47 protein-coding genes and 1 pseudogene (2 of these 48 cut by a window edge) are annotated in these 57,671 nt (G+C 71.7%); 16 read left to right on the forward strand and 32 right to left on the reverse strand.

What is annotated here, in order from left to right:
- The 3 genes from SCK26_RS10170 to thyX all read right to left on the reverse strand — a co-directional run.
- Positions 1-468, reverse strand: the 5' portion of a protein-coding gene (locus SCK26_RS10170) for a ribonuclease J (RefSeq protein WP_318200956.1). The gene continues 1,218 nt to the left of window position 1, outside the view; only the first 468 of its 1,686 coding nucleotides appear in the window; its start codon is at positions 466-468; the stop codon falls past the left edge of the window.
- 159 nt (positions 469-627) lie between these two features.
- Positions 628-1,527, reverse strand: a complete 900-nt coding sequence (gene dapA, locus SCK26_RS10175; protein ID WP_318200957.1) for a 4-hydroxy-tetrahydrodipicolinate synthase — start codon at positions 1,525-1,527, stop codon at positions 628-630.
- Positions 1,528-1,737: 210 nt separating this feature from the next.
- Entirely contained in the window at positions 1,738-2,475 is a 738-nt protein-coding gene (gene thyX / locus SCK26_RS10180) for an FAD-dependent thymidylate synthase (protein ID WP_318200958.1), read from the reverse strand.
- A gap of 193 nt (positions 2,476-2,668) precedes the next feature.
- On the opposite strand from thyX, the gene SCK26_RS10185 reads away from it, so the two are divergent.
- The gene (locus SCK26_RS10185; protein WP_318200959.1) at positions 2,669-2,929 is read left to right on the forward strand and encodes a hypothetical protein; all 261 of its coding nucleotides are present in this window, start codon (positions 2,669-2,671) and stop codon (positions 2,927-2,929) included.
- A gap of 103 nt (positions 2,930-3,032) precedes the next feature.
- Positions 3,033-3,587, forward strand: a complete 555-nt coding sequence (locus tag SCK26_RS10190) for a PH domain-containing protein (protein WP_318200960.1) — start codon at positions 3,033-3,035, stop codon at positions 3,585-3,587.
- 134 nt (positions 3,588-3,721) lie between these two features.
- Here SCK26_RS10190 and SCK26_RS10195 read toward each other — a convergent pair whose 3' ends face one another.
- The 5 genes from SCK26_RS10195 to rpsO all read right to left on the reverse strand — a co-directional run bounded on the left by SCK26_RS10195 (position 3,722) and on the right by rpsO (position 9,181).
- A complete protein-coding gene (locus SCK26_RS10195; RefSeq protein WP_318200961.1) occupies positions 3,722-4,174 on the reverse strand; it encodes a tetratricopeptide repeat protein in 453 nt (150 codons plus the stop codon).
- A gap of 13 nt (positions 4,175-4,187) precedes the next feature.
- Positions 4,188-4,940 carry a 4-hydroxy-tetrahydrodipicolinate reductase gene (dapB, locus tag SCK26_RS10200; RefSeq protein ID WP_318200962.1) on the reverse strand — a complete coding sequence of 251 codons (753 nt, stop codon included), beginning with the start codon at positions 4,938-4,940 and terminating at the stop codon, positions 4,188-4,190.
- 26 nt (positions 4,941-4,966) lie between these two features.
- On the reverse strand, positions 4,967-6,346 hold the full coding sequence (locus tag SCK26_RS10205) for a pitrilysin family protein (protein ID WP_318200963.1): 1,380 nt from the start codon (positions 6,344-6,346) through the stop codon (positions 4,967-4,969).
- Positions 6,343-8,562 (reverse strand): polyribonucleotide nucleotidyltransferase, encoded by a 2,220-nt coding sequence (locus SCK26_RS10210; protein ID WP_318200964.1) that lies wholly within the window; start codon positions 8,560-8,562, stop codon positions 6,343-6,345. The genes SCK26_RS10205 and SCK26_RS10210 overlap by 4 nt, the downstream gene beginning before the upstream one ends.
- A gap of 331 nt (positions 8,563-8,893) precedes the next feature.
- On the reverse strand, positions 8,894-9,181 hold the full coding sequence (rpsO, locus tag SCK26_RS10215) for a 30S ribosomal protein S15 (protein ID WP_003997419.1): 288 nt from the start codon (positions 9,179-9,181) through the stop codon (positions 8,894-8,896).
- Between the two features lie 267 nt (positions 9,182-9,448).
- Between rpsO and SCK26_RS10220 the strand changes: the two genes are divergently transcribed.
- Positions 9,449-9,742: a DUF397 domain-containing protein gene (locus SCK26_RS10220; RefSeq protein WP_318200965.1), complete on the forward strand. Its 294-nt coding sequence runs from the start codon at positions 9,449-9,451 to the stop codon at positions 9,740-9,742.
- A gap of 70 nt (positions 9,743-9,812) precedes the next feature.
- Here the strand turns inward: SCK26_RS10220 and eccD are convergent, their stop codons facing one another.
- Entirely contained in the window at positions 9,813-11,315 is a 1,503-nt protein-coding gene (eccD, locus tag SCK26_RS10225; RefSeq protein WP_318205975.1) for a type VII secretion integral membrane protein EccD, read from the reverse strand.
- A gap of 329 nt (positions 11,316-11,644) precedes the next feature.
- Here eccD and eccCa point away from each other — a divergent pair, with 329 nt between their 5' ends.
- The 4 genes from eccCa to SCK26_RS10245 all read left to right on the forward strand — a co-directional run bounded on the left by eccCa (position 11,645) and on the right by SCK26_RS10245 (position 19,120).
- Complete coding sequence (gene eccCa / locus SCK26_RS10230) at positions 11,645-15,610, forward strand: type VII secretion protein EccCa (protein ID WP_318200966.1); 3,966 nt, start codon at positions 11,645-11,647, stop codon at positions 15,608-15,610.
- Between the two features lie 73 nt (positions 15,611-15,683).
- Entirely contained in the window at positions 15,684-16,133 is a 450-nt protein-coding gene (locus tag SCK26_RS10235; protein WP_318200967.1) for a hypothetical protein, read from the forward strand.
- 5 nt (positions 16,134-16,138) lie between these two features.
- A complete protein-coding gene (locus tag SCK26_RS10240; RefSeq protein WP_318200968.1) occupies positions 16,139-18,421 on the forward strand; it encodes a DUF6571 family protein in 2,283 nt (760 codons plus the stop codon).
- Between the two features lie 69 nt (positions 18,422-18,490).
- Positions 18,491-19,120: a hypothetical protein gene (locus SCK26_RS10245; protein WP_318200969.1), complete on the forward strand. Its 630-nt coding sequence runs from the start codon at positions 18,491-18,493 to the stop codon at positions 19,118-19,120.
- A 126-nt stretch (positions 19,121-19,246) separates the two neighbouring features.
- Here SCK26_RS10245 and SCK26_RS10250 read toward each other — a convergent pair whose 3' ends face one another.
- The 5 genes from SCK26_RS10250 to SCK26_RS10270 form a co-directional block, all read right to left on the reverse strand.
- A complete protein-coding gene (locus SCK26_RS10250) occupies positions 19,247-19,549 on the reverse strand; it encodes a WXG100 family type VII secretion target (RefSeq protein ID WP_030619120.1) in 303 nt (100 codons plus the stop codon).
- Between the two features lie 38 nt (positions 19,550-19,587).
- Positions 19,588-19,929, reverse strand: a complete 342-nt coding sequence (locus tag SCK26_RS10255; protein WP_318205976.1) for a WXG100 family type VII secretion target — start codon at positions 19,927-19,929, stop codon at positions 19,588-19,590.
- 119 nt (positions 19,930-20,048) lie between these two features.
- The gene (locus SCK26_RS10260) at positions 20,049-21,314 is read right to left on the reverse strand and encodes a S8 family serine peptidase (RefSeq protein ID WP_318200970.1); all 1,266 of its coding nucleotides are present in this window, start codon (positions 21,312-21,314) and stop codon (positions 20,049-20,051) included.
- A gap of 24 nt (positions 21,315-21,338) precedes the next feature.
- Entirely contained in the window at positions 21,339-23,171 is a 1,833-nt protein-coding gene (locus SCK26_RS10265; protein ID WP_318200971.1) for a hypothetical protein, read from the reverse strand.
- Entirely contained in the window at positions 23,168-23,611 is a 444-nt protein-coding gene (locus tag SCK26_RS10270) for a hypothetical protein (protein WP_318200972.1), read from the reverse strand. The genes SCK26_RS10265 and SCK26_RS10270 overlap by 4 nt, the downstream gene beginning before the upstream one ends.
- A 420-nt stretch (positions 23,612-24,031) precedes the next feature.
- On the opposite strand from SCK26_RS10270, the gene SCK26_RS10275 reads away from it, so the two are divergent.
- The 3 genes from SCK26_RS10275 to SCK26_RS10285 all read left to right on the forward strand — a co-directional run bounded on the left by SCK26_RS10275 (position 24,032) and on the right by SCK26_RS10285 (position 27,480).
- Entirely contained in the window at positions 24,032-24,553 is a 522-nt protein-coding gene (locus tag SCK26_RS10275; protein WP_318200973.1) for a hypothetical protein, read from the forward strand.
- 66 nt (positions 24,554-24,619) lie between these two features.
- Positions 24,620-26,920 (forward strand): hypothetical protein, encoded by a 2,301-nt coding sequence (locus tag SCK26_RS10280; RefSeq protein WP_318200974.1) that lies wholly within the window; start codon positions 24,620-24,622, stop codon positions 26,918-26,920.
- Complete coding sequence (locus SCK26_RS10285; protein ID WP_318200975.1) at positions 26,920-27,480, forward strand: hypothetical protein; 561 nt, start codon at positions 26,920-26,922, stop codon at positions 27,478-27,480. The genes SCK26_RS10280 and SCK26_RS10285 overlap by 1 nt, the downstream gene beginning before the upstream one ends.
- A 129-nt stretch (positions 27,481-27,609) precedes the next feature.
- Here SCK26_RS10285 and SCK26_RS10290 read toward each other — a convergent pair whose 3' ends face one another.
- From SCK26_RS10290 to eccB, 3 genes are read right to left on the reverse strand one after another with little or no spacing between them, the layout of a single operon-like run.
- Positions 27,610-28,218: a hypothetical protein gene (locus tag SCK26_RS10290; protein ID WP_318200976.1), complete on the reverse strand. Its 609-nt coding sequence runs from the start codon at positions 28,216-28,218 to the stop codon at positions 27,610-27,612.
- Positions 28,206-29,459, reverse strand: coding sequence for a type VII secretion-associated serine protease mycosin (gene mycP, locus SCK26_RS10295; RefSeq protein ID WP_318200977.1), 1,254 nt, complete (start codon positions 29,457-29,459; stop codon positions 28,206-28,208). The genes SCK26_RS10290 and mycP overlap by 13 nt, the downstream gene beginning before the upstream one ends.
- Before the next feature lie 11 nt (positions 29,460-29,470).
- A complete protein-coding gene (gene eccB / locus SCK26_RS10300; protein WP_318200978.1) occupies positions 29,471-31,000 on the reverse strand; it encodes a type VII secretion protein EccB in 1,530 nt (509 codons plus the stop codon).
- Between the two features lie 197 nt (positions 31,001-31,197).
- On the opposite strand from eccB, the gene eccE reads away from it, so the two are divergent.
- The 3 genes from eccE (at position 31,198) to SCK26_RS10315 (ending at position 36,798) form a co-directional block, all read left to right on the forward strand.
- Positions 31,198-32,535 (forward strand): type VII secretion protein EccE, encoded by a 1,338-nt coding sequence (eccE, locus tag SCK26_RS10305; RefSeq protein WP_318200979.1) that lies wholly within the window; start codon positions 31,198-31,200, stop codon positions 32,533-32,535.
- Positions 32,532-33,329 (forward strand): hypothetical protein, encoded by a 798-nt coding sequence (locus tag SCK26_RS10310; protein ID WP_412080730.1) that lies wholly within the window; start codon positions 32,532-32,534, stop codon positions 33,327-33,329. The genes eccE and SCK26_RS10310 overlap by 4 nt, the downstream gene beginning before the upstream one ends.
- Before the next feature lie 322 nt (positions 33,330-33,651).
- The gene (locus SCK26_RS10315) at positions 33,652-36,798 is read left to right on the forward strand and encodes an SCO5717 family growth-regulating ATPase (protein WP_412080844.1); all 3,147 of its coding nucleotides are present in this window, start codon (positions 33,652-33,654) and stop codon (positions 36,796-36,798) included.
- Between the two features lie 84 nt (positions 36,799-36,882).
- On the opposite strand, the gene SCK26_RS10320 is transcribed toward SCK26_RS10315, so the two are convergent.
- From SCK26_RS10320 to rimP, 9 genes and pseudogenes are all read right to left on the reverse strand, one after another.
- Positions 36,883-37,830 carry a bifunctional riboflavin kinase/FAD synthetase gene (locus SCK26_RS10320; protein WP_318200982.1) on the reverse strand — a complete coding sequence of 316 codons (948 nt, stop codon included), beginning with the start codon at positions 37,828-37,830 and terminating at the stop codon, positions 36,883-36,885.
- Positions 37,831-38,031: 201 nt separating this feature from the next.
- A pseudogene (locus tag SCK26_RS10325) lies at positions 38,032-41,547 on the reverse strand (serine protease).
- A gap of 264 nt (positions 41,548-41,811) precedes the next feature.
- Positions 41,812-42,717: a tRNA pseudouridine(55) synthase TruB gene (gene truB, locus SCK26_RS10330; protein WP_318200983.1), complete on the reverse strand. Its 906-nt coding sequence runs from the start codon at positions 42,715-42,717 to the stop codon at positions 41,812-41,814.
- Positions 42,714-43,172, reverse strand: coding sequence for a 30S ribosome-binding factor RbfA (rbfA, locus tag SCK26_RS10335; RefSeq protein WP_318200984.1), 459 nt, complete (start codon positions 43,170-43,172; stop codon positions 42,714-42,716). The genes truB and rbfA overlap by 4 nt, the downstream gene beginning before the upstream one ends.
- A 52-nt stretch (positions 43,173-43,224) precedes the next feature.
- Positions 43,225-43,521: a DUF503 domain-containing protein gene (locus SCK26_RS10340; RefSeq protein ID WP_318200985.1), complete on the reverse strand. Its 297-nt coding sequence runs from the start codon at positions 43,519-43,521 to the stop codon at positions 43,225-43,227.
- 196 nt (positions 43,522-43,717) lie between these two features.
- A complete protein-coding gene (infB, locus tag SCK26_RS10345) occupies positions 43,718-46,810 on the reverse strand; it encodes a translation initiation factor IF-2 (protein WP_318200986.1) in 3,093 nt (1,030 codons plus the stop codon).
- A gap of 145 nt (positions 46,811-46,955) precedes the next feature.
- On the reverse strand, positions 46,956-47,252 hold the full coding sequence (locus tag SCK26_RS10350; RefSeq protein ID WP_318200987.1) for a YlxR family protein: 297 nt from the start codon (positions 47,250-47,252) through the stop codon (positions 46,956-46,958).
- 160 nt (positions 47,253-47,412) lie between these two features.
- Positions 47,413-48,399, reverse strand: coding sequence for a transcription termination factor NusA (gene nusA / locus SCK26_RS10355; protein ID WP_318200988.1), 987 nt, complete (start codon positions 48,397-48,399; stop codon positions 47,413-47,415).
- Positions 48,400-48,401: 2 nt separating this feature from the next.
- Positions 48,402-48,914, reverse strand: a complete 513-nt coding sequence (gene rimP / locus SCK26_RS10360) for a ribosome maturation factor RimP (RefSeq protein WP_318200989.1) — start codon at positions 48,912-48,914, stop codon at positions 48,402-48,404.
- Between the two features lie 241 nt (positions 48,915-49,155).
- Here rimP and SCK26_RS10365 point away from each other — a divergent pair, with 241 nt between their 5' ends.
- The 3 genes from SCK26_RS10365 (at position 49,156) to SCK26_RS10375 (ending at position 51,474) form a co-directional block, all read left to right on the forward strand.
- Entirely contained in the window at positions 49,156-49,665 is a 510-nt protein-coding gene (locus SCK26_RS10365; RefSeq protein WP_318200990.1) for a hypothetical protein, read from the forward strand.
- Positions 49,662-50,174, forward strand: a complete 513-nt coding sequence (locus SCK26_RS10370) for a ferritin-like domain-containing protein (RefSeq protein ID WP_318200991.1) — start codon at positions 49,662-49,664, stop codon at positions 50,172-50,174. The genes SCK26_RS10365 and SCK26_RS10370 overlap by 4 nt, the downstream gene beginning before the upstream one ends.
- A 400-nt stretch (positions 50,175-50,574) precedes the next feature.
- Positions 50,575-51,474 carry an aminoglycoside phosphotransferase family protein gene (locus SCK26_RS10375; RefSeq protein ID WP_318200992.1) on the forward strand — a complete coding sequence of 300 codons (900 nt, stop codon included), beginning with the start codon at positions 50,575-50,577 and terminating at the stop codon, positions 51,472-51,474.
- A gap of 47 nt (positions 51,475-51,521) precedes the next feature.
- Here the strand turns inward: SCK26_RS10375 and SCK26_RS10380 are convergent, their stop codons facing one another.
- The 6 genes from SCK26_RS10380 to dxr form a co-directional block, all read right to left on the reverse strand.
- Positions 51,522-53,225: a proline--tRNA ligase gene (locus tag SCK26_RS10380; protein WP_318200993.1), complete on the reverse strand. Its 1,704-nt coding sequence runs from the start codon at positions 53,223-53,225 to the stop codon at positions 51,522-51,524.
- Between the two features lie 73 nt (positions 53,226-53,298).
- Positions 53,299-53,829, reverse strand: coding sequence for a GNAT family N-acetyltransferase (locus SCK26_RS10385; protein ID WP_318200994.1), 531 nt, complete (start codon positions 53,827-53,829; stop codon positions 53,299-53,301).
- 20 nt (positions 53,830-53,849) lie between these two features.
- On the reverse strand, positions 53,850-54,698 hold the full coding sequence (locus tag SCK26_RS10390; RefSeq protein WP_318200995.1) for a GNAT family N-acetyltransferase: 849 nt from the start codon (positions 54,696-54,698) through the stop codon (positions 53,850-53,852).
- Between the two features lie 332 nt (positions 54,699-55,030).
- Entirely contained in the window at positions 55,031-56,188 is a 1,158-nt protein-coding gene (gene ispG / locus SCK26_RS10395) for a flavodoxin-dependent (E)-4-hydroxy-3-methylbut-2-enyl-diphosphate synthase (protein ID WP_318200996.1), read from the reverse strand.
- Between the two features lie 168 nt (positions 56,189-56,356).
- A complete protein-coding gene (locus tag SCK26_RS10400) occupies positions 56,357-57,661 on the reverse strand; it encodes a M50 family metallopeptidase (RefSeq protein ID WP_318200997.1) in 1,305 nt (434 codons plus the stop codon).
- Positions 57,658-57,671 carry the 3' end of a 1-deoxy-D-xylulose-5-phosphate reductoisomerase gene (dxr, locus tag SCK26_RS10405; RefSeq protein ID WP_318200998.1) on the reverse strand. It continues 1,255 nt past the right edge of the window, so only the last 14 of its 1,269 coding nucleotides appear in the window; its start codon lies off the right edge, out of view — the gene reads right to left on this strand; it ends in the stop codon at positions 57,658-57,660. Before dxr ends, SCK26_RS10400 begins: the two co-directional genes overlap by 4 nt.

The raw sequence follows: 57,671 nt of genomic DNA on the forward strand, positions 1-57,671 counted from the left end.
GGCGTCCGGGATGGAGTGGTTGACGGCGATGAACTCGCAGTCGAAGGGGCCGATGCGCTCGCGGTCGCCTTCCGCCACCTCCAGGGTGTACGGCCGGATCCGGTGCTCCTGGAGCTTCGCCTCGATCAGGGCGAGCGTGAGCTTGGAGCCGATCAGCGGGATGTCCGGCTTCTCGCGGAGCAGGAAGGGGACGGCGCCGATGTGGTCCTCGTGGCCGTGGGTGAGGACGATGCCCTCGATGTCGTCGAGACGGTCCCGGATGGACGAGAAGTCCGGCAGGATCAGGTCGATTCCGGGCTGCTCCTCCTCGGGGAAGAGCACTCCGCAGTCGACGATCAGCAGGCGGCCGCCGTATTCGAAGACCGTCATGTTCCGGCCGATCTCGCCGAGACCGCCGAGCGGGGTGACCCGCAGGCCGCCCTGGGGCAGCGGTGGGGGCGGGCCGAGTTCAGGGTGCGGATGACTCAAAAGACTCTCCTCAAACACGCGCGCCACGTACCGGTCGGGCACGTGGCGCGCATGACGTTCGTGCAGAAGCAGTTGTGTGTGGGGTGCAGGCACCGGTGGGCCTGCGTCTGCGGTTGTCGATTCAGTTGTGAAGCCCGTGCTGTGGTGCCAAGTCTTTGCTCAGAGCTGTACCCCGCCGGCCGCAAGATCGATCTTGAGCTGGGCGATCTCCTCGGCGGAGCACTCGACCATGGGCGCGCGCAGCGGTCCGGCGGGCAGGCCCTGGAGCGCGAGGGCGGCCTTGGTGGTCATGACGCCCTGGGTGCGGAACATTCCGGTGTAGACCGGGAGCAGCTTCTGGTGGATCTCGGTGGCCTTGACGACGTCGCCCGAGGTGTACGCGTCCACCAGGGCGCGCAGGTCGGGGGTGACGAGGTGGCCGACGACCGAGACGAAGCCGACCGCGCCGACCGAGAGCAGCGGGAGGTTCAGCATGTCGTCGCCGGAGTACCAGGCGAGGCCGGAGCGGGCGATGGCCCAGCTCGCGCGGCCCAGGTCGCCCTTGGCGTCCTTGTTGGCGACGATCCGCGGGTGCTCCGCGAGCCGGACCAGGGTCTCCGTGTTGATCGGGACGCCGCTGCGGCCGGGGATGTCGTAGAGCATGACCGGCAGGCCGGTGGCATCGGCGACCGTCGTGAAGTGCCGGTACAGGCCCTCCTGCGGGGGCTTGTTGTAGTACGGCGTGACGACCAGCAGGCCGTGTGCGCCGGCGCGCTCGGCCTCGCGGGCCAGCTCGACGCTGTGGTGCGTGTCGTTGGTTCCGACGCCGGCGACGACGTGGGCGCGGTCGCCGACGGCCTCCAGGACGGCTCGTACCAGGTCCGATTTCTCCGCGTCGCTGGTGGTCGGGGACTCGCCGGTGGTGCCGTTGACGATCAGGCCGTCGTTGCCTGCGTCCACCAGGTGGGCGGCGAGCCGCTGCGCGCCGTCGAGGTCGAGTGCGCCGTCCGCCGTGAAGGGCGTGACCATGGCGGTGAGGACCCGCCCGAAGGGGGTCTGCGGAGTCGAGGTCGGAGCCATGGGTAACACGCTACTCGGTGCTCGATACGGGGTCTGCCCGCGGGGTGTCGGGAAAGTCAGGACAAAGAGGGAGCCCGGCACTGCCTGCTCGGGGGTTCAAGCAGTGCCGGGTCCGTTGATCAGGCTAGATGAACTTCTCTAAATGCCGCAATACGGACACTTCGCGAGGCTGGTCCGTACGCCCGTTCCCGGCGCGGGAACAAGGCTTCGTTACGGAGCCACACGCCCGTTCGCGTTGAAGGCGGCGTACGTCAACGGCATGAGCTTCGCCCACTCCGCCTCCATCTTCTCGCCCACCATTTCGATCTCCCGCTGCGGGAAGGAGGGCACCTTGGCCAGCTCGTGCTGGGTGCGCAGGCCGAGGAAGTGCATCAGGGAGCGCGCGTTGCAGGTGGCGTACATCGAGGAGTAGAGGCCGACGGGGAGCACGGAGCGGGCGACCTCGCGGGCGATGCCCTGGGCGAGCATCTCCTGGTAGGTCGCGTAGGCCTGGCGGTACGACTCCTCCATGGCGTGTCCGACCAGCGCGTGCTGCTCCTCGGTGCCCTCCACGAAGACGTACTTGCCCGGCCGGCCCTGCTGGACCAGCTTGCGGCCGGTGTCCGGGACGTAGAAGACCGGCTGCAGCTCGCGGTAGCGGCCGGACTCCTCGTTGTAGGACCAGCCGACGCGGTGCCGCATGAACTCGCGGAAGACGAAGATCGGGGCGCTGATGAAGAAGGTCATCGAGTTGTGCTCGAACGGGCTGCCGTGCCGGTCGCGCATCAGGTAGTTGATCAGGCCCTTGGAGCGCTCGGGGTCCTTGTTCAGTTCGTCCAGGGACTGCTCCCCGATGGTCGACACACGGGCAGCGAAGAGCACGTCGGAGTCCGCCGCGCTGTGCTTGACCAGTTCGACGGTGACATCACTGCGCAGGTCGATCTTCAGTTCATCCGGGGTGCGGGTCACGGTTGGACAGGTCCTTCCCACTGCTGCTGCTTGAGGTTCGCGCCCACTGTACGGGGGGACTCGGCCGCGAATGAAAGTGACCTTGCCTGCGATTTTTTCCGGACATGGGGGCACCTTTTGTGTCACCCGAACGTCTTTACCGGTGAAGCGTGCCCATTCGATCTTCCTACCCCCGAAAGGAGTGGCAGCCGCGATGTCCCGCCCCCAGCTACCGCCGGGAGGTGCCCCCGGCGGGTCCGTGCCCTTCGCCTTCCTGGCCGAGGCGGACAGGTTCCGCAGCAATGTGACTCCCCCGCCCCGTCAGCGCGCGTCCTTCGGCGAGATGGCCGGACGCTGGCTGCTGGGCCTCACCCTCGTCGCCGGACTCGTGGGGGCCCTGATAGCCGGTACGCCGGCGCTCTCCACGCCGTCCGACGCACCGGCCCAGCAGTCCCAGGCGTCCCAGGGACACTGAGCGCGGGCGCCTACTCTTCCGGACGCGCACGGCTGGTGGGCGCACACCCCGCCGGATAGCCTCACCGGGCACAGCCCATGCGAGGACCGAGCGAGGACCAGCCGTGCCCCTGCCCTTCCTGACGGCCGACCGCACCTTCGAGACGGCAGCCGAGAGCGCGCTGCCGCACGACTCCCCGGACCGCTGGCGACGCCCCTACCGGCCGGGGCCGTGGCGGGTGGGCATGGCCGCGCTGTGGCTGCTGCTCGCCTCGTTCGTGCTGTTCGGCGCGGTGCTCACCGCGCTGACCGGCTCGGTGCCCGACGCCGGGGCGGTCCTCGTGGCGGGGCTGCTGATCATCGCGTCCGCGCTGCGGCTGCTGCGCATGGGGGTGTGGGTGAGCCGGCGCGGGCTGCGCCGGACCGGCTTCCTGCGGACGCGGACGCTGCCGTGGGAGCGGGTGGTGTCGGTGCGGACGGTGCAGCGGCCGGTGCGCTGGCTGGGGCTGCCGCGCACGGTGCAGGGACAGGCGCTGGCCCTCGTACGCGCGGACCTGCCGCCCGACGACACCCCGCCGCTGCTGACCACGCACACCCTGGACTTCCTGGGCCGGCCGATGGCCTTCGACCGGGCGGCGGACACGGTGGAGGCGTGGGCGGCGGAGTGCGGGCGCGGCTGAGCGCTCCGAAGGGGCGCCGAGCCGTGGCGGTGCGCGGCTCCGCCGCGTGGGCGCGACCGGCCGGAACGGACCCGCACGCGCGCACCCTGACTCAGTGAGCGGGCGCGCGTACGGCCGTGTGCCGCGGGCCTGTGTCAGGCGCGCACGGGATGTCCGTCGTGCAGGGAGATGGCCTTCTGCATCGCCTTGCGGGCCCGGGGGGTGTCGCGGGCGTCGTGGTAGGCGACGGCGAGGCGGAACCAGCAGCGCCAGTCCCCCGGGGACGCCTCCGTCTCGGCCTTGCGCTTGGCGAAGACCTCGTCGGCCGAGTCACGGTCGATCCGGCCGTCGGGCAGGCGCCTCAGCTCGTCGACCGGCAGGCCGCCCTCGGCTTCGAGTTCGGCGGCCAGCTGGTTGGCCTTGCGGACGAACTGGGTGTTCTTCCACAGGAACCACAGGCCGATGACCGGCAGGATCAGCACCGCCACGCCGAAGGTGACGGTGAGGAGCGTGCCGGACTGGATGAGCATCACGCCGCGGCTGCCGACCAGGACGAAGTAGAAGACCAGGACGGCGGCCGTGACGAGGTAAGTGATCTTCGCGCGCATGACGTCTTCGGACTCAGCTCAGGTCCAGGAAGTGTTCCAGGCCGAAGGTGAGGCCCGGAGTGGTCACCACCCGGCGGGCGCCGAGCAGGATGCCCGGCATGAAGCTGCTGTGGTGCAGCGAGTCGTGCCGGACGGTCAGGGTCTCGCCCTCGCCGCCGAGCAGGACCTCCTGGTGGGCGAGCAGACCGCGCAGCCGTACGGCGTGCACGGGGATGCCGTCGACGCTGGCGCCGCGGGCGCCGTCGAGGGCCGTGGCGGTGGCGTCCGGCGCCGGGGCCGTGCCGGCCGCCCGGCGGGCCTCGGCGATGAGCTGGGCGGTGCGCGTGGCGGTGCCGGAGGGCGCGTCCACCTTGTTCGGGTGGTGCAGTTCGACCACCTCGACCGACTCGAAGTACGGCGCGGCGAGCTGCGCGAACCTCATCGTCAGCACGGCGCCGATGGAGAAGTTCGGCGCGATGAGCACGCCGGTCTCCGGGGACCGGTCGAGCCAGCCCCTCAGCTGCGCGAGGCGCTCGTCGGTCCAGCCGGTCGTGCCGACGACCGCGTGGATGCCGTGGCGCACGCAGAAGTCGAGGTTGCCCATGACCGAGGCCGGAGTGGTCAGCTCGACGGCGACCTGGGCGCCGGTCTCGGCCAGGGTCTCCAGCTTGTCGCCCCGGCCGAGGGCGGCGACCAGTTCCATGTCCTCGGCGGCCTCGACCGCCTTGACCGCCTCGGCTCCGATCCGGCCCTTGGCACCGAGGACCGCCACGCGCAGCTTGCTCATGTTCCTGCTTCCTAACCGGTGGTGTTTCAGGCGACCGCGTCGTGCAGCCGGGCGGCCTGCTTGTCCTTGAGCGGGCCGATGACCGACAGCGACGGACGCTGTCCCAGGATGTCGCGGGCGACCGAACGGACCTCGTCCGGGGTGACCGCGGCTATCTTCGCCAGCATGTCGTCGACGGACATCTGCTCGCCCCAGCACAGCTCGCTCTTGCCGATGCGGTTCATCAGCGCGCCGGTGTCCTCCAGGCCGAGGACGGTGGAGCCCCTGAGCTGGCCGATGGCGCGGGCGATCTCGTCGTCGGAGAGGCCGTTCTGCGCGACGTGGTCGAGCTCGTCGCGGCAGATGCGCAGCACGTCGTGGACCTGGCTGGGCCGGCAGCCGGCGTAGACGCCGAACAGGCCGCAGTCGGCGAAGCCGGAGGTGTACGAATACACGCTGTAGGCCAGGCCGCGCTTCTCCCGGACCTCCTGGAAGAGGCGGGAGGACATGCCGCCGCCGAGGGCGGTGTTGAGGACGCCCATGGCCCAGCGGCGGTCGTCGGTACGGGCGAGGCCGGGCATGCCGAGGACGACGTGCGCCTGTTCGGTCTTGCGGCCGAGCAGTTCCACCTTGCCGGAGGTGCGGATCGTCCGGCGGCCGTCGCGCGGGGCGATGGGCCGCGCCTCCTGGTTCCTGAGGGCGCCGGCCTTCTCGAAGGCCGCGCGGACCTGGCGGACGACCTTGGCGTGGTCGACGTTGCCGGCGCAGGCGACCACGAGGTGGGTCGGGTCGTAGTGCTTCTTGTAGAAGCGGCGGATCCGGTCGGCGGTGAGGGCGTTGACCGTGTCGACCGTGCCGAGGACCGGACGGCCGAGGGCGTTGTCGCCGAACATGGTGTGCGCGAACAGGTCGTGCACGCAGTCGCCGGGATCGTCCTCGGTCATGGCGATCTCTTCGAGGATCGCGCCGCGTTCGACGTCGACGTCCTCTTCGAGGATCAGCGAGCCGGTGAGCATGTCGCAGACGACGTCGATGGCCAGGGGCAGGTCGGTGTCGAGCACGCGTGCGTAGTAGCACGTGTACTCCTTGGCCGTGAACGCGTTCATCTCGCCGCCGACCGCGTCGAGCGCGGCGGAGATGTCGAGCGCGCTGCGGCGGGCCGTGCCCTTGAAGAGCAGGTGCTCCAGATAGTGGGTGGCACCGTTCAGGGACCGGGTCTCGTCACGGGAGCCGACGTGGGCCCAGATGCCGAAGGTCGCGGAACGGACGGAGGGCAGGGTCTCGGTGACGATGCGCAGGCCGCCCGGGAGGGTGGTCTTGCGGACCGTGCCGATGCCGCCTGTCCCCTTGATGAGGGTTTGGGTACGGGCGACGGCCCGCGCCTCCGAAGAGGGGCGGGCCGTCGCCTTCGAGCTACGGGACGTCACTGCTCGGCGTCGTCCTTCGACTCGTCAGAGTCTTCCTCGCCCTCGATCACGGGGATGAGGGAGAGCTTGCCGCGGGAGTCGATCTCGGCGATCTCGACCTGGACCTTCTGGCCCACGCCGAGGACGTCCTCGACGTTCTCCACGCGCTTGCCGCCGGCGAGCTTGCGGATCTGCGAGATGTGCAGCAGACCGTCCTTGCCGGGCAGCAGGGAGACGAAGGCACCGAAGGTGGTCGTCTTGACGACCGTGCCCAGGTACCGCTCGCCGACCTCGGGCATCGTCGGGTTGGCGATGCCGTTGATCGTGGCGCGGGCGGCCTCCGCCGAGGGACCGTCGGCGGCACCGATGTAGATCGTGCCGTCGTCCTCGATGGTGATCTCGGCGCCCGTGTCCTCCTGGATCTGGTTGATCATCTTGCCCTTGGGGCCGATGACCTCGCCGATCTTGTCGACCGGGATCTTGACGGTGATGATCCGCGGGGCGTGCGGGCTCATCTCGTCGGGCCGGTCGATGGCCTCCATCATCACGTCGAGGATGTGCAGGCGGGCGTCGCGGGCCTGCTTGAGGGCCGCGGCCAGGACGGAGGCCGGGATGCCGTCCAGCTTGGTGTCGAGCTGGAGGGCGGTCACGAAGTCCTTGGTGCCGGCGACCTTGAAGTCCATGTCGCCGAAGGCGTCCTCCGCACCGAGGATGTCGGTGAGGGTGACGTAGTGCGTCTCGCCCTCGATCTCCTGCGAGATCAGGCCCATGGCGATACCGGCGACGGGGGCCTTCAGCGGCACACCGGCGTTCAGCAGCGACATGGTGGAGGCGCAGACCGAGCCCATGGACGTCGAGCCGTTCGAGCTGAGCGCCTCGGACACCTGGCGGATCGCGTAGGGGAACTCCTCGCGGGTGGGCAGCACCGGCACGAGGGCGCGCTCGGCGAGGGCGCCGTGGCCGATCTCGCGGCGCTTGGGAGAGCCGACGCGGCCGGTCTCGCCGGTGGAGTACGGCGGGAAGTTGTAGTTGTGCATGTAGCGCTTGCGGGTCACCGGCGAGAGGGTGTCCAGCTGCTGCTCCATGCGGAGCATGTTGAGGGTGGTGACGCCCAGGATCTGGGTCTCACCGCGCTCGAACACGGCGGAGCCGTGCACCCGCGGGATGGCCTCGACCTCGGCGGCCAGGGTGCGGATGTCCGTCAGCCCGCGGCCGTCGATGCGCTTCTTCTCCTTGATCACGCGCTCGCGGACCAGCTGCTTGGTGAGCGAGCGGTACGCGGCGGAGATCTCCTTCTCGCGGCCCTCGAACTCCGGCAGGAGCTTCTCGGCGGCCAGCGCCTTGACGCGGTCCAGCTCGGCCTCGCGCTCCTGCTTGCCGGCGATGGTGAGCGCCTGGGCCAGCTCGGGGCGGACGGCCGCGGTCAGGGCCTCGAACACGTCGTCCTGGTAGTCCAGGAAGATCGGGAACTCGGCGGTCGGCTTGGCGGCCTTGGCGGCGAGGTCGGCCTGGGCGCGGCACAGCACCTTGATGAAGGGCTTGGCGGCCTCCAGACCGGCGGCGACGACCTCCTCGGTCGGCGCCTCGGCGCCGCCCTCGACCAGCTTGATGGTCTTCTCGGTGGCCTCGGCCTCGACCATCATGATCGCGACGTCGCCGTCCTCGAGGACACGGCCGGCGACGACCATGTCGAAGACGGCGTCCTCCAGCTCGGTGTGCGTCGGGAAGGCGACCCACTGGCCGCGGATCAGCGCGACGCGGACGCCGCCGATCGGGCCGGAGAAGGGCAGGCCGGCCAGCTGCGTGGACGCGGAGGCGGCGTTGATCGCCACGACGTCGTACAGGTGGTCGGGGTTGAGGGCCATGATCGTGGCGACGACCTGGATCTCGTTGCGCAGGCCCTTCTTGAAGGACGGGCGCAGCGGACGGTCGATGAGGCGGCAGGTGAGGATGGCGTCCTCGGAGGGGCGGCCCTCACGGCGGAAGAAGCTGCCGGGGATCTTGCCGGCGGCGTACATCCGCTCCTCGACGTCCACCGTCAGCGGGAAGAAGTCGAGCTGGTCCTTGGGGTTCTTGGAAGCGGTGGTGGCCGACAGCACCATGGTGTCGTCGTCCAGGTACGCCACGGCGGAGCCGGCGGCCTGCTTGGCCAGGCGGCCCGTCTCGAAGCGGATGGTGCGGGTGCCGAAGGGGCCGTTGTCGATGACGGCTTCGGCGTAGTGGGTCTCGTTCTCCACTAGCGTTTTCTCCTCGTCTTCGTCCTGTGCCTGCCCGTGTGGCAGGGGGACGGTGTGTGGAGAGGCGCTCCGTGCGGTGCGGGCCGGTCTTCGATCGAAGCACCCGGGGCTTCTCCCCCGGGGGCCACTACCGAGGACCGGCGGCGACTGGGTGCGCTTCTCCTCGTTCTGTGTCGTACGTACTGCGTTCTGCTACCACACTACAAAGCGTGAGTGACAGTCCGCACGTTTCCGTTGGTACGACGGTGGTCACCGTGTGCGGGGCTCGGCCCCGCGTACGGCAAAGGGAGCGGTCCCCGATTCGTTTCGGGAACCGCTCCCTCGTGGCGTGTTACTTGGCGCCCGCCGCACCGCGGCGGATGCCGAGGCGGTCGACCAGCGCACGGAAGCGCTGGATGTCCTTCTTCGCCAGGTACTGCAGCAGCCGGCGGCGCTGACCGACCAGGATCAGCAGGCCACGGCGGGAGTGGTGGTCGTGCTTGTGGGTCTTGAGGTGCTCCGTCAGGTCGGAGATCCGACGGGAGAGCAGAGCGACCTGGACCTCGGGGGAGCCGGTGTCACCCTCCTTGGTACCGAACTCGGCGATGATCTGCTTCTTCGTAGCGGCGTCGAGCGACACGCGTACTCCTCATGGTGTGTGAGTGGCCACCGAGTGCCCCCGGTCTACATCTCGGGGGAGCTTCCGTTACTCGGGAGGCGGGGATCCGCTGGGCGCGGCCACCAGAACAGCGAAGGTTCCGGGGGTGCGTACACATACGGCCGTCACTCAGGGTACCAGGCGATGGCGGGGACCTTACGCCCGGCCGGCGAACCCCGCCGGCGAAGCGGCGCGCGCCACTAGGGTGAGCGCCGGGATCGTACTCACCTCGGGAAGGGGTCACCGCGGATGACGGAAACGGAAGCGGAGATGAAGGCGCGCAAGGAGCGCGAGCGGGACGAACTGTACGCGCTCGACATCTCGGGCGTGCAGTGGCAGTGCGCGCCGGGTACGGAGGAGCACGAGGAGCGGGTCGAGATCGCGTACCTGCCCGGTGGCGCGGTGGCGATGCGGTCCTCGCTCGACCCGGACACGGTGCTGCGCTACACGGAGGCGGAGTGGACGGCGTTCGTGCTCGGGGCGCGCGACGGGGAGTTCGATCTGAAGCCGATGGCGCACAACGGGGGCCTGGACGTGCAGTGAGCGGCGGCTGAGACGGTGGTGCGAAAAGGGCGGCACGCGCGCGTGCCGCCCTTTTCGCGTCGTGTTCCCGTCAGCTGGTCATGGCGCGGGCCTTGGCGTACACGTCGAAGACGGCCAGGGCGAGCGGGATCAGGGTGAGCAGGACGAAGCCCTCGCAGATCTCCAGGAAGCGGCCCCAGAAGGGCGTGAGCCCGCCGCGCGGAAGGATCAGGCCGAGGACCGTCACCAGGGCCGTGGCCACGGCGATCGCCGCGATCAGCCAGATGGTGCGGATGTCGAGGTCGGTGCGGTCGCCGGCCAGCGCGGCGCGCATGACGTGGCCCGGCGGGTTGAGGGCGAGGCCGAGACCGAGCAGGACCAGGCAGGTGAGGCCGGCGGCCAGCACGGGGGCGACCTGGGCGGTGTAGCGGAACAGGCCGGCGCGCATCAGCATGGCGATGCCGGTGGCGAGGGCGAGCAGCTGGGCCCAGACGTCGGCGGAGAAGCCGAGGACGGCCGCGGCGCCGACGGCGAGCAGCGCGCAGCCGCCGACCATGCCGACGAGGAGTTCGTGGCCGCGCCGCGCCTGCGCCTCGACGCGCTCGGTGTCCACCGGTTCCTGGGCGGCGGGCTCGGCGCCGTAGGCGGGGCGGGGCGTGCCGGTGCCGCTGGGGTTCTCGAAGCCGATCGGCAGCCGGGCGAACCGCATGGACAGGCCGGGCAGGAAGGCGAGTCCGCAGACGGCGACCGGGGCGCACAGGGCGGCGGTCTCCCGGGGGGCCCAGCCGGTGAGGGTCGCGAGGAAGACGGCGACCAGGGCGACCGCGGAGGCGAACACGAAGGCGACGAAGGGGCCGTCGCCGTGCGGTGAGCACAGGGCGAGGATCAGGGCGGCGACGAGGACGGCCGCGCAGGCCAGCAGGAACTGGAGTCTGCCGATGCCCTCGCCGTCGCCGAGCGGCAGCAGTCCGCTGCCGGCGACGCCGATGCTTGGCAGCGCGCCGAGGCCGAGGGCGACGGCCGAGCCGCGGTCGTCGTAGACGCGGGCGCGGACGGCGGAGAGCACCACCAGGAGGATGCCGGTGACGGCGGCGAGGATGCCGGCCAGGCCGTGCATGTCGTGGCGCGGGTCGGCGGTCCAGGCGACGAAGGCGAGCAGCGCGGGCAGCACACCGCCGCCGACGAGGCCGGCGGCCCGGGTCAGGTCGCCGCTCCACAGCTTGTGCTGTTTGGTGACGGAGGAGGCCACGGCCTCGGCGACGTCGTCGAAGACGGCCGGCGGCAGGGACTCGGCGAACGGGCGCAGGGTGAGCAGTTCGCCGTCGAGGATGCGCTGGGCGGCGAAGGACCGGGCACTGTCCAGCACGGTGCCGTCGGTGCGGACGAGGTGGTAGCCGACCGGAGCGCCGGCGTCGGGGCTCTGCCGGGACAGCCGGAGGATCTCCGGGTAGAGGTCGGCGACCGGGACGTCGTCGGGCAGGGCCACGTCGATACGGCTGTCCGGCGCGACGATGGTGACCCGGCAGAAGCCGAGTCCGGTGCCGGACGCGGAAGGGGCTCCCGTCCCGGGTCCGCCGGTGGCGGCGGCCGTCATGCTCACCTGCTGCTCCCCCTCAGTGGTGGTGGTGCGTCTGTCTCGTGCTCGGTGGTGGTGGTGCGTCCATGTCGTGAAGGTCCCGTGCCGGTTTGCCCGGTGCGCGGCGACCCGGGTGCCGTGCGGTGGGATTCCGGGGTTCCGCCGCCTCCTCCTTGAGGGGTTTGCCCCGGTTCATCCAGCCTGCGCGGCGTGTGCTCACGCGAACATCCGGCACCCTACCGCCCACCCGTGCCCCGTGAACTCAGTAGGATCACGCGGCGGCCTGCGCTCGCCGGACACGGGGCGGCGGGCGGAACGCCTGGGTCGGGCAAGGGAATTGGTGAGCGGTGAGCCAGATTGTCGTCAAGCGCCCCCCTAGGGCGCTTCCGTCCGAAGTGCCCACGGAAGAGGTCGTTGTCCAGCCACCGCCCGAATTGCCGCGGGGGCACCAGGAGAGCGTGCTGATGCAGCTCCTGCCCACGCTGGGCATGGGCGGCTCGGTGGTCTTCTTCTTCACGAACGGCCAGCCGTTCATGAAGATCATGGGCATGATCATGATCGCCTCGACGGTGGCGATGTCCATCGCGATGGTGGTCCGCTTCCGCCGCGGCTCGCAGGGCCAGCTGGCCGACATGCGCCGCGACTACCTCGGCTATCTGTCGCAGACCCGCAGGTCCGCCGTGGCCACGGCCCGCAGGCAACGGGACGCGCAGTACTACCTGCACCCCTCTCCCGAGCAGCTCTGGGCGCTGGTCGCCGAGGGCAGCCGGGTGTGGGAGCGGCGGCCCGGCGACGAGGACTTCGCGCACGTCCGCATCGGGCTGGGGGCGCAGCCGCTGGCGACCCCGCTGCTCGCCCCGGAGACGGGTCCGGTCGAGCAGCTGGAACCGCTGACCGCGGGCGCGATGCAGCGCTTCCTCGCCGCGCACGGCACCGTCGGCGACCTGCCGATGGCGGTGTCGCTGCGCGCCTTCTACCACGTCACGGTCAGCGGCGAGCCGCAGTCCGTACGGGCCTCGGCCCGCGCCCTGGTCGGCTCGCTGGCCTCGCTGCACTCCCCGCAGGACCTGGTCATCGCGGTGGCCGCGGGCCGGGAGGCGCTCGCGCACTGGGACTGGGCGAAGTGGCTGCCGCACGCGCAGGCGCCCGGCGCGGTGGACGGCGCCGGCTCGCGCCGGCTGATCGGCTCCGACCCGCGCGAGCTGGAGGACCTGCTGGCCGCGCGGCTGACCGGCCGGCCGCGCTTCCACCCCGGCGCCGCGCCGCTGCTGGACGAGCCGCACATCGTGCTCGTCCTGGACGACCTGTCCCTGCTGCCGGACTCGGTGCTCGCCAACCCCGAGGGCCTTCAGGGCGTCACGGTCCTGGAGGTGGTGCCGGGCGAGCTGACCACGGCCGGCGGCGACCTGTCCATCGTCGTCCAGCCCGGCCTGCTGCGCCTGGAGTCCGGCAACGGCGAGGTGTACGAGGGCAGCCCCGACGCGCTGTCCTACGAGTCCGCCGAGGCGCTGGCCCGGCAGCTGGCGCCGCTGCGCATGGCCTCCGGCGGTGACGACGACGAGCCGCTGCTCGCCAACCTGGAGTTCACCGACCTGCTGGGCCTCGGCGACGCGGCCTCCGTCGACACCAAGCGGACCTGGCGCCCGCGCGCGCTCGCCGAACGCCTGCGGGTGCCGATCGGACTCGGCGAGGACGGCCGGCCCGTGATGCTGGACCTGAAGGAGGCCGCGCAGGAGGGCATGGGCCCGCACGGCCTGTGCGTCGGCGCGACCGGTTCCGGCAAGTCGGAGCTGCTGCGCACCCTGGTGCTGGGCCTCGCGGTCACCCACTCCTCGGAGACGCTGAACTTCGTCCTCGCCGACTTCAAGGGCGGCGCGACCTTCGCCGGCATGGCGCAGATGCCGCACGTGGCGGCCGTCATCACCAACCTCGCGGACGACCTGACCCTGGTCGACCGCATGGGCGACTCCATCCGCGGCGAGCTGAACCGCCGCCAGGAGCTGCTGCGCGACGCGGGCAACTACGCCAACATCCACGACTACGAGAAGGCCCGCGCGGCCGGCGCCCCGCTCCAGCCGATCCCGTCCCTCGTGCTGGTGATCGACGAGTTCAGCGAGCTGCTGACCGCCAAACCGGACTTCATCGAGATGTTCGTGCAGATCGGCCGTATCGGCCGTTCGCTGGGCGTGCACCTGCTGCTGGCCTCGCAGCGCCTGGAGGAGGGCCGGCTGCGCGGTCTGGAGACCTACCTCTCCTACCGGATCGGTCTGCGCACCTTCTCCGCGGCCGAGTCCCGCGCCGCGCTCGGCGTCCCCGACGCCTACGAACTGCCGAACGTGCCCGGCTCCGGCTTCCTGAAGTACGGCACGGACGAGATGGTCCGCTTCAAGGCGGCCTACGTCTCGGGCGTCTACCGCTCCGGCGGCCGGCGGACGGCCCTGTCCGGCGGACGCCTCCCGGTGGACCGCCGTCCGGTGCTGTTCACGGCCACCGAGGTGCCGGTGCAGTACACCACGATGCCGCAGCAGCGCACCGAGTCCGAGCCGGAGGTGGACGAAGCACTGGCCGACACCGTCCTCGACGTGATCGTGCGCCGGCTGGAGGCACAGGGCCCGGCGGCCCACCAGGTGTGGCTGCCGCCGCTGGAGAGCCCGCCCGCGCTGGACGCGCTGCTGCCGGGGCTGGCGGCGGTGCAGGGCCGCGGCCTGACCCAGCCGAACTACGAGGGTGCGGGGCGCCTGGTGGTCCCGGTCGGCCTGGTCGACAAGCCGTACGAACAGCGCCGCGACCGTCTGATGCTCGACTTCTCGGGCGCGGCCGGCCATATGCAGGTCATCGGCGGCCCGCAGTCCGGCAAGTCCACCCTGCTGCGCTCCCTGATCTGCGCCTTCGCGCTCACCCACACCCCGCACGAGGTGCAGTTCTACGGCCTCGACTTCGGTGGCGGCGGCATGGCCGCGGTGGGCGGTCTGCCGCACGTCGGCGGGATCGCCTCGCGGCTGGACCCGGAACGGGTGCGCCGTACGGTCTCCGAGGTGTACGGCGTCCTGACCCGCCGCGAGGAGTACTTCCGTACGGCAGGCATCGCCTCGATCGCCGACTTCCGCGCCCGGCGCGCCCGGGGCGACATCTCGGTCACCGACCAGCCCTGGGGCGACGTCTTCCTGGTCATCGACGGCTGGGGCAACTTCCGCACGGACTACGAGGGCCTGGAACCGGCGGTCCTGGACATCGCCGCGCGCGGCCTCGGCTACGGCATCCACCTCGTCATCACCGCGTCCCGCTCGATGGAGGTCCGCGCGAACCTCAAGGACCACCTGATGAACCGCCTGGAGCTGCGCCTGGGCGACGTGATGGACTCCGAGATCGACCGCAAGGTGGCGGCGAACGTGCCCGCCGGGGTCCCCGGCCGCGGTCTGTCCCCGCAGAAGCTGCACTTCATGGCGGCGGTGCCGCGGATCGACGGCCTCACCTCCGACACGGACCTGGCGGAGGCCACGGCCGCGCTGACCACCGAGGTCGGGCGGCACTGGCAGGCGCCGGGCGCCCCCAAGGTACGGCTGCTGCCGCGCCGGCTCGACGCGGCCGAGCTGCCGCCGGGCGACCGGTTCCCGCGGCGGGGCGTCGCGTTCGCGCTGGACGAGGAGAACCTGGAGCCGGTGTTCGTCGACTTCGACCAGGACCCGTTCTTCCTGGTCTTCGGCGAGAGCGAGTCCGGCAAGTCCAACCTGCTGCGGCTGCTGATCAGGCAGCTGTCGCTGCGGTACGGCGGTGACGAGGCGAAGTTCTTCGTGGTCGACAACCGCCGCGCCCTGCTGGACGTCACCCCCGCCTCCCACCTGGCGGAGTACATCCCCATGTCCAGCCAGATGGACCACCACATGGCGGCGCTGGCCGACCTGATGCAGCGCCGCACGCCGACGGCGGACGTCACGCCGCAGCAGCTGCGGGACCGCAGCTGGTGGCGGGGACCGCAGGTGTTCGTCGTCATCGACGACTACGACCTGGTCTCCACCTCCAGCGGCAACCCGCTCAGCGGGCTGACGGAGATGCTGCCGTTCGCCCGCGACGTCGGCGTCCGCTTCATCATCGCCCGCTCCTCCGCGGGCGCGGGCCGGGCCTCGTACGAGCCGTTCATGCAGCGCATGAAGGAACTCGGCGCGCAGGGCCTGATCCTGGCCGGCGACCCGGCCGAGGGCGACATCCTCGGCGGCGTCCGCCACCGCCCGATGCCCCCGGGCCGAGGCGTCTTCGTCTCCCGCAAGCGGGGCAAGCCGCTGGTGCAGACGGGGTTGGTGGAAGTGGAGTACTGAGGCGCTCCGCCATCGGTAGCTTGGAGGCTCGAGCATCCGGGCGGGGCACCGAGGAGACGGAGGAAAGCCGCGCATGGGCTGGGACGAGTGGGAGCGGTTGAAGGCAGAGGCGGCGCTGGGTCGGTCGACACACCTGCGCCTCGATCAACTGGTTCCCGGCGCAGGAGGCGCAGGCAGCCCGCGCGGTGACCTCACCGTGCACCAGCACGACCTCGCCGCGATCGGTTCCGCGGCACACGAGCTGTTCCAGGACTTCGGCCGGTTCAGCGACCACGCCCGCCTCTCGTCCATGGCGGCAGCCGGAGGGCTGAAGAGCCAGGGCTTCGACATCGGGGCCGCACTCGACCATGTCGCGGAGCGCTGGATCGGCCAGGCGCAGACCCTGCTCGACGCCTGTGCCCACATCTCGAACCACCTGCGGTACACGAAGAACCAGCATGCCGCCGACGAGGCCCACATCGCCGGCACGCTCAGCAGCATCACCGAGCTGGATCACGGCTTCGACGAGCGGAACGGCGGCTGAGGACGATGGATCTCGACGCGTTACGCCACGGCCGGTTCGCCCAGCTCGGGGAGGCCATCACCGACTGGGAGGAGATGACCAGGAAGCTCGCGGTTCTCCGCGAGAATGCCCGGAACGGCCTCAAGGCCCGCGCGGACAAGGCACACTGGGCCGGCCTGAACGCCCAGGTCGGTCGCGAGTTCGTCGACAAGACGGCGAAGGAGTTCGCGGACGCCCACACCCAGGCGGATTCCATCACCCGGATCCTCAAGGACACCCGCGACGAGTTACTCGGCTACCGCGACCAGCTGAATGAGACACTCGGGCGCGAACCGTACAAGTACTGCACGGTGATCGACACCGGCCACGGCACGTTCACGGTCACGGGGAACCCGCGGCCCGACTGGGCAACGGGCCCGAGCGGCGACTCCGGCCCGGTCGGCCAACAGGTCGTCAACGATCTCCGCAACGAGATCCAACGCATCCTGGGCAAAGCCACCGAGAGCGACAGCACGGCCGCCAAGGCACTCAGACTGCTCGTTGATCAGTCCGCGTACGGTTTCTCCGGCGCCCGCTACGAGAGCCGGGACGACGCTGCCAGGGCGGTCGCGGACGCCGACCGGATGGCGAGAATCCTCGCCAAGGATCCCCACGCGGTGACGAACACGGAACTCGCCGCGCTCAACACCGCCTTGGCCAGCTACAAGAACGATCCGCTCTTCGCCGAGGAGTTCACCACACAGGTCGGCCCCAAAGAGATGCTCACCTTCTGGGCCGGCATCGCCGACCCCTACCAGAGCACCTACGATCCGGCCCGGGCCAAGCAGGCCAAGCGGCTGCAGAGGAACCTCGGGGTCACCATCGGCCGGGCCACTCTCTCCGACAGCGACGGGATGCGGAGCTGGGAGAAGCAGATGATCGGCCTCGGCCCCGGCCAGCTCGGCACCGACGACGCGAACAACCCGACCGGCTACGCCGTCATGAGCAATCTCATGCGTTTCGGTGACTACGACGACCAGTTCCTCAACCAATACGGCGACAAGCTTCTCGCATACGACAAAAAAATGAACGGGCAGGGCATCAACGCCTGGGTCAACAACGTCAACCAAGGTGACCTCAACTACTGGGGTCACGACAACGACCGCGGCCGCGACCCTGTCACCGGTTTCCTGGAAGCTCTCGGACACAACCCGGACGCATCGACACAGTTCTTCGCCCAGCCCGGCGGTACGGGCGCCACCGTCGACAAGGACTCCGAGGTCAACGAGCACCTGAAGTACCTGACCACGGAGCGCGTCTGGGTGTCCGACGCCTCGCTGGGGGGCAGTCACGACCATGTCGCCGGACGCAATGCGCTGGGGCGCGCCCTGGAGGCGGCCACCACCGGGTACTCCGCCGACGCCTCGCCCAAGGAGATCGCGGCGGGTGATCGTCGTACGGCAGCCACGGCAGGCGTCATGGAGCAGGTTGCCCACCTCTACGGCGGCGAGAACGGGCCGAAGATGCTGCACGCTCAACCCGAACTCGCCGACAGCCTTGGCAAGATGGCCGGTGCGTACATCGACGACCTGGATTACGAGCTGTCCGGGATCGGTGATCACGGCAAGGACGCGGGCGACTTTCCCGCTCGCTACGACGGGCGGGCACGGTTCGGGAACCAGGGGGCGATCGACTTCCTGAGCGTCCTCGGGCAGGACGAGCGCTCGCACAAGGCCGTGACGACGGCACAGCACCTCTATACCTTGAGCATGCTGGATGCCCACCCGCCGACCAGCGGTTCCGGCATGAACCATGCGAGGGACATCATGTCGGTGGGTGCCGAAGCCCGCGGAATCCTGGACAACTCCCGCGTGGAGCAGGCGGCGACAACCTACGGCGAGAACTCCGAGGAAGCCAACAAGGCACTCGGGCGATCGGCCGACTGGAAGAAACTGCTGGTGGGTTCGGTCGTCGCCGGTGGTGTCGCCTCCCTCCCACTGCCCGGCTCCACAGCCGCCGCGGTCGTCATCGCGCCCGTCGCCGCCGACACGATCACGAACGCGGCGAACACTCTGCTCGGACATGCGATCGACAAGGCGACGGACGACGCGGAGTCCGACGCACTCGTACCCTCACAAATGACCAGCCGGCAGTTCTACGGCCGAGGTGTCGACGACATCGGATCGGTCTACGACTCGTACTTCAAGAATCATCCAAAGGCGAGGGAGGTGGCCGACGAACAACAGTGGATCCAGGAGACCAAAAGCAGTTATCTGGGCACCGGGTCCCATGAGAACGACTACCGAGGCCGGCCTCCGTACAAGGACTGAGTGGGGATGAGAGTGCGGCGGTACACAGGATGTCGTGCGTGCGGGACGGCGCTTTCGCTCATTGCCGCGGTGCTGTTCACGGGGGCGTGCGGCGGCGACTCCGAGAAGGAGGCGCCGGAAGAGCCGGGTACAGCGGTGACCGCGAGCAGGCTATGCGACGGAGCGTTAGACGCTCCGGCGGCGGAAGCGTTGCGACGCCTGGCCGGAACGGACAGGTTCGACGAAGCCACTGGAGCGGGCAAGGCGGGTGAACCCGCCACGTTCTCCCTGAAGAAGGCGGTCGAGCACCTTCACGACGCATACCGCGAGCGAAGCGCGTGCTGGGTGTACAAGACAGGTGACGACAGCGGAGAACCTCTTCTCGAGATCCGGTTCTCGGCATCCCCTGGCTACCCTTCGGGCACCCGGAAGGAATCCGGTACCGGCAAGGTCACGTACCCGATGGGCCGCTTTGCGCAGGTGGGTCCGAACGGAGCTGATCTCTTCTTCCAGTGCTCCACCAAGGCGCCGGCCGAGGACGCCTACATCGGCGACACGAAATACGTGAAAGCGGAGCTGTTCTCACCACGTGGACATATGCGGGGCGACAGTATCGACCTCGACCGCATGGTGATTCTCAATTCCATCTCCCGGAGAGTTGCCCAAACGGCAGGGTGCGCTTCGGAAGCCGATCTGCCGGGAGCGGTTCCCTCACGCTGAAAAGAGGCGTCCGGCGGAGAGTCGGCGTGGTGTGCCGCCCGTACGTCGCGCTGGCCCCGTTCGGCATGGCAGAGGGTGGGCACCTCCCGTGCGTGCCCACCCCGCTGCCTGCTGTGCCGGTCCTGCTTACATGAAGTAGCTGGCGGCCTTCCGGTCGCCGCCCTGGTAGTCACCGCCGGCCGCGTGGACGACCTTGCCGATCTGGACCAGGGCCTCGTGGATGCCCTGCGCCTCGCGGTCCCAGGCGGCCTGCTGCTCGGTGTACGCGTTGTGGGCCTCGCCCTCCCACATGCTGGCGACGCCGGCGACCTTCTGCTTGATGGCCTCGAGGCCCTCTTCGAGCCGCCGCGCGTGGTTGGCCAGCTGGGTGGCGGTCTCGTCGAGACTGCCGTAGGAAACTTCGAGCTCGCCGCTGTTGTTGACGCCCATGATTGCTCCGTTGCTGAGAAGTGGTGACCTGGCGGGGATCAGTAGCTGGACAGGGCCGAAGTCGAGCCGCCGAGGCTGACGTCGATGCTCTGGACCTGCGAACGGACCTCGTCTTCCGTGCCGTCCTTGATCTTCCGCGTGGTGCTCATGGCCTCGATGAACTTGGCGAGGATGTTGCCGATGCGGACCATGCGCTCGTTGATCTCCGTCTGCTTGGAGTTGAACGCGCCGGCGCCGATGCCCTTCCAGTTGCCCTCGAGGCTGTCGATGAGGGCCTGCAGTTCCTTCAGCTGGCCCTTGATGCCCTCGAAACGGTGCAGAAGCTCCTTTTCGAGGACGATGATGTCCTTGTCACTTACCTTCTGGCGCTGCGTCGCCATTTCCATGCCTTTCTGTGTGAACTGACCTTGCCGGGCGCTGAGGCATGTGTCGGGCGTCAGCACTGATGGCAAGCGGGTCTCTGCTCACTCGGCGAATGAGCAGGTGTACGGGAGACCGCTCAGGCGTTGCGGCGTGCGCGCAGCACGGCGAAACCGGCGCCGCCGATGACCAGTACGGCGGCTACGGCGCCGATGATCACCCAGGTCTGGGTGTCACCGCCGGAGTCGGATTCCTTCGCGGCGGCGGAGGTGGGACCGTTGGCGGAACCGGCCTCCTTGGTGGGCTTCCCGGACGGGGCCTTCGCCGAGGGGCTGGGGGTCGCCGACAACGAGCCGTTCTGGGCGGCAAGCGGATCGACATCGGGCGGACCGGGGTCGATGTCCTTGTTGATGAGCACGCGACGAGGGCGCACGCCGCCGTAGCCGAGGTACCTGCTGGGCGTGTCCTTCGGCCAGGAACGGGCGGCCGTGTCGACGAGCGACCGCAGGACCTGGTTGGCCGTCCAGTCCGGGTGAGCGGACCAGATCAGGGCGGCGGACGCGGAGGCGATGGCGGAGGCGGGACTGGTGCCATCGGTGTCGCAGTACTCGGTGAACGTGCCGTCACACCAGGAGGGCACGTGGAGGCCCGGGGCCGAGAGGTCCACGTAGTTCCCGAACGTGGAGAACTTGGCCACGGTTCCGGTCTTGTCGAGGGCGGATACGCCTACGACGCCAGGGTACTTGGCCGGGTAGGAGGGCATGTTTCCCATGTCACCGTCGTTTCCGACGGAGGCGAAAAGCAGCTTTCCCTTGGAAACCGCGTACCTCACAGCGGCGTCCGTGCCGTCGGCGGTGTCTCCGGCACCGAAGGACATGTTGATGATTTTCACATCACTGTCGGCGACTGCTCGAATCACCTTGGGCAAGGCGGGCGTCCTGCCGATTTCCTCACCCTGCAATTTCCCCAGGTCAACGCGGAAAGGCACAATCTTGGCGTCTGGAGCAAGGCCCTTGATACCACCACCGGCTCCCGTGCCCGCAATGATCTCGGCCATGGAAGTGCCGTGCCCTTCCTTGTCATGGGTGACGTGATAGGCCATGGACTTTGGCACTTCATCCAGCAGCACCTGCCCCCGGAGGGTGGGAGTCGCCGCATTGACCCCCGTGTCGACCACGGCGACCTTCACCCCCTTGCCCGTGCTGATCTTCCAGATGTCGTCAGCGCCCATGAAGTCCAGGTACCACTCTTTTGACTGAACGTCGACGGCGGCTGCCTCCGGAGCGAGCGTCGCCGACGTGACGACGAGCGCGCCAAGAGCCGAACACACGGCGGACAGACGCCGTGCGTTGCGCCTTGTCAGGAGGGCCCTCCTCGGGCCGCTTCGGCCGGTCCCTGGCTTCATGCCTGTGTCTGTCCTCGCTCGTTCTCAGTCGCTCGTGTTGGGCGCGTCGCGCCGCTGCTGCGACGGGCGGCGCTGTTCCTTCCCGGCAGTCCCGCCGGTACGACCGGTCCCGCCGTCCGCGCCCTGGCGACCGCCCACGGCCCCGCGGCCGAGCCCCGAAGCGCCGGATTCGGCACCCTTGGCAGAACCACGGGACGCTCCGATGGCACCCTCGGGATTGCTCGCCGAGCGCAGCACCGCCTGGCCCGCGCCGGGTTCGGCTTTCGCCGTGGGGGCGCCGACGACGCCTCGCTGGCCGATGGCGCCCTTCTGCTGCGTGGAGGAGACCGGCTCCTCGGCGCCGACGACCATACCGCGCGGGACCCGGGGATTGGCCGTGGAACCGGACGTACGGCCCGTGACGGGCTTGCCGCCCACGACGCCGTTGCGCGCCGGACCCGCGGGCCCGGTCGCTCCGGAACGTCCGCCAGGGGTCCCTGTCGTCCTCGGCGTTCCTCCGGTGACGGGACGGCCCATCGGGGAGCGCCCGGCCTGAACGGGTCCCCGCGCGCCCGGCTGACCCGCCGGGGTCGCGCGTCCCATGGCCCGAGCGGCCTGCCCCATCGGGCCCTGCGGCGTCCGGCCGCCCGGGACGGAACGCCCGGCCTGACCCGCCGGCCCCTGGGGCACCCGGCCGGTGGAGACGGTACGCCCCGGCTGGCCCGCCGGCCCCTGCGGCACTCGGCCGGTTCCGGTGCCCGCAGGGCCGGTACGCCCCTGCGCGGTCACCGGGGGCCGGCCGCCCGGTCCGTAGCCGGGGGTACGGCCGGTCGGCGTGACGGGAGGCGCCATCGGCCCGGTGGGCAGTGGCGGCACCGGTCCGCCGCCGCTGGTCGTCGGCAGAGTGGGCGTCGGAGAAGCGGGCGACGGAGTGGCGGGTGCCTGCGGGGGCAGGGTGGCCGTGGTGTCGATCTCCGTGCCGACGTCGTGGCCGGAGGGCGCACCGGGCTCGTGGACCTCCTTGAGCGGCGGAACGTTCACGTGCCCGTGGGCCGTTGTCCCGTGCGACGTGGCCGTACCGGCGTGGCTCTCCGCGACATCGCCTCGGACCGCAGCGGTCGGTGTCGACGCGGACGACGTCGACGGCGCCCCCGAACCATACTGTCGCTTCCGTCCGTCTTGCGCGTGTCCGGGTACTCCGATGTTCGGAATGGGTTCGATCGGCTCCGGTTCCTTCGCATTGCTCAGGTCCGTCGCCGCGACCTTGTAGTACGAGGCCAGCCGGTTCATCTGGTTGATGGCCTCTTGCCGGTTCTTCTCGACCTTCAGCGCGGCCGCGTAGTCCGGGTTGCTGTCGACCTGCTTGGCCTTGGGCAGCTCGGTGGGCAGCTTCTGCTCGGCCGCCGGGCGGGTGTCCCTGGGCGGCATGGCGCTGCGGGCGGAGGCGAGCCCCGTGGCCGCTACGGAGATGTGCGTGCCGGCCGCGTCGGCGTAACCCGCGAGGCTGTTGGTGTAGTGGATGAGCTTCTGTGTGTACGCGTGGAAGGCCGCGGCGCCCTCGCCCTCCCAGTCGACCCTGAGGTGCTGCTCCAGGTCCGACGCGGCCTTGCGGATGGCCTTGCCGGCGTCGAACAGGGACTTGCCGGTCAGTTCGAGGTGTTCGGGATTGGCGTGCTCGACCAGGTCGATCATGTCGTTGAGCTTGTGGCTCTCGAAGTTCGTCGATCCGACCAGGTTGACCCGGACACCGCCGAAGAGCGGCATGTGCGCCAGTACGTTCTGCGCGGTCGTGATGGGCGCGACCTGCCGGCCGACCTCCTTGTCGACCTGCTGCGCAGCGGACTTGTACTCGGGTTTCTGCTTCCAGTCGTCGCTCACGTGAGGTCCGTCTTCCCCGTCGACTTGCCTTCCGCCCCCTGCTTGCCGGCGGCAGTGCCCTTCTTCGCTTCCTCCTGGTACTGCGCGTCGAGCTGCGTGCGAATCCGCCAGAACCGGCGATGGACCTCGTCCTCGGTCCCGTCGTAGGTGGCATCCGCCGCGTGCGAGGCGAGCTTCAGTGCCTCGATGTGCATTCCCAGAGTCTTCGAGAGGTGAGTGAGGCGCGAGTGGACCGTCTCGTACGCCGTGTGGAGGTCTCCCGCCTCATCGAACGGGGCGTTCGTGCCTCCGAACGACGACCGGCTGAGTGTCTGCTGCGCTATCTGGGACGGGCCTCCGTGCCCGCCCTCGTACTCCGTCAGCGCGCCGTCGAGCTTGTCCTTGAACTCCTGCAGCGCGTCAATGCCACGCCTCATGCCCGAGCCGCCACCGTCGCCCACCGCGACCCCTTCCCCGTTTCCCCGTTGGTAGTGCAGGACGGATCGGGCGGCAGCCGGCCGCGGCACCGATCCATCGCGGACCACTGTAGTCACTGCCTAAATGGCGGCCAACTGAACTCTGCGACAGTTCAGTTGCGATGGTGTCCCGAAGTGACCGGCTCATGACGCACCGGATAGCGACAAGACGGTCAATAACGACAGAAGAGTTTCGGTATCTACGCAGAAGCTTCACACGCGCGAGGTCGTCGAGTTGCCCCGGACCGGCGCTTGGCAACCCCGAAACCGGCCCCCCGAGCAGTGCTCTCCGCCGAATTTTCACGCCCGACAGGTCGCACATGGCGGACATGGCGCAAATTTTCCGTGGCGTTGGTTGCTAGGTTGACCCGGCACCGGAGTAACCACGGGGGAAGGGGCCCTTCCATGGGATGGGACGAATGGGAGCAGCTCAAGGCGCAGGCTGCCCAGGGGCAGTCGGCACATATGCAGCTCAACCATGTCGACGGGGGCGGTGGCACTTACGGCCCCTATGTCCTCCCCAGCAAGACCGGTGACCTCAAGGTCGGTCACAAGGACCTGGAGAAGATCGGCAGCGCCGCCCACCACCTTTACGACCAGCTGTGGGACAAGGCCCGCGTGGCGACCCCGAGCAGCGACTCCGCGGCCGGCGACCTCACCCAGCAGGGCTTCGCCCTCGGCGCCGGCCTCCAGCACGTCTCGAACCGGTGGGAAGAGCAGCTGAAGTCCCTGATGGACGCCTGCGCCCAGATCTCCAACCACATGCAGACCACCAAGACCGTGCACGCGAACGACGAGCACTACATCCAGCGCCAGATGAGCAGCATCGACGCCCTGGACGACGGCTTCGACGAGCGGGTGGGGGCGCCGGGCAAGAAGAACGACTACGGGGACGACGGCAAGGACAAGGGCAAGAAGAAGGAATAGCGACGCCGGGTTGTTGACGACGCAGACGATCACCCCGCCGACACGCTATCCCTGGGACGAGCACCAATGGACTTCAACGCCCTCTACCACGCCAACTTCAAGCTGCTCGACGACGCCGTCGGCGACTGGTCGACTCTGGTGAAGCACCTCGCGGACCTGAAGAAGGACGCCGAGGACGATCTGCACAAGGCCGCCAACGCGGCCGACTGGGCCGGTGTGAACGCCCAGGTCTCCAAGCAGTTCATCGGGAAGACGGCCGGCGAGTTCGGCGACGCCCACACGCAGGCCACCACCATCTACAAGATCCTGCTCGACACCCGGGACGAGCTGAAGTCGTTCCACCAGCAGCTGACGGACGCCGTCTCGCGCGGCCAGAAGAAGAACCTGACCGTCGTGGACGCGGGCGGCGGCAAGTTCACGGTGATGGGCAACACGCGGCCCGACTGGGGTTCGGATCCGAGCGGCAACAAGAGCGCGACCAACCAGAAGGACGTCGACGACCTCCGCGACGAGATCCAGGGCATCCTCGGCAAGGCCACCGAGAGCGACAACTCGGCCAAGGACGTCCTCATGGCGATCGTCGACCAGACCCGGATGGGCTTCTCGGACGCCAGCTACAAGGACCGGGACACCGCGGCAGCGGCCGTGAAGGAAGCCGACGAGTTGGCGAAGCTGGCCAAGAAGGACATCGACGACCTGTCGGTGGAGGACTTCGACCGGCTCAACGCCGGGCTGAAGAAGTACCACGACGATCCCCTGTTCTCGGAGCGCTTCGCGAAGGACCTCGGGCCGGAGAAGACCCTCTCCTTCTGGGCCGATGTCAGCGACCCCCAGGTCGCCTGGGACGTGAACCACGCACGGCGCGACCAGCTGGGAGAGCTGCAGAAGAACCTCGGTCTCACGCTCGCCACGGCCAGCCAGAGCGACACGGCCGACATGACCGAGTGGAAGCGGCGCATGGTCGACCTCGGCGACCAGGAGGTCGGCGGCAAGCGCGGCGGTCTGCTCGGGTTCCAGGTCATGAGCAACCTCATGCGCGTGGGCGACTACGACGACGACTTCATGAAGCAGTACGGGAAGAGCCTCATGGAGACGGAACGGAAGTTCACGGACGACGGGAAGCACGGGGCCTGGCAGCGAATGGGGTTCAGCCCCTATCTCAACCACATGAAGGGCGACTCCGGTTTCGACCCCTTGTCGGGCTACCTCAAGGGCCTCTCGAACAACCCCGACGCGGCGACCGACTTCTTCAACGACGACTTCATCCCGAAGGACGGCGACCACAAGCACGCGGTCTCCAACTTCAAGTACCTCTTCGAGGACCGCCACTGGCCGCACGAGAGCAACAGCGATCTGAGCCGCGGCGAGAGCACGGACGGCCGCAACAACCTCGCTTCGGCCCTGGAGGCAGCGGCCACAGGTCATCCCGCGGGTGAAATCCCCACCGCAGACACTCCCGCGCACACTCCGGGGCAGGCCAAACTGTTCCAGGACATCGTGTCCTCGATCTCGGACGACAACGGGCGCCTCACGGATCACGGTTACATGTCGGACAGCATTGGCCAGATCGCCTCGGAGTATCTTCCGGACATCGACCGTGCGACCACCGATGTCGATCAGCATCCCGGGAAGAACGACGCGGACGGCCAGGCGGCTTGGGACCGCATTCAGAAGCTCTACCCCGTCCAGGGCACGGAGGCGGAACTGGACCGGCGCGAAGTGACGCGCTTCCTCTTCGCGGTCGGCCAGGACCCGAACGGGTACGCGGCCGTCGAGGTGGGCCAGAAGAATTACATGGGCAAGCTGATGGAGTACCACCTGAATCCGGACCTGCCCGAAAGCGCACGTCCGCACCAGGATCTGGAACTCACGGTGCGGGATATCGCGCGGCACTCCGGCCAGGTTTCCGGAACCCTGGCCATGGGTCGGAACGAGGCGGTCGCGGGCCCCGCCGATGCCAAGGACAAGGACTTCGACCACTCGGTTTCGCAGTGGAAGAACTTCCTGTCCGGAACGGTCGGTACCGGCGTCGGTGTCGGCACTTCCTTCATCGCGTCTCCGGCGGTCGGTGCCGGAGTGGGTGGCGCCGCCGGAACCGCGACCAGCATGATGCTGGAGGAACTCTTCAAGGACGCCGAGGGCAGTGCCAAGGAAGAGGCCGGCAGCAAGATGGGCGAGAACTGGCAGCTCGGCAACGAAAACAACATGAAGTACACCAGGAAGGCTGCTTACGACGCCGCCAAGGCCTATCACATCGGTAACACCGATGACGTAGCCTCCTGGGCGGAGGACTCCTCCTCCACGGGGTTCATGGAAGGTGGCAACTACATGCAGCAGGTCGGGCCCGAGCTCGTCACGGACATCTGATGTCTGCGTCGAGCCGACCGGGGAAGGCCGGGTTCACGCGCGTTCGCCGCGTCGTGTCGGGCACCGTCGCCGTTGCGGTGTTCGGGTTGGTGTCCGCGTGCTCGGAGCCGGCGGCGGAGAAGGAATACGCCGTGCCCAGAGCACTGTGTGGTGTGTCGGTGGACCCGGACCTTCTTTCTCCCTTTCTTCCGGCGGGTAAGGAGGTCGCGGTTCGGGAATCGCGTCCGGTGCCCTCCAGGAAGATCTGCCGGGTGGACGTGGACGGTGCGTGGGCGGTGACAGCCGATCTCCAGTGGTGGGAGGAGGACGTCGACGTATCGACCGTCGTCACCGCCAACCCGGAGACCGACAAAGCCGCGCACTCGACCGACGGCGATTTCTTCTACACCGGCACAGGTGCGGTCAAGCTGGTCAAGGGCTGCAAGAATGCCGGCCACGCACGGCATTCGCTGTACACCTCGATCCGGGTCGACGACTCGGACCTCGGCGACACCGCTGCGATGAAGAAGTTGTCGGCCGCGTTCACCGAGGCCGTCGGTCGGTCCCCTGAATGCTCGTAAGGCACGACATCCCGGCCATGCGTGACCGATGGCCGCTCTCGCTCACCGGTGGTGCGGACGTGGGCCCTCGCAAGGGCGGACGGGGGCCCTCTTCCGGGTGGAGAAGGGCAGGGACCGGGGCCCGGTCGGTCAGCACTCGCCCTTTCGCAGGGAGGTCTTGAGGCGGTAGCCCTGGTAGGTCAGGGTTCCCTCGCCGCCGGTGATGCCCGGTGGGGTGTAGTCGTCCTTCTTGGAGCGGGTGCGCTCGAGGTGGGCGCAGAAGGCGGTGTCCGTGCCGTCGGCGGTGATGGTGAAGGACGCGTCGGTGAGCGTGTTGGTCCCGGAGGGGTCGACCGTCACTCCGTACTCCGGGGCGTCGCCGCCGCCGTTCTGGATGACCTTGTCCTCGATCAGCGACGCGTAGTCGGTGAAAGGCAGGGGCGTGCCCGCGTCGTCCGCCCGGAAGGTGTAGCCGTCCAGGTCGTCGGCCGTCCGGCGGGCCGCGCTGGCCAGCTCTCCGTCGCTCCAGGAGCCGTCGTCGGAGACGCCGAAGCCCTGGACGGCCAGGTAGACGCCGATGCCCGCCAGTCCGAGGAAGACGACGCGGGCCACGACGAAGGCGGAGTCGGGCAGTTCGGGGGCCGACGGGTTGACGTTCGCGCGCCAGGAGCGGACCCGGTCCGACTTCACGCAGGCCATGGCCACCAGCACGGCGGACAGCACCAGCGACAGGACGTTCAGCTTGTTCAGCGCGTCCATGGCCCGCCTTCCCGGAGGCCGCGGCGCCGGCGGCGGGCGTCGCGGACCGCCACCGCTCCGCCGCCGAGGCCCGCCACCAGCACCGCCACGGCCACGGCGACGTAGGTCGCGATGCGGGCCGTGCGTTCGCGCGGGGTCTCGCCGAGGGTGAGGCGGGCGGGGGTGGGGGCCTCCGCGTGGGTGAGGCCCGCGTCGGGGTGCGGGGACTCGATGGGGTGGTCGTCCTCGGTGAGGGCGCGGACCGGGTCCACCACGCCCCAGCCGACCAGATCGTCGTAGCCGGTGATGGAGCGTTCGGCGGTCTGCTCGATCTGGGCCACGATCTGCCGGGGCGTCCAGTTCGGGTGCTTTGCCCTGATCAGGGCGGCCACGCCCGCCACGTAGGGCGCGGAGAAGCTCGTACCGTTGTCGGGGCAGTGGCCGCCCTTGGGGACGGTGGAGATCATGTCGACGCCGGGGGCCGCCACGCCGACGAAGTCGCCGGACTGGGAGAAGGCCGCGCGTTCGTTGTTGCGGTCCGACGCCGCCACCGCGAGGACTCCCGGGTACGACGCCGGGTACGTCTTCTTGCGGTTGCCGCCCAGACCGTCGTTGCCGGCCGAGGCGACCACGACGATGTCGGCGGCCAGGGCCTCGTCGACCGCTCGCCGGAGGTCGTCGTCCGGCGGGACGGCGTTGGCCGTGTCCTGGGAAATGTTGATGACGTCGGCCTTGACCCGGATCGCGTGCCGGATCGCCCGGGCGAGCGTGACGGCCGTGCCGTTGCCGTCCGCGTCGTTCTGCTTGATCGGGATGATGGTGGCCTCGGGAGCGAGCCCGACGAAACCCGTGCCCTTCATGGGCCGGGCCGCGATGATGCCCGCGACCCGGGTGCCGTGGCCGACGGTGTCGGTCGTGCCCTTGCTGTTGCCGCGGTCGAGGGGCTGGCCCTTCTTGTCCTTGGGGGGCAGGAAGTTGGCGCCCCGGGACGCGTCGACGGCGTGCGCGAGCTGCGGGTTGGCCGTGTCGACGCCGGTGTCGATGACGGCGACCCTGACGTTCCTGCCCTTGGACTGGGTCCACAGCTCGTCGAGGTTGACGCGCTGAAGCGCCCAGGGCGTGCCGGCGTACTTGTGGTTGGTCTTGTCGAACGTGCACTGGTCGGAGGCGGAGTCCGCCGTGGCCGCGGGTGCCGTCAGCAGGGTCGCGGCGACGGCGGTGGCCGCCGCCAGGGTCGTACGGGCACGGAGTGTGGACGTCATCGCCGTCCCCCTCAGGAACCCTGCGGCTGGCGGGCCGCCGCGGTCGACAGGCGGGGGCCGGTCGGCAGGAACTTCGACCAGGGTGCGGGGATCGGGGCGGGACCGACGTCGGCGTAGCCGAGGCGGGTCTGCGCCAGCTTGGCCTCCTGCTGGAGCTGCTTGCGCTGCTTGGCGGAGACGCCGATGCCCTTGTCGTCGCCGGCGCTGTCGTCGTTGGACTGCAGGGCGTAGCGCAGACCGGTGTCGGTGACCAGGAAGACCGGGCCGGCCTTGGTCTCCCGGCCCTGGAACTGGCGGTAGAGCTGGCCGGAGCCGGCGGTGACGTAGGCGCTGGAGGAGCCGGTGGGCAGCACCGCCGGGAAGTCGGTGCCGGCCCAGGTGCTCAGGGTGGTGGCGCCGTTGTCGGGGTCGACGTGGTTGAGGACGTTGCAGACGGTGTTGCGGCTGCCGTCGGTCGTGGCCGGGTTGTTGACGGCGCTGGGCTTCTCGGTGGGCCAGGTGTGGTCGGCGGCGAAGGGCTCGCCCCGGGTGATGGCGCCCGCGCTGACCTCCTGGGCGTGACCGTTCTGGCCGAGCTTCACGAGGTCGGTGCTGGCCAGCAGGAGCTGGGCGACGAAGTCGGAGACCGGGGCGACCCGGCCGGAGAGGACGACGAAGTACTGTTCGTGGCCGTTGACGGGGGCGCGCAGCACCATGCCGACGCGGTTGGCCTGGGCATCGAGCTGGCCGGGGGCGTTCGCGGCGGCGCCGGGCACGCCGGTGACCGCCGGGAAGCTGATCGGGTCGCCCGGGTGCAGGGTGTCGATCCATGCCTTGGTCACCCGCTGCGGGGTGCGGTCGGCGCCCACGATGGTCTGGAGCAGCAGGCTGTCGTCGGCGGCCACGGGGTAGGCCCGGCCGTGCGCGTCGACCACGTACTCCTTGTGGTCCGGCGTGGCGACGTAGAGGAGTTCGCCGCCGCGCAGCTTCTGCCGGCTGCCGCGGAGCTTGTCCCGGTCCCGTTCGGCCAGGACGAACGCGGCCTTCTGCACGGAGCCGCCGCTGCCGCTCGGGCGCTCGCAGACCGCCCACTCCTTGGCCGCGCCGGCCTCCTTGCCGGAGGGCAGCCGGTCGGGGGCGTAGGGGATGCCGATGGTGACGCCGTGCGGGATCTTGCCGTTGTCGAGCACCGACTCGTCGACGGTGACCACGTCGACGTCGCTCTGGGTGTCCAGGACGAGCTTGGCCGACGCCATGTTGAGGACCGGGTGGAGCTGGACCTTGTTCTCGGTCTTCAGGACGACGTACCGGGTGGTGGACTTGCTGGCGATGATCACCTTCTGTCCGGGGGCGTTCCAGCCCTGCGGGGCCGTCGGCTTGAACATCCCCCAGGCGCCGAAGGCCGCCAGCACGACCACGCCGACGATCGCGCCGGGCAGGATCGCGCGCAGCGGCCGGGGGGCTCCCTCGTCGGAGGCATCCGGTGACGACTGCACGAACGAGGCGAGCATGCGGCGCTTCGCGAAGGTGTAGGCGTTGAGTTGGTCCCGCCGAGATGCCATCTGTGCCTGTTTCTCCCCGTGACTCACGCGGAGCGCGCCCGGGGACCACGCTCCCCCGCCCTCCGTTGTCGGACCCGGCCCCTACTATGCCTGGTACGGAGCGGGTCTCGTGGAGCGGGTAGGGTACCTGGGCCCTCAAGGGCCTTGTTCAGTGGCCTGGTTCCAGCGAGTTGTGAGCAAATCGGGGGGATGGAGTGATGGCTTCCGGAACGCGGACGCGAGCGCGCGGCCGGTCGGCGGCACGAGGCCGTGCGGCCGGGTCCGGGTCCGCGCCGCGCGGCGCGTCCGCCCGGCGCGGCGGCGACCGCCAGCAGGTCACGCCCGGCCTCAGGCAACGCCCCGGCCAGGCCGGCTCGTTCCGTTTGCAACGGCTCGTGCTGGTGGAGCTGGCGGCGGCCGTGCTGCTCGTCGGCTGGGCGGTCGGCATGGCGGCCCTGGTGCCGGCGGCGGTGGTCGCGCTGGTGCTGCTCCTGCTGGCCTTCGTACGGCGGCGGGGCCGGTCCCTGCCGGAGTGGCTCGCCACCGCGCGGGAGCTGCGGGCACGGCAGAAGCGGGCCGCGAACACCCCGATACCGCCGGGCACGGAGCCCGGACTGGTCCCGGCGGTGGAGTGCGAGCCGGCCCTGCGTACGTACTCGTACGGCCCGCGGGACCGGCGGCCGGCCGGCATCGTCGGGGACGGCACGTTCGTCACGGCCGTGCTCCAGGTGGAGGCCGACGCGACCGCGCTGCGTGCCGAGCGGAGCCGTCAGCCGCTGCCGCTGGGCCTGGTGCGGGACGCGCTGGAGGTGGACGGAATCCGTCTGGAGTCCGCGCAGATCGTGCTGCACACGCAGCCGGCGCCCGCGCTGCATCTGCCCCAGCAGTCGGTGGCCGTCGCCAACTACATCCCGTTGCAGGAGCAGACCGGCGCCCCGGCCGTGCGCATCACCTGGATCGCGCTGAAGCTGGACCCCGAGCTGTGCGCGGAGGCCGTGGCCGCGCGCGGCGGCGGACTGGAGGGCGCGCAGAAGTGTGTGGTCCGGGCCGCGGACCATCTGGCGAGCCGGCTGACCGGCGCGGGCCTGCGAGCGCGGGTGCTGGACGAGGAGGAGCTGGTCGCCGCCCTCGCCACCTCCGCCTGCGCCAATCCGCTGGTCACCGCGGAGGCGGGGCGCAGCGAGACCCGGGAGCGGCGTACGGAGGAGTCGGGGCGCAGCTGGCGCTGTGACAACCGGCGGCACACCACCTACTGGGTGCGGCGCTGGCCCCCGCTCGGCGGCGGCCGGGCCGAGTCCCTGCCCCAGTTCGTCGCCCGGGTCACGGCGATACCGGCCCTGGCGACCACCTTCAGTCTGACGCTCGCGCCCGGGGAGCGGCAGGAAGTGTCGCTGTGCGGGCACCTGCGGGTGACCGGCCGCAGTGACGACGAACTCGTCGCGGCGCGACGGGCGTTGGAGTCCGCGGCCCGGCAGTCCGGGGCGGGCCTGGCCCGGCTGGACCGCGAGCAGCTGCCCGGCATGCTGGCCACTTTGCCCCTCGGAGGTGCGCGGTGACGACGATGGCGACGACTCCTCCCGGTGCGGGCCCGGTTTCCTCGGCGGCGCCGGGAACGCGGGAGCCGTCCGGGCCGCGGCGCGCGGTGGACCGGCTGCGGCACGGGCTGGGCCTGATCGGGCCCCGGCACGGCCGGCACGCCCTGCCCGTGCAGCAACTGGACGCGCTGGCCCTGCCCATCGGGGACGACGGGGTGGTGGCCGGTGTCGACGCCGAGGGACAGCCGGCCGTGCTCGGCATCAACCGGCCCACGCCCTACGACGTCGTCCTGATCGGCGGCCTGTGGACCGCGCAGGTCCTGGCGCTGCGCGCGGCCGCCACGGGTGCCCGGGTCGCCGTGGAGACCGGCCGGCCGCAGGCCTGGATGCAGATGGTGCACGCGATGGGCGGCGGCCAGAACGGGCTGTCCGTGTACGACGTCGGGCGCGTCCCGCCGCAGGGTGCCTCCGCCGGTACGCCGGTGCTGGTGGTGCGGGACTGCGGTATGCGGCCCCCGCGCGGCCGGGTGGTGTCCGGTCCCTGGCAGTCGGTGCTGACGCTGCTGCCGTACCTCAGCCCGGTCGCGCCCCGGCTGCTGCGGCAGGCGCGGCTCGCCGGGATCCAGCGGGTCTCGCCGGACGAGGCGGCCGAACTGGGGCGCACGATGGGGCTGTCGCGGACCGAGGTGGAGTCGCTGCCGGCGCTGCCCGACGGGGTCACCCTGTGGTGCTCCGACCGTGACCGGCAGTACGTGCTGACCCAGCCCACGGACGCCGAGATCGGATTGTTGGGCACCCCACGCCGGATGGACTGAACTGCCCTTGCCTGTCCCTTTTGTTCGGTCGTCCTGGTGGCCTGGTGGGACGGGTGGGGCGTCTTTGGGCGGGCGCCGGCTTGGTGGGCGGGCGCGGAGAGGCGGCCGGGCCTGCCGAGGTGCGGCTTCCGGTGATTAGGCTGGGAGCGGGCGCGATGGCAGGACCCGTGGGCCGGGCGTCGGTGTCCCGGGGGCGGGTCCGGCGAGCCGGACCGCCCCGCACGACTACGGACGACTCGGTACGACACGACATGGTCGCCCCGGCACGGCATGAGGGTGCTCGACCACACCAGGAGGAATTGTGAGCAGCGATCGGGACGGGATGCGCGGGGGCTGGGACACACCCGGCGATGACCAGCCCGACGCGGAGGCCGTCGAGACCACCGGCGAGTTCACCATCGACTACGCTCCCCCCGCCTGGTACACGCAGAACGCCTCCGGTGCGCAGGAGGGCTCCTCGGGCGCGGGCGGTTTCGCCGGCTCCGACGGCCCGAACGCTCCGGGCGGCTCCGCGGTGCCGTCGTTCCCGGCGAACCCGCCGGCCCCCGGTGCCGTGCCGCCACCGGCCGCCCACCCGACGGGCACCCCTGAGCAAGGCACGCCGTTCGCGCCGCCGCCGGGGACTCCGTTCGTCCCGCAGCAGGGGCCCGCGTATCCGCCGTCCGCTCCGGTGCACGGGGCCACGCCTCCGCAGGGGACGCCGTACGCCCCGCCCGCCCCGCAAGGCGCGCCGTACACTCCGCCCGCTCCGCAGGGTGCGCCGTACGCTCCGGCCGCGCAGCCCGCGCCGCCGGCCGGCGGCCCCGTGCCGATGCCGCGGCTGCCCGAGGGCTTCGAGCCGCAGCAGCCGCGGCCGGCCGGGCAGGAGACGGACAACGGGGACCTGGAGAGCGGGGCGACCATGCGGTTCTCCGCGGGCGCCCTGAAGCGCGAGCTGGCCGAGTTCGCCGAGCGTGCGGCGGCCGAGGTCAAGTCCGCCGAGGTTGCCGGTGATTCGGCCGGAGGCGCCGGTACCAAGGACTCCGGGGACTCCGGGGACTCCGGGGACTCTCTGGGCGACGAGGACGGCGAGGGCACCGCGGGTGAGGGCACGGTGGCGGAGGCCGCCGGCCCGGACGCCGCCGCGGCTGGTGACTCCGCGTCCGAGGAGGACGAGGACGGTCGCAAGGACGCGGAACCGGCCGTCGCCGAGGGTTCCGTGACGGAGGACGGCGCGGCCGGGAAGCCTGCCGAGGAGTCCGCCGAGGAAACGGGTGCCGGAGAGGAGGACGGCACGGCGCGGGAGAACACGGCCGAGGACGGCGCGGCCCAGGACGACGCGGCTCGGCAGAGCGAGTCCGAGGACGGCGCGCCGAAGGACGACGCTCCGGGTGACGGCACCCCGGCCGGCGATCCCACGGACGACACCGCCCGGCAGCCCACCGCGCAGCCTCCCACGGACGCCCCGCAGCCCGGCGGCTACGGCTTCCCCCAGCCTCCGGCCACCCCGCAGCCCGGAGCCCCCCAGCCCGGTGCCTACGGCTTCCCGAACCCCCCGCACCCCCAGCAACCCGCCGTCCCCCAGCCCGGCGGCCACGGCTTCCCCCAGCCTCCCGCGCCCCCGCAGCCCGGCCCCGGTGCCCCGTACGGCGCCGTGCCGCCCGCTGCCCCGGTTCCGCAGGGCGCCCAGCCCGGCTGGACACCGCCGCCCCCGCCGCAGGACGGGCTGCCTCCGCTGCCGCCCGCGTACCAGCCCGCCGCCCCCGCGCCCGCCGCCCAGTGGCCGCAGCAGCCCGGACCGATGCCGGGCCCGCAGTCCCAGCCGGCGGAAGGCCGGGCACCGGCCGGTGCGCCCGGCGCGCAGCCGCCGTTCCAGCCGCAGCCCCCGCAGCCCGCGCCCGCCGCGTGGCACCAGCCGAACCAGCCCACCGCACCCGCGGCCGGCCCCCAGCCGGCCCCCAACACCCCCACCCCACCCAGCGGATACGGCTTCCCCCAGCCCGGCGGCTACGGCTTCCCGCAACCCCCGGCACCCCACCCGAACCAGCCCACCGCACCCGCGGCCGGCCCCCAGCCGGCCCCCAACACCCCTACCCCGCCGGGCGGTTACGGCTTCCCCCAGCCGCCGCAGACCCCCGGGGCCGGTCCCGCCGCGCCCGGTGTCCCGCAGGCGCCGGTCGATCCGCGCACCGGTGCCGCGTGGCCGCAGCCCGTGCAGCACGACCAGCGGCAGCCGACCAACCCCGGCGCCGCGCCGCTCGGTTACACCGCCGCCGTGGAGCTGTCCTCGGACCGGCTGCTCAACAACAAGAAGCAGAAGGCGAAGAGCGGCCGGCCCGCCGCGGCGGGCGGCCGGTTCAAGCTGGGCGGGAAGAAGGAGGAGGCCGAGCGGCAGCGGAAGCTGGAGCTGATCCGCACGCCGGTGCTGTCCTGCTACCGGATCGCGGTCATCAGCCTCAAGGGCGGTGTCGGCAAGACGACCACGACGACCGCGCTCGGCTCCACCCTGGCCACCGAGCGGCAGGACAAGATCCTGGCCATCGACGCCAACCCGGACGCGGGAACGCTCGGGCGCCGGGTGCGCCGGGAGACCGGGGCCACCATCCGCGACCTCGTCCAGGCCATCCCGTACCTGAACTCGTACATGGACATCCGGCGGTTCACCTCCCAGGCCCCGTCGGGTCTGGAGATCATCGCCAACGACGTGGACCCGGCCGTCTCGACCACGTTCAACGACGAGGACTACCGGCGGGCGATCGACGTCCTCGGCCGGCAGTACCCGGTGATCCTGACCGACTCGGGCACCGGTCTGCTCTACAGCGCCATGCGCGGGGTGCTGGACCTGGCCGACCAGCTGATCATCATCTCCACGCCGTCCGTGGACGGTGCCAGCAGCGCCAGTACGACGCTGGACTGGCTCTCCGCGCACGGATACTCCGACCTGGTCTCCCGGTCCCTCACCGTGATCTCCGGCGTCCGCGAGACCGGCAAGATGATCAAGGTCGAGGACATCGTGGCGCACTTCGAGACCCGCACCCGCGGAGTCGTCGTCGTGCCGTTCGACGAGCACCTGGCCGCCGGTGCCGAGGTCGACCTCGACATGATGCGGCCGAAGACGCGCGAGGCCTACTTCAACCTCGCCGCGCTGATCGCCGAGGACTTCACCCGGCACCAGCAGGCGCACGGACTGTGGACGAGCGACGGCAACCCGCCGCCGGTGGCCGCCCCGCCGTTGCCGGGCCAGGCCGCGGCGCCCGGCCAGCAGGTGTACGGCGCCGGCCAGCCGTATCCGCAGGCACCGGGCCAGCCGTATCCGCAGGCACCCGGCCAGCCGTACGCCCCGGCGCAGCAGCCGTACCCGCCGCAGCAGGGCCAGCCGCAGCCGTACCCGGCCCAGCCCGGCGGCTACCCGCAGCCCGGGCAGCCGCAGGCCCAGCCGCAGCCGTACCCGGGTCAGCAGCCTCCGCAGGCCCCGCCCCCGCAGCAGTAGGACGCACGGAAAAGGGCGGCCGGTGCTCGGTGCACCGGCCGCCCTTTCGCGTCGTAGAGCCGACGCACGCCAGAGCGACGGGGACTACTTCTCCGCCGCCACGATCTCCTTGCAGCGCTCGACGTCCTCGGCCATCTGCTCCAGCAGGGCCTCCAGCGACTCGAACTTCGCCTGGCCGCGCACATAGGCGAGGAAGTCGACGGCGACGTGCTGGCCGTACAGATCAAGGCCGACGCGGTCGATGGCGTATGCCTCCACCGTGCGCTCGGTGCCGTCGAACTGCGGGTTCGTGCCGACGGAGACGGCGGCCGGCATGGCCTCGCCCTGGGCGTGCAGGAAGCCCGCGTAGACGCCGTCGGCGGGGACGGCGGTGTGCGGGAGCGTCTCGACGTTGGCCGTCGGGAAGCCCAGTTCCCGGCCGCGCTGGGCGCCGCGGACGACGACGCCCTCCACGCGGTGCGGTCGGCCCAGGATCTCGCGGGCGCCCGCGACATCGCCCTCGGCGACCAGACGGCGGGTCAGCGTGGAGGAGAACGGCTCGCCGCCGCCCGCCGCGCCGGTGACGTACAGGTCGACGACCTCGACCTCGAAGTCGTAGGTCTTGCCCTGTTCGGTGAGGAACTCGACGTTGCCGGCGGCCTTGTGGCCGAAGCGGAAGTTGGGGCCCTCCACGACCGCCTTGGCGTGCAACTTGTCCACCAGGACCTTCACCACGAAGTCGGCGGGCGACAGCTTGGAGAACTCGGTGGTGAAGGGCAGGACGAGGACCGCGTCGACGCCCAGCTCGGCCATCAGCTCGGCGCGGCGGTGGTGCGGCGCGAGCAGCGGCGGGTGGCTGCCGGGGCGGACCACCTCGCTGGGATGCGGGTCGAAGGTGACGACGACGGCCGGTACGCCGAGTTCGCGGGCGCGGTCGACGGCGTGCTTGATGATCAGCTGGTGGCCGCGGTGGACGCCGTCGTAGGAACCGATGGTGACGACGCTGCGCCCCCAGTCCTGGGGGATGTCCTCCAAGCCACGCCAGCGCTGCACTGTGACCGCTCCTCGAACCCTTGTCCGTGTCTGTCTTGACCTCGTTGTGCAGGTCTAAGGGTGCCATGCCGGGTGCTGCGCGCCAGCATCGGCATGGGGGCTGTGACGGGGCGCACGTCCCCGGCGCCGCCCCTGCCGGTGCGCGTATGCCCCGTATCCGCCCAGGCCGGTCGGGGCCCGCCCGCGATCGCCCCGGACCCCTCAGGCCGGCACGCGCACGCCCGCCAGTTCCTCGATCACGCGGCGGGCGCCGGGGCCCACCACGGCGGCCCAGTCGTCCGGGGCGTCGGTCAGCCAGCGGGCCAGGCGCGCGGCGAAGCCGGGCACCTGCCGGACGAGACCGGACAGGGCCCGGTCGCAGCGGGCGGCGCCCTCGGGCGTGCGGACGAGGAGCAGGCCGGTGCGGTGGAGCAGGCACCGGGTCTCCTCCTCGTCCGGGCCGCCGCCGGTGTCCTCCCGGGCCGCCGCCGCGTGCAGGACGGCGTCCAGGACGGCCGGGTCTGTTTCCCGGTCGAGCAGGAACTCCAGCAGCTCGCGGCGGAGCGGGCGGGAGGCGGGCGTGCCGGCGCCGGCCAGGACGGTGGCGAGGGCCGCCCGGAGGGGTTCCGGGCCGCCGTCGAGCAGGGTGGTGACGAGAGGCAGCAGGACGGCGGGGCCGCGGTCGAGGCGGCGGCCGACGCGGCGGGCGAGGTGTCCGGCGGTCTCCGGGCGCAGCTCCACCGTCTCCCGGACGAGTGCGGCGACCGGCTGGACGAGGGCGGGGGCGGCGGACTCGGCGAGGGCGCGCAGGGCCGCGTCCGCGCAGCCGCTCGCGCCGGGGGTGCGCAGCCGGGCGCGGAAGGCCTCCATGACCGGTTCCGGGTGCGTGGCGAGGGCCGGGACGAGGGCGCTCGGCGGGATGAGCGGGTCGCCGTCGGCGAAGTGGCCGAGGGCCGCGGCCAGATGGCGGTCGCGGAGGTGCGGGTCGTGGACCAGTACGGTGCGGGCGCCGCCGTACAGGGCGCGGTCGGCGGGGCGGGCGAGGACGGCAAGGGCGGCGCGGCGCAGCAGCGCGCGGTCCGCCGCCGTACGGACGTGGGGAGCGGCGCGCAGTGCGAAGGTGACGGCCGCGGCGCGGCGGGCGGGGCGTTCGTCCCGCGCCCAGCGGTCGGCGGCCCGGCACAGAGCCGAGGGTTCGTCCTCGGCGAGGGCGCCGAGCAGTTCTCCGGCGCGCGGGTGGGGGCAGGCCGCCAGCACCTCGGTGAGGTCGTCGGGCGCGCGGTGCCGGTGGGTGTGCAGCAGCGCCTGCGCGGCCGTGGCCACGGTGGCGTGCGGGGTTTCGGGCAGCGGGCGCTCGTCGGTGAACCAGCGGGTGAGCAGGGGTTGTACGACGCCGGGTGCGGCGGCGAGCAGTGCGGCGACGGCGTCCAGGTGGCGGGCGGCCGGTGCGGACGGCGCCGGGTCCGCCGGGAGGAGGCGGCGCAGCAGGTCCAGGCGTTCGGCGTCGGGGACGGGCAGCGCGGTCCAGAAGGCGGGGCCGAACTCGGCCGGGACGGGCCGCCGGGCATGGCGCCAGGTGACGATCCGGTCGGCGAGCAGGCGCAGCACCCCGGTGTACGGCGTGGCGTCCGGGAGTTGGAGCAGGGTCCGGGCGAGCAGCCGGGCGGCCCACCAGGAGCCGGTGTCGCGGTCCAGGGCGTCGGCCAACTCCGTCAAGCGCGAACCCAGTCGACCGGCGCCGTGCTGGCGGGCGAGGAACAGCAGGGAGTGGACGACGGGGCCGACGCGGTGGTGCGGCACGGGTGCGGTGCGGGGCTCTCCGGGGCGTTCGCCGGGCGGGTGCAGCAGGGCGCGCAGGGCCTCGTCGAGGTCCAGGTGCATGCCGTGCAGCCAGTCGGCCAGGTCCTCGTGGGCGAAGCGGTAGCCGTCGCCGGCCGGGACGAGCAGGCCCTCGGCGAGGACGGCGGAGGCCCAGCCGGTGCCGGCGCCGAGGCCGGCCGGGGCGGGTCCCCACGGGAACACGGCCTCGAACGACTCCCGGTCCAGCCCGCCCTGCCCGGGCCCGAGGCTGCGCCGGGCCGCCTCGTGCACCTGCCCGGCCACCCGCGCGGCGAGCCGCCGTACGGCCGTGCCGCGCAGTCCGCCGGCGGCGGCGAGGCGGACCGCCACGCGCAGGCACACCAGGTCGAGATAGGCGGCGAAGACGTCGTGCCGGTCCAGGGGCGCGGGGAGCGGGACGTCGGGGGCGGCGGACCGGACCTCGGACAGCAGCCGGAGCGTGAGCGGGTGCCGCGCGTCCCGTTCGGCGAGCGCGCCGTCCGGGATGCCGTACCGGGCGCGCGCCCGGCGGCCCTCGTCGGCGGTGAGGTCGCCGAGGAGCAGGCACGGAGGCAGGCGGGCGGCGGTTCCCCGGCCGTCCGCCGGTGCGTGGAGCAGGTCGGCGGGGAACGCGCGGCCCGCGCGTTCCCAGTGTTCCTCCCGGCAGGCGATCACCAGGCGGGCCCCGGCCCGGCGGAGCCAGTCGGCCGTGCCCCGGGTCCACTCGGGCAGCCGGTGGGCGAGGTCCGGGGGCATCTCCTCGGGGCCGTCGAGGAGGAGCAGCAGCGGGCGGCCGGCCCGGGCGGCGAGGCGGGCCAGGCGGTCGGGGGTGACGTCGCCGGGGTCGTCGGGGCGGACGGCACCGGACGCGGCGACGATCCGGGCGGCGCGGGCCAGGGCGCGGCGCGCGGCGTCGGCCACGGAGCCGTCGCCGGCCGTCAGGTCGGCGCCGCGCAGCCACAGGGTGGGCGCGGGCCGCGTGCCCCGGGCGCGCTGGGCGGCGAGCGCCGCGAGTTGTGTCGTCCGGCCGCTGCCCGGCGCGCCGACCAGGCCGAGCACGGGCCGGGCGCCGTCGGCGAGCGGCCAGCTCGCGGGCGACGCCGGGACGCTCGATCGGGCCGGTGGTATCCGCAGGGCCGTCCTGGCCGACCGAGGTCGTGGTCAGCTGGAGGATGCCGGCGAGGTTGAGGTCGGCGCCGTAGGCGGGCACGGTGGCCGCGTTGCGGGCGAGCAGTGCGGCGAGGGCGCCGTCGGCGGGCCGCAGCGGCGCCGCGAAGGCCGCCTGGCGCCCGTCGGTGCCGAGGGCGGTGCCGAGGACGCCGACGACCGCGCCGGTGCGGGCGTCGCGCACCGGCCCCCGGCCGCGCCCCCGCCGGGCCGCAGCGCGTCCCGGCCCGCCGTGCCGATGGCCAGCTCCAGCGCGTCCTTCAGGAGGTGGCAGCCGTCACCGGCGGTGTACGTGGCCGGGGTGGCGCCCAGCACCCGCGCCTCCCGCCAGCAGCCGGCGGCGATCCGTACGTAGCTGCCCGCGTCGATCCGTTCCCGTACGGTCAGCGGCAGCGGGTCCGCGCCGAGGCCCTCGGTGCGGATCAGGGCGAGGCCCAGGCTCGGCAGCGGGGTGACCGCGTCGGCGGTGACCGGCCGGGTGCGCTCCCCGGGGGCGTGCAGCAGCAGCCGGGGCCGGCCGTCGACGGTCTCGTGGCTGGTGAGCAGGGTGCCTTCGTGGTCGGCGAGGAAGCCGAGGCCGAGGGCACGGCCGGACAGGTCCCGGATGCGTACGAGGGCGGGGTCGGCGCCGGCGGACCGGGCGGCGTCGGGAAGGCCGCCGTGCACGGCCGGGACACCGGGTCCGGGCTCCCCGTACGCGTGTCCCTCCCGCTCCCGGCGCCCGCCTTCGGTGCGCGGGCCCCGTTCCGCCATGGCCGTACCTCCCCGCCCGTCCCCGTGCCCTGCCCCGACCGTAGGCACGCGGGGCGGACCGGAACAGTTCTCGCGGCGAACGCGCCCCCTTCCGCTCCCCCTGTTCACTCCGAGCGCCCGTCCGCTCGGGTGAATGAACGAGGGCTGCCGGACAACGTTAGGGATGGGGGAAAAGAGGGGGACCGTGGAGCGGCGCCCGGCTCGTGGCCGGCCGCCGCTCCACGGCGGACGGGTGAAGGGGCTTTCCGCGGGGGCCGGCCGGGCTCAGCCGAAGACGGCCAGGCTCTTGGCCTTGCCCCGGTGCTCCTCGACGAGCGCGATGAAGCGGCCCTCGGAGTCGAACACGGCCACCGCGCCGGCGCCCGCGTACTCCTCGGGCATCTCCAGCCGGACGCCGTTCAGCAGCAGCCGGGCCCGCTTGGCGTCGACCTGCCACCGCCGGAACGCGGCGTCCGCGGCCTGTGCCATCGGCATCACGGTCAGCTCCTGTTGGAGCTGGTCCAGCGTCCGGGCCGCGTCCAGCTTGTAGGGGCCGACCCGGGTGCGGCGCAGGGCGGTGAGGTGGCCGCCGACGCCGAGACCGGCGCCCAGGTCCCGGGCGAGGGCGCGGATGTAGGTGCCGGAGGAGCAGACCACCGACACCACCAGGTCGAGCACGGCCGTGCCGTCCTCGGCGACCGCGTCCCGGACGTCGTGCACGGCGAAGGAGGAGATGGTCACCGGCCGGGCGGGGATCTCGAACTCCTCGCCGTCACGGGCCCGCTTGTACGACCGGACACCGTCGATCTTGATGGCGCTGACCTTGGACGGCACCTGCATGATGTCGCCGGTGAGCTTGGCGATGCCGGCGTCGATGCCGTCCCGGGTCACCTTGGAGGCGTCGGTGGACGAGGTGATCTCGCCCTCGGCGTCGTCGGTGAGCGTGGTCTGGCCCAGGCGGACGGTGCCCAGGTACTCCTTCTCGGTGAGCGCGAGGTGCCCGAGGAGCTTGGTGGCGCGCTCGACCCCGAGGACCAGGACGCCGGTGGCCATCGGGTCGAGGGTGCCGGCGTGGCCGACGCGGCGGGTCCTCGCGATCCCGCGCATCTTGGCGACCACGTCGTGCGAAGTGAAGCCCGACGGCTTGTCGACGATGACGAGGCCGTCGGGCGTGGTGTGCTTCTGGGTCATTCGGTGGCGTCGCCGTCCGTGTCGCTGTCGTCGTCCGCCGGCTTGCGGTAGGGGTCGGCGCCGGCGGCGTACGTGGCGCCGGTGGCCGTCTCGCGCACCTTCTCGTCGGACTGCCGGGCCTTGTCGAGGAGGTCCTCGATGGTCCGGGCGGTGTCCGGCAGGGCGTCCGCGACGAAGGCCAGGGTCGGCGTGAACTTCACCCCGGCCGCGCGGCCCACCTCGGAGCGCAGGATGCCCTTGGCGCTCTCCAGGCCCGCCGCGGCGGCCTTCCGCTCCTCGTCGTCGCCGTAGACCGTGTAGAAGACGGTCGCCTCCCGCAGGTCACCCGTGACCCGGGTGTCCGTGATGGTGACGTGTGAGCCGAGCCGCGGGTCCTTGATCCCGCGCTGCAGCTTCTGGGCCACCACCTCCCGGATGAGGTCCGCCAGCCTTTTCGCCCGCGCGTTGTCGGCCACTGGTCCGTCTCCCGTTCTTTCTTCTTGCTTGCGTTCTGTGGTCTGGTCGTCGTCAGTCGTCGTCTTCGCCGTGGAAGCGGCGCCGGACCGACAGCAGCTCCACCTCGGGGCGGGCGGCGACCAGCCGTTCGCACCGGTCCAGCACGTCGGTGAGGTGCGCCGCGTCACCGGAGACCACGGCGAGGCCGATGACCGCCCGCCGATGGAGGTTCGTGTGATCCACCTCGGCCGCGCTCACCGCGTACTTCCGCTGGAGCTCGGCGACGATCGGGCGGACGAGGGAGCGCTTCTCCTTCAGCGAGTGGACGTCGCCGAGGAGGAGGTCGAAGGACAGAGTCCCCACGTACATGTCTGTGCCGGTTTACCCGCCGGTACGGGATCGATGGCCTGGAGCCACGGTACCGCTTGCCCGCCGACGGCTCGACCGGGTTTTCCGGGGGCTCGGCCCCCGGACCCCGCTCGCCCACCCGCCGGAGCGGGTGGGCGGAAACGGCGCGCTGGCCGACGGGACCGAAATCCCGCCGGCCAGCACGAACCGTGGGCTGTTACGCCCGCGGCTTCTCGCGCATCTCGTACGTCGCGATGACGTCGTCGACCTTGATGTCGTTGAAGTTTCCGAGGTTGATACCGCCCTCGTAGCCTTCGCGGATCTCGGTGACGTCGTCCTTGAAGCGACGCAGGCCCTCGATGGTGAGGTTCTCCGCGACGACCTTGCCGTCGCGGATGAGGCGCGCCTTGGTGTTGCGCTTGACCTCGCCCGACCGGATGAGCACACCGGCGATGTTGCCCAGCTTGGACGACTTGAAGACCTCGCGGATCTCCGCCGTGCCGAGCTCGACCTCCTCGTACTCCGGCTTCAGCATGCCCTTCAGGGCCGCCTCGATCTCCTCGATCGCCTGGTAGATGACCGAGTAGTACCGGACGTCCACGCCCTCGCGCTCCGCCATCTGCGCGGCACGGCCGGCCGCACGGACGTTGAAGCCGATCACGATGGCGTCCGAGCCCATCGCCAGGTCGATGTCGGACTCCGTGACCGCACCGACGCCGCGGTGCAGGACGCGGATGTCGACCTCTTCGCCGACGTCCAGCTGGAGCAGGGAGGACTCGAGGGCCTCGACGGAACCAGACGCGTCACCCTTGATGATCAGGTTCAGCTGCTGGACCTCGCCGGCCTTGAGCACCTTGTCCAGGTCCTCCAGCGACACGCGGCGCGTGCGCTTGGCGAACGCGGCGTTGCGCTCACGGGCGGCGCGCTTCTCGGCGATCTGACGGGCCGTACGGTCCTCGTCGACCACCAGGAAGTTGTCGCCCGCACCCGGGACGTTGGTCAGGCCCAGGACCTGGACCGGCGTCGACGGGCCGGCCTCGGCGACGTTGTTGCCGTTGTCGTCGAGCATGGCGCGCACCCGGCCGTAGGCGTCGCCCACGACCATCGTGTCGCCGACCCGCAGCGTGCCTCGCTGGACGAGGACCGTCGCCACGGCACCACGGCCGCGGTCGAGACGGGACTCGATCGAGATGCCCTGCGCGTCCTGGTGCGGGTTGGCCCGCAGGTCGAGCGAGGCGTCGGCCGTGAGGATCACGGCCTCCAGCAGCGAGTCGATGTGCAGACCCTGCTTGGCGGAGATGTCGACGAACATGGTGTCGCCGCCGTACTCCTCGGCCACCAGGCCGTACTCGGTCAGCTGACCGCGCACCTTGGTCGGGTCGGCACCCTCGACGTCGATCTTGTTGACCGCGACCACGATCGGCACGTCGGCCGCCTTGGCGTGGTTGAGCGCCTCGACCGTCTGCGGCATGACGCCGTCGTTGGCCGCGACGACCAGGATCGCGATGTCGGTCGACTTCGCACCGCGGGCACGCATGGCGGTGAACGCCTCGTGACCCGGGGTGTCGATGAAGGTGATCTTGCGGTCTTCGCCGTTGACCTCGGTCGCGACCTGGTAGGCACCGATGTGCTGGGTGATGCCGCCGGCCTCGCCCGCGATGACGTTCGTCTTGCGGATCGCGTCGAGCAGTCGGGTCTTACCGTGGTCGACGTGACCCATGACGGTCACCACCGGCGGACGGACGACCAGGTCCTCCTCGGAGCCCTCGTCCTCGCCGAACTCGATGTCGAAGGACTCGAGCAGCTCGCGGTCCTCCTCCTCCGGGCTGACGATCTGAACCGAGTAGTTCATCTCGTCGGCGAGGAGCTGCAGGGTCTCGTCGGAGACGGACTGCGTGGCCGTGACCATCTCGCCGAGGTTCATCATGACCGCGACGAGCGACGCCGGGTTGGCGTTGATCTTCTCCGCGAAGTCGGTGAGCGACGCGCCGCGGGAGAGACGGATGGTCTCGCCGTTGCCGCGCGGCAGCATCACGCCGCCGACGCTCGGGGCCTGCATGGCCTCGTACTCCTGGCGCCTCTGCCGCTTCGACTTGCGGCCACGACGCGCGGGACCACCGGGACGGCCGAAGGCGCCCTGCGTGCCACCGCGGCCACCGGGACCACCGGGACGGCCACCGAAGCCGGGACGGCCACCGCCGCCACCGCCGGGACCACCCGGACGGCCGGCGAAGCCACCGCCGCCGCCACCGGGACCACCGGGACGGCCGGCGAAGCCGCCACCGCCGCCGCCACCGGGACGGCCGGCGAAGCCGCCGCCACCGGGACGACCGCCGCCGCCACCGGGACGAGCACCGGCACCGGGACCGCGGCCGCCGGGGCCACCGCCGCCCGGACGCGGGCCGGCAGCGGGACGCTGCGGCATCATGCCGGGGTTGGGACGCGGACCGGCCGGGCCGGGACGCGGACCGCCCTGCGGACGGGGCATGCCGGCCGGCGACGGACGCGGGCCGCCGGGAGCCTGCGGACGCGGACCGCCGCCCTGGGCGCCGGGCGCCTGGGGACGCGGAGCGCCGCCGGGGCCGCCGGGGCCGGGGCGCGCGCCGCCCTGCGGGCGCGGGGCCTGCGGACGGGCCATGCCGGCGTTGCCGCCGGAGGTGAAGGGGTTGTTGCCCGGGCGCGGACCGGACGGACGGGCACCCTGACGCGGGGCCTGGCCGCCGGGACGCTGACCGCCCTGACCCGGACGGGGCGCCTGGCCCTGGCCCTGGGCCGGACGGGAGCCGCCGGGCTTCGGGGCGCCGGGACGGGCACCGCCGGGACGCGGAGTCTGGGCGGCCGGAGCCTGCGGGGTCTGCGCGGCCGGGGCGGCCGGCGGAGCGGTGAACTCCGGGGCGGCCGGGGCCGGGCGCGGCGCGGGCTTGGGACCGGGCACCGGGCGCGGGCCCGGGGCGGCCGGGGCCGGCGCGGACGCGGCGGGGGCCGACGGGGCGGCCGGCTGCTGGGCGGCGGGCGCCGCCGGAGCCTTGGGAGCCGCCGCCGCCGCCGGCCGCGGGGCCGGGGCAGCGGGACGCGCCGCCTGCGCCGGGGCGGGCGCGGCGGGCTTGGGGGAGGCCTTGCGCGGGGCGGGCTTCGCGGACTTGCCGCTGCCACCGCCCTGGAAGGCGTCGGTCAGCTTGCGTACAACCGGCGCTTCGATGGTCGAAGACGCCGAACGGACGAATTCACCGAGTTCCTGGAGCTTGGCCATGACGACCTTGCTCTCTACACCGAACTCCTTGGCGAGTTCGTATACCCGGACCTTAGCCACTTCGCTCCTTTGAGGTCCGGGTTGAAGCCGGACCGTCGCTAGTTCATGGGCGTACTCATCGCGTACTCATCGAGTGCTCATCGCAATCTCGACCTGCTTTCGACTCGCGAGGTACCAGACCGTACGGGGTTCCGTACGGCACGTCTTACTGCGTTGCCTGCTCGGCAACTGTCGTCCGCTCGACGTATCGGCGCAACGCCTTTGTGTCGAGCGCTCCCGGGACGCGCAGTGCCCGCGAGAACGCCCGGCGGCGTACCGCCTGGTCGAGACAGACCAGGGCGGGATGCACATAGGCACCCCGGCCGGGCAGCGTACCGCGAGGATCGGGGACGCATGCGTCCTCGCTCTTCACGATCCGCAGGAGATCGTTCTTGGCCGCCCGCTCCCGACACCCCACACAGGTGCGTTCAGGGCGTACTCGGGTGTGCGTCCGGCCAGACACGGTTAAGTCTACCTCCCCGTACCGACCTCACCCCTTTGGGGCAAGAATCGAACGGCTGTTGTCGTGATCTCAGCGTCGGACGGCCGGTATCTATTCCCCGGCCGCGGCTCCGCTCCCCCGGCTCCGGTCCTGGTCCGGAGCCTTCGGGGCGTGCTCCCGGCTAGGCGCCGGCCTGCTCGGTGTCCGGCCGGATGTCGATGCGCCAGCCGGTGAGGCGGGCGGCGAGGCGGGCGTTCTGGCCCTCCTTGCCGATCGCCAGCGACAGCTGGTAGTCCGGCACGGTCACCCGCGCGGAGCGGGCGGCCATGTCCACGACCTCCACCTTGCTCACCCGAGCGGGTGACAGGGCGTTCGCGACCATCTCGGCCGGGTCGTCCGACCAGTCGACGATGTCGATCTTCTCACCGCTCAGCTCGCCCATCACATTGCGCACCCGGCCGCCCATGGGGCCGATGCAGGCACCCTTGGCGTTCAGGCCCGAACGGGTGGACCGTACGGCGATCTTGGTGCGGTGACCGGCCTCACGGGCGATCGCGGCGATCTCCACGGAGCCGTCGGCGATCTCCGGCACCTCCAGGGCGAAGAGCTTCTTCACCAGGTTCGGGTGGGTGCGGGAGAGGGTCACCGACGGACCGCGGACGCCCTTGGCCACGCGGACGACGTACGACCTGAGGCGCATGCCGTGCGGGTAGGTCTCGCCGGGCACCTGCTCCTGCACCGGCAGGATGGCCTCCAGCTTGCCGATGTCCACGAGCACGTTCTTCGGGTCGCGGCCCTGCTGGACCACGCCGGTGACGATGTCGCCCTCGCGGCCGGCGTACTCGCCGAGCGTCGCGTCGTCCTCGGCGTCGCGCAGCCGCTGCAGGATCACCTGCTTGGCGGTGGTGGCGGCGATACGGCCGAAACCGGACGGGGTGTCGTCGAACTCGCGGGCCTCCTGGCCCTCCGCGAGATCCTCGGGGTCCTCCTTCGCCCACACGGTCACATGCCCGGTCTCCCGGTTGAGCTCCACGCGCGCGTGTCGGCGGCTTCCCTCGGTGCGGTGGTAGGCGATGAGGAGGGCCGACTCGATCGCCTCGACCAGCAGGTCGAAGGAGATCTCCTTCTCCCGGACCAAACCCCGCAGGGCGCTCATGTCGATGTCCACGGCTACGCCTCCTCCTCTTCCTTCATGTCCTTCTTGCTGTCCTTGCGGTTGAACTCGACCTGCACGCGCGCCTTGGCGATCTCCGGGAAGCCGATCCTGCGGGTGGTGGCCTTGCGGCCCTTCACCCCGGGGACCTCCACGCCGATGCCCTCGTCGTCGACCTCCTGGATGCGCGCGAGCAGCTCGCCGCCCTCCGTGAGCTGGAACTTCACGAGCCGGTCGACGGCGCGCACGAAGTGCCGGTGCTCGGTGAGGAGACGCTCCGCGCCAGGGGTGCCGACCTCCAGGTCGTACGCGCCCTCGCCCATCGCGTTGGTCTCGTCCAGCTTCGCCGAGAGCGCGCGGCTCACATCGGCGATCCGGTCCAGGTCCGCTCCGGTGTCGGAGTCGACGACGACGCGCAGCACCCGCTTGCGTCCTACGGAGTCCACGGCGATCTCTTCGAGATCCAGCCCATGGGAGGTGACGAGCGGTTCCAGCAGCTCTCGCAGCCTCTCGCTCTGGGTGGTGCTCATCCGGGTGACTCCTCGGCCGCGTGTGCTGTTGTGGGATGGGTCGCGTGTCTGGTCAAAGCGTACTGCCTCCGACGAGGGGTGGTTCGCAGCGGCGGGCGGGCCGCGCACCGACACCGCCGCGCGCCCCTCGGGCGGGTCCGCCGAGCCGGTGACATGCGGCGAGCGGCCGCGCGGGTACCGTGATCAACGGCGGGCGCCGTTCCCGCCCGTGTGTTCGTACGAGCCCCCGAGGACGTCAGCCGTGCCGTACCCCTCGCCGTCGCGCATCCCCTCGGGACCGCGCAGAAGAACCCTGCTCGCCTCGGCCGCCGGCGTCACCGTGCTGGCGGGGTGTTCGGCCGGCACGGACCCGGCCGACGACGGGCCGTCGGCCACCGCGCGGGCCCGCGCGCGTGCGGCGCTCGACAGCCGGGGGCTGCTGGCGCGGTACGACGCCGTGCTCGCCGCGCATCCCGCGCTGGCGGACCGGCTGCGGCCCTTGCGCGCCCAGGTCGCGGCGCACGCGGCGGCGTTCGAGGACGGTACGACCCGCACGCCCGCACCCTCGGCGTCGGCGCCGAAGCCCTCGGCCGAGCCCGTGCCCGCCCGCGAGAAGGACGCCGTCGCCGGGCTGGCCGCCGCCGAGCGCGCCCTCGCCGACCGGCGGGCCCGGGATCTGCTGAAGGCGCCGGACGAGGTGGCCCGGCTGCTGGCGTCGGTCGCGGCGGCCGGGGCCGCGCACGCGTATCTGCTGGCGGAGGGAGCCCGGTGAGCGAGGAGACGGAGCGGGCCGAGGTGACCGCGCTGCAGGCGGCGCTGGCCGCGGAGCACGCGGCGGTGTACGGCTACGGCGTCGTCGGCGGACGGATCGGCGAGCGGCGCCGGCCCGAGGCGCGGGCGGCGTACGACGCCCACCGGGCGCGCCGGGACGCGCTGGTGCGCGCGGTGCGCGACCTGGGCGCCGTGCCGGTCGCGGCGAGCGCCGCGTACGCGCTTCCGTTCCCGGTCGCGGACGGGACGGCGGCGGTGCGGCTGGCCGCGCGGCTGGAGCAGGGGGTGGCCGGCGTGTACGCGGACCTGGTGCGGGCGGCGACCGGGGCGCGGCGGGCCGAGGCGGCCGGGGCGCTGCGGGAGGCGGCGGTGCGGGCGGTGCGCTGGAGCGGGGAGAGCGTAGCCTTCCCTGGGCTCGCCGAGCGGTCCGACGAACGGACCGGCGCGGCCGGCACGACCTCGTCGGCCTCCTCCTCCACCACGGCCACCACGGCCCCGGCGAGGCGCTGAGAAGCCGGCACGCGGCTCGTACGCCGGTCCGGGCGGGCCGCGCGGGTCGGGCGCGGTCGCCCGGCTCCGACGGCAGGACGGCAGGACGGCACCGGGAAGGGGACGCGGGACCGCGCGTCCGGTCCCCGGTGAACGGTCCGGAACGAACCGGGCCGGGACCGGACGAGGCCGGAGACCGGACCGGATCAGGACGGGGCCACACTGGATCGAGACGGGACCGGATCGAGACGGGACCGGGCCGGGATAGGACCACGGACCGGGGACAGGACAAGACCGGATCGGGACAGGACCGGACCGGGCCAGGCAAGGCCGGAGACGGACCAGGACGGGATCGGGCCCGGCCCCTGTGGCCTCGGACGGTGACCGGACATGGACCCCACACGAAGGGAACGACGCGCGCATGGCTTTGGAACCGCCGCCGCGCCTGGTGCGGGCGCTCGGTGAGACGGCACCGGCCGGGGACGACTGGCTGGCGCGGCTGCCCGCGGCGGCCGAGGAGGCCGTCGCCCGGCGCGGGTTGACCGTCGAGCGGGTGCAGGTGCCGGGCGGGCGCAGCAGCCTGGTGGTGCTGGTACGGCGGCCGGACGGCACGCCGGCGGTGCTGAAGCTGGTGCCGCCCCGGTCCCGCCCGGAGAGCGAGCGGGCGGCGCTGGCGCACTGGGCCGGGCGGGGCGCCGTACAGCTGCTGGACGACGGCGCGCAGGACGGGGCGCTGCTGCTGGAGCGGCTGCACCCGGATGTGTCGGTGCGCTCGCTGCCTGAGGCGAAGGCGCTGCTGGAGGCGGCGGGGACGCTGCGCAGGCTGTGGGTGGAACCGCCGGCCGGGCACGTCTTCGAGACCGTCGCCGAGCGCACCGGGCGGCAGGCGGCGGCCATGCGGGCCGGTGCCGAGGCCGATCCCGAGGTGGCGCCGCTGGTGGAGGCGGCGCTCGCCGCCCGGGAGGAGCTGCTGGCCGCGCCGTCCGAGGACCGGCTGCTGCACGGCACGTTCCGGCAGAGCAAGGTGCTCTCGGGCGAGCGGATGCCGTGGCTCGCGGTGGGCCCGGACCCGGTGGTCGGGGACAGCGCCTTCGACCTGGCGCGGCTGGTCCGGGACCGGGTGGAGGACCTGATCGCGCAGTCGGGCGGCCCGGCCACCACCCGGCGCCGGATCAAGCGGCTCGCGGAGTCGCTGGAGGTCGACCAGGACCGGCTGCGCGGCTGGACGCTGTTCCGGGCGGTGGAGTCCGGGGTGCGGGCGCTGCGGGTGGGCCGGCCGGGAGACGCGGAACTGCTGCTGGAGTTCGCGGGCTGGCTGTAGCGACGACGCCCCCGGGAGACCCGGGGGCGTCGTCGGCGGGCCAGGGCCTACGCGGTCAGGCGGGCGATCGCGTCCTCGACCGTCAGCTCCTCGCGCTCACCGGTCCTGCGGTCCTTCAGCTCCAGCACGCCTTCGCCGGCGCGGCGGCCGGCCACCAGGATCTGCGGCACGCCGATCAGCTCGGAGTCGGTGAACTTCACGCCCGGGGAGACGCCGGCCCGGTCGTCCACCAGGACGCGGACGCCCGCGGCGGCGAGCTTCCCGGCGACGTCCAGTGCCAGCTCGGTCTGGAGCGCCTTGCCGGCGGCGACCACGTGCACGTCGGCCGGGGCGACCTCCTTGGGCCAGACCAGGCCCTTGTCGTCGGCGGTCTGCTCGGCGAGCGCGGCGACGGCGCGGGAGACGCCGACGCCGTAGGAGCCCATGGTGACGCGGACCGGCTTGCCGTTCTGGCCGAGGACGTCCAGCTTGAGGGCGTCGGTGTACTTGCGGCCGAGCTGGAAGATGTGGCCGATCTCGATGGCGCGGTCCAGCTTCAGGCCGGTGCCGCACTTCGGGCACGGGTCGCCGTCCTGCACCACGACGACGTCCACGTACGCGTCGGCCTCGAAGTCACGGCCGGCGACGACGTTCCTGGCGTGCGTGTGCTCCTTGTTGGCGCCGGTGATCCAGGCGGTGCCGGGGGCCACGCGCGGGTCGGCGATGTACTTCACCTTCTCGCCCAGGCCCTGCGGGCCGACGTAGCCGCGGACCAGCTCGGGGTGGGCGGCGAAGTCGGTCTCGGTGACCATCTCGACGGCGGCCGGGGCGAAGTGCGCCTCGACCTTGTCCAGGTCCACCTCGCGGTCGCCGGGCACGCCCACGGCGACGATCTCGCCGTCCACCTTGACCAGCAGGTTCTTCAGCGTGGCGGAGGCCGGGACGCCGAGCGAGGCGGCCAGCGTCTCGATGGTCGGGGTGTCGGGGGTGGGGATCTCCTCCAGCGCGGGCACGGCGGAGCCGTCCACCGGGGTGAGCTGGTAGGTGATCGCCTCGGTGTTGGCGGCGAAGTCGCAGTTCGGGCAGTCCGCGAAGGTGTCCTCGCCGGCCTCGGCCGGGGCGAGGAACTCCTCGGACTTGGAGCCGCCCATGGCGCCGGCGGTGGCCGCGCAGATGCGGTAGTCGAGGCCGAGGCGGGCGAAGATCCGCTGGTAGGCCTCGCGGTGCAGGGCGTAGGAGGTGCCGAGGCCCTCGTCGTCCAGGTCGAAGGAGTAGGAGTCCTTCATCAGGAACTCGCGGCCGCGCAGGATGCCGGCGCGGGGGCGGGCCTCGTCGCGGAACTTGGTCTGGATCTGGTAGAGGATCACCGGCAGGTCCTTGTAGGACGTGCACTGGTCCTTGACCAGGAGGGTGAAGATCTCCTCGTGGGTGGGGCCGAGGAGGTAGTCGCCGCCCTTGCGGTCCTTGAGCCGGAACAGCTCCTGGCCGTACTCGTCCCAGCGGCCGGTCGCCTCGTAGGGCTCGCGGGGCAGCAGGGCGGGCAGGGTGACCTCCTGGGCGCCGATGGCGTCCATCTCCTCGCGGACGATGCGTTCGACGTTCGCGAGGACCTTCTTGCCGAGGGGCAGCCAGCTCCAGATGCCGGCCGCCGTGCGGCGGACGTAGCCGGCGCGGACGAGGAGCTTGTGGCTGAGGACCTCGGCGTCGGCCGGGTCGTCGCGCAGCGTCTTCGCCATCAACTGGGACATGCGCTGGACCGGTGCGTTGGCCATGGTTCTCGTACTCCTGCCGGATAAAGGTGGTGGCATGGAGGTTAGCCGGGCCGCCCGTGCCGGTGGAAATCGGTTAGCGCCTGCGCAGCGGCAGCGGGGCGCCCATCACGGCGTAGGGGCGCGCCGCGCTCGGGAAACGCACTTGACGGGCGAGGTCGGTGTAGCCGAGGGAGTGGTACAGGCCGCGGGCGGGGCTGTCGATGTCGATCGCGGAGAGGATCGAGCGGGGTTCGCCGGCGGTGTCGGTGATGGTGGTGATCAGCTTCCGGCCGATGCCGCGGTTCTGGTGGCCGGGGTGGACGTGCAGCTCGGTGATGACGAAGGAGTCGTCCAGCCAGAAGTCGTTGCCGCCCGCGCGCAGGTAGGGCTCCACCACGGTGGACCACCAGTGGGTGCGGCTGTTGGGCATGCCGTACACGAAGCCGACGAGCCGGCCGCCGGCGGTCGCGCCGTAGGCCCGCGCACCTTGGTACTGCATGTGGCGCTGGACGATCTGCCGGCGTACGGCGACCTCCTCGGGGCCGAGGCCGAAGGCGACGGCTTGGACAGCCAACGCCTCGTCCACGTGGGCGGTGAGGTCCAGGGGGCCGATCACTGGGTCCATGCGGGGAGCGTACAGGGGTGTCAGAAGAGCACACTCATGAAGGCGCCGGTCTCCCGGAAGCCGACACGGCGGTACGTCCTTCTCGCCGCGGTGTTGAAGTCGTTGACGTAGAGGCTCGCGACGGGGGCGACGTCCGCGAGGGCGTAGCGCAGCACCGCGGCCATGCCGGGGGCCGCCAGGCCCCTGCCCCGGTACTCAGGGGCCACCCAGACGCCCTGGATCTGGCAGGCCTGGGGCGTGGCGGCGCCGATCTCCGCCTTGAACACGACCCGGCCCCGCTCGTCCACGCGGGCGAAGGAGCGGCCGGAGCCGACGAGTTCGGCGACCCGGGCCTGGTAGAGGAGGCCGCCGTCGCCGGACAGCGGGGAGACGCCGACCTCCTCGGTGAACATCGCCACGCACGCCGGCATGATCGTCTCCATCTCGTCCTTGCGGACGCGGCGGACGTAGGGGTCGGGCGCGATGTCGTCGGGCATGCGGTCGGCGACCATCAGCGGCTGGCGGGCGCGGACGTCCCTGGCCGGGCCCCAGTGCGGCTCCAGCAGCCGCCAGAGTTCGGCGGTGGCGTCGGCGGGGCCGACGATGGAGGAGCAGCGGCGGCCGGCCCGGCGGGCGCGGTCGGCGAAGGCGCGGACGGCGCGCGGGGTGGCGCAGATGGGGACGAGGTTGGCGCCCGCGTAGCACAGGGACGTGAGCATGCCGTCCTCGTACCAGCCCCACATCTCGCCGCCGAGCCGCCAGGGGTCGAGGCCGGCGACCCGGACCCGGGAGGTCACGAAGGCGTTGGCGACCGGCTCACGATCGAGCACGGCGAGCGCCGCGTCCAGGTCACTCGGTTCCAGGACCCGGGTTGTGGTCTGGGTCAGCACTACGGGGCCTCACGGTGGGGTTCTGCTGGTCCCGGCACTGTACCCCGCGCGCCCGCGAAGCGCCCCCCACCGATCCCGCGCTGACCTGCGATAGGCCTCCGAGCGCAGACAGTCATGATCTCTCACATAACGGACGACCACGGCTGGAGTTCGCAGCGCTCCACAGCCACTCGGGATCGCACAGGACCAAGTCGGGCCGTGGGCCGGAGTCGGTCCAGGCGCTCGCCGGCAAGCAGGGGGCGCCCCGAGGTGGTTGGGAAGACCGTATGGGCCGAGGTACGGCCGAGTCCCGTCACCGGGTGGTGACGGGACTCACAGCGCGCGGACCGGGGTCAGCCGGCGACCGACACCGACGGCTCGCCGGAGGTCACGCCGTCCTTCTCCATCTGTTCGGCCAGCTTCATGGCCTCCTCGATGAGGGTTTCCACGATCTTGGACTCGGGGACGGTCTTGATGACCTCGCCCTTGACGAAGATCTGGCCCTTGCCGTTGCCGGAGGCGACACCGAGGTCGGCCTCGCGGGCCTCGCCGGGGCCGTTGACGACGCAGCCCATGACGGCGACGCGGAGCGGGACCTCCATGCCGGTCAGGCCTGCCGTGACCTCTTCGGCGAGCTTGTAGACGTCGACCTGGGCGCGGCCGCAGGACGGGCAGGAGACGATCTCCAGGCCGCGCTGGCGCAGGTTCAGGGACTCCAGGATCTGGATGCCGACCTTGATCTCCTCGACCGGCGGAGCCGAGAGGGAGACGCGGATGGTGTCGCCGATGCCCTGGCTGAGCAGCGCGCCGAAGGCGACCGCCGACTTGATCGTGCCCTGGAAGGCGGGTCCGGCCTCCGTGACGCCGAGGTGCAGCGGGTAGTCGCAGCTCTCGGCGAGCTGGCGGTAGGCCTCGATCATCACGACCGGGTCGTTGTGCTTAACGGAGATCTTGATGTCCCGGAAGTCGTGCTCCTCGAAGAGGGACGCCTCCCACAGGGCGGATTCGACCAGGGCCTCGGGCGTCGCCTTGCCGTACTTCTGGAGCAGGCGCCGGTCCAGGGAGCCGGCGTTGACGCCGATCCGGATCGGGGTGCCGTGGTCCTTGGCGGCCTTGGCGATCTCCTTGACCTTGTCGTCGAACTGCTTGATGTTGCCCGGGTTGACGCGGACCGCGGCGCAGCCGGCCTCGATGGCGGCGAAGACGTACTTGGGCTGGAAGTGGATGTCGGCGATGACCGGGATCTGCGACTTCTTCGCGATGGTGGCGAGGGCGTCGGCGTCGTCCTGGGTGGGGCAGGCCACACGGACGATCTGGCAGCCGGAGGCGGTCAGCTCGGCGATCTGCTGGAGCGTGGCGCCGATGTCGGAGGTGCGGGTCGTGGTCATCGACTGGACCGAGACCGGCGCGTCCCCGCCGACCGCCACGGTTCCGACCTGGATCTGCCGGCTCTTGCGGCGCTCGGCGAGCTTGGTCGGAACGGACGGCATGCCGAGTGAAATCGCAGTCATCTGCTGTGCAACCCCAAGTCGTGGTTCAGGATCCGGTCCCGTATACGGCGGGCTCCAGGGTCCGAGATTACGGCACCGGGCCGGGCGTCACACATCACACCCGTATTCCGGCGCGCTCGCGGGCGGCCCGGAACCAGAAGGGTTCCGGGCCGCGTGGACACCGGATGGCTAGGAGATCTTCACCGGGTTGACGAGGTCCGCGATCAGCACCAGGACGGTGAAGCAGACGAAGATCCCGGCCACCACGTACGCCACCGGCATCAGCTTGGCGACGTCGAACGGGCCGGGGTCGGGCCGGCGCAGCACCCGGGCCAGGTTCCGCCTGAGGGCCTCCCACAGGGCGCCCGCGATGTGCCCGCCGTCGAGCGGCAGCAGCGGGAGCATGTTGAACAGGAACAGGGAGAGGTTGAACATGCCGAGCATCATCACGAACATCGCCACCTGCTGGGAGGCGGGGATGTCCAGGGTGGCGATGTCGCCGGTGATGCGGGCGGCGCCGACGATGCCCACCGGGGAGTCCGGCTCGCGCGGGCCGTCGCCGAAGGCGGCGTCCCACAGGGCGGGGATCTTGCCGGGCAGGTCGGCGAGGGAGGCGACGGCGTCGCCGACCCGGTCGGTCATCCAGGTCACGGAGTCGTCGAAGTCCATCGTGACCACGCCGGTGGCGGCGCCGAAGCCGAGGAAGCCGGCCTCGACGTACTTGCCCTGGACGTAGGAGCCGCTGGAGTCCTTCTTGGCGACCAGGTTCGTGGCGATCTTGGCGTGCAGGGTGAGCTGCCTGCCGTCGCGCTCGACGACGATCGGCACGGTCTTCCCGGCGCTGTCCCGGATGAGGTCCGAGAGGGTGTCCCAGTTCTCGGTGGGCTTGCCGTCGAAGGAGACGATCTTGTCGCGCGTGCGGAGGCCGGCGGCCTGGGCCGGGGAGGGCTTGTCGGTCTTCGCGCAGGTGTCGCGGTTCTCGCTCTGGGCGATGACGCAGGGCGAGACGGAGGCGACGGTGGTGGTCTGCTGCTGGACGCCGAAGCCCATGAGCACGGAGAAGAACAGGCCGACCGCGAGGACGAGGTTCATGAAGGGGCCGGCGAACATCACGATGACCCGTTTCCACGGTTTGCGCGTGTAGAACATGCGCGTCTCGTCGCCGGGCTTCAGTTCCTCGAAGGACGCCGCTCTCGCGTCCTCGATCATGCCGCGCCACGGCGAGGTGGAGCGGGCGGCGACCCGGCCCTGGTCGTCCGGCGGGAACATGCCGATCATGCGGATGTAGCCGCCGGCCGGGATGGCCTTGATGCCGTACTCGGTCTCGCCCTTCTTGCGTGACCAGATCGTCGGGCCGAAGCCGACCATGTACTGGGGCACGCGGATGCCGAAGAGCTTGGCCGTGGACAGGTGTCCCAGCTCGTGCCAGGCGATCGAGACGAGCAGGCCCACCGCGAAGACCACTATGCCGAGGATGAACATCAAGGTCGTCATGCACGCGCCT

Source organism: Streptomyces sp. SCL15-4 (assembly GCF_033366695.1).
Lineage (GTDB): Bacteria > Actinomycetota > Actinomycetes > Streptomycetales > Streptomycetaceae > Streptomyces.

Coding starts and splice junctions, on each gene's coding strand:
- SCK26_RS10235 (WP_318200967.1), top strand. CDS start 15,684: ATGGGCTGGGACGAGTGGGAGCGGTTGAAGGCAGAGGCGGCGCTGGGT.
- SCK26_RS10315 (WP_412080844.1), top strand. CDS start 33,652: ATGCGCGGGGGCTGGGACACACCCGGCGATGACCAGCCCGACGCGGAG.
- SCK26_RS10285 (WP_318200975.1), top strand. CDS start 26,920: ATGTCTGCGTCGAGCCGACCGGGGAAGGCCGGGTTCACGCGCGTTCGC.
- SCK26_RS10260 (WP_318200970.1), bottom strand. CDS start 21,314: ATGAAGCCAGGGACCGGCCGAAGCGGCCCGAGGAGGGCCCTCCTGACA.
- rimP (WP_318200989.1), bottom strand. CDS start 48,914: ATGAGCACCACCCAGAGCGAGAGGCTGCGAGAGCTGCTGGAACCGCTC.
- SCK26_RS10280 (WP_318200974.1), top strand. CDS start 24,620: ATGGACTTCAACGCCCTCTACCACGCCAACTTCAAGCTGCTCGACGAC.
- SCK26_RS10340 (WP_318200985.1), bottom strand. CDS start 43,521: ATGTACGTGGGGACTCTGTCCTTCGACCTCCTCCTCGGCGACGTCCAC.
- eccD (WP_318205975.1), bottom strand. CDS start 11,315: ATGACGGCCGCCGCCACCGGCGGACCCGGGACGGGAGCCCCTTCCGCG.
- eccE (WP_318200979.1), top strand. CDS start 31,198: ATGGCTTCCGGAACGCGGACGCGAGCGCGCGGCCGGTCGGCGGCACGA.
- SCK26_RS10255 (WP_318205976.1), bottom strand. CDS start 19,929: ATGGCGACGCAGCGCCAGAAGGTAAGTGACAAGGACATCATCGTCCTC.
- dapA (WP_318200957.1), bottom strand. CDS start 1,527: ATGGCTCCGACCTCGACTCCGCAGACCCCCTTCGGGCGGGTCCTCACC.
- SCK26_RS10400 (WP_318200997.1), bottom strand. CDS start 57,661: ATGACGACCTTGATGTTCATCCTCGGCATAGTGGTCTTCGCGGTGGGC.
- SCK26_RS10290 (WP_318200976.1), bottom strand. CDS start 28,218: ATGGACGCGCTGAACAAGCTGAACGTCCTGTCGCTGGTGCTGTCCGCC.
- SCK26_RS10275 (WP_318200973.1), top strand. CDS start 24,032: ATGGGATGGGACGAATGGGAGCAGCTCAAGGCGCAGGCTGCCCAGGGG.
- SCK26_RS10240 (WP_318200968.1), top strand. CDS start 16,139: ATGGATCTCGACGCGTTACGCCACGGCCGGTTCGCCCAGCTCGGGGAG.
- SCK26_RS10195 (WP_318200961.1), bottom strand. CDS start 4,174: ATGCGCGCGAAGATCACTTACCTCGTCACGGCCGCCGTCCTGGTCTTC.
- eccB (WP_318200978.1), bottom strand. CDS start 31,000: ATGGCATCTCGGCGGGACCAACTCAACGCCTACACCTTCGCGAAGCGC.
- ispG (WP_318200996.1), bottom strand. CDS start 56,188: ATGACTGCGATTTCACTCGGCATGCCGTCCGTTCCGACCAAGCTCGCC.
- SCK26_RS10220 (WP_318200965.1), top strand. CDS start 9,449: ATGACGGAAACGGAAGCGGAGATGAAGGCGCGCAAGGAGCGCGAGCGG.
- SCK26_RS10250 (WP_030619120.1), bottom strand. CDS start 19,549: ATGGGCGTCAACAACAGCGGCGAGCTCGAAGTTTCCTACGGCAGTCTC.
- dapB (WP_318200962.1), bottom strand. CDS start 4,940: ATGAGCAAGCTGCGCGTGGCGGTCCTCGGTGCCAAGGGCCGGATCGGA.
- truB (WP_318200983.1), bottom strand. CDS start 42,717: ATGACCCAGAAGCACACCACGCCCGACGGCCTCGTCATCGTCGACAAG.
- SCK26_RS10380 (WP_318200993.1), bottom strand. CDS start 53,225: ATGGCCAACGCACCGGTCCAGCGCATGTCCCAGTTGATGGCGAAGACG.
- SCK26_RS10375 (WP_318200992.1), top strand. CDS start 50,575: ATGGCTTTGGAACCGCCGCCGCGCCTGGTGCGGGCGCTCGGTGAGACG.
- mycP (WP_318200977.1), bottom strand. CDS start 29,459: ATGACGTCCACACTCCGTGCCCGTACGACCCTGGCGGCGGCCACCGCC.
- SCK26_RS10385 (WP_318200994.1), bottom strand. CDS start 53,829: ATGGACCCAGTGATCGGCCCCCTGGACCTCACCGCCCACGTGGACGAG.
- SCK26_RS10185 (WP_318200959.1), top strand. CDS start 2,669: ATGTCCCGCCCCCAGCTACCGCCGGGAGGTGCCCCCGGCGGGTCCGTG.